The sequence below is a fragment of the Pseudoalteromonas luteoviolacea genome, from assembly GCF_000814765.1.
GTDB lineage: Bacteria > Pseudomonadota > Gammaproteobacteria > Enterobacterales > Alteromonadaceae > Pseudoalteromonas > Pseudoalteromonas luteoviolacea_H.
In genome coordinates this window covers 461,371-519,041 of the sequence record NZ_JWIC01000004.1, presented here as the reverse complement: position 1 = coordinate 519,041, position 57,671 = coordinate 461,371, and the positions used below count along the sequence as shown (strand labels likewise).

Below are 57,671 nucleotides of genomic sequence, written 5' to 3'. Positions count from 1 at the left end.
AATGGCGTGTATATGACATTGGTCGTCGCATAACGAAAATAGACAAAAAGCAATTTGACCAAATTGAAAACACGCAGGTCCCTTACCCATACCCTTTAGGTGGACATGCACTTTTGGCAATTCAATTTTGGGATAATCAGGCTACCCTTGACCCCTATGTTTGGTTTTTAAAATTTCCACTGGATGAACAAAGCAAGCTTAACATCGCCAGTAGAGATCACTTTGCATCCATGGTCATAGAAGCACTCGGCACACAGCTGACCGGCGAAGCTGCACAAGGGAAATTAGATAACAACCCATATGTGTATACGCCTAATGCCAACAAATTAGCGGCTTTTAATGCCCTAATGAAATGTGAGCTAAAGCGCCCTGCCTCCACATATTATGAAACTGTAGAGCACTACTTTGCGTCACAGGGGCAAACCGATTGGCAGAGCATCGCGCTGCAAGGTCTTGCTGATTTCGCGATGCGTTTATCACATGGTCAAAATCAGCAAAACCTCATTGCACTTTGGTCAGCTTTACCAGAGCAAGTACAAAGCCCACTAGCCGCGATGCTTGAGCATGTCAGCATTTCAACAGAACTGACTGAGTTTTTACAAATACAATTAAACACGCACCTGTCAGAACACAACTTAACTGGCGCGGTTAACAGCTTTAGAGCCATGTCAGGAAGCCATGGCCTAGGGCTCATTGCACAATCGGTTGATCAACTACTCGCATCATCGCAAAGCCTAGAAGCGGATATTTTATTGACCATTGCTGGGCGAGGTTGGGAAACGCTGACTGATCCAGATAGACTCTACATGTTCATGGATAAAGCCGCTCAAAACAATCAAATAGAGGGAATTTTTGAAAGTATTTTTGCCGATTTGGTTGCAATTCCTATGCTTCGTCCTCATGTCTTAGGTTTACTGAGAGCGCAAAATCGCAGCGACACACTATCAAGGGCAATTGGAAGGCTATTTTCATAAATGATCACACTTTGGCTATTTATACTTATTTTTTCATCATGCGGCTTTTTTTGGTTCAGTCGGCAAATTGCTGAAGCTGCGCGGGATCATGCAACACAACAGAGTGAAAAGCTTAATGTTCAGTTGCTCAGTGTCGCCTGCCAAAAACGTCGTTTAGGTGTCTTAAAGAATGGCCAATTGGGTATTAAAAGTGAGTTCCTGTTTGAGTTTAGCTCAGACAGGGATAACGCTTACAAAGCGACTCTGTATTTAGAAAATCAAACGTTGGTAAAAGTTGATGTGCCACCGCATCGCATCGTTGAATAATTGCATTGAGAAGGTAAAAAAGTGATTTAAAAGAAACTAAGGCGTAACCCTGATTGTCACGCCCCAATCCGACGATGTCCCTTTGAGGTATCCGCTACCTCTGCCTACAACATACAAGCAAGCCGCCAACATTCATCATCCCCTGAACGGGTATACATCCAATCACACCCGATCTTCATCCATGCCTTCATCCTATGTGTATCCTACACTCATTCCCCTTCGCATTGTCCTTGTGCGCTCCAAACTAATCCCTTGACACTTCCTATGCCCGTACATCCTATGTATTCGTCTCCCTTAAACACCTTCTCCTTAGGCTATCCTATCCCTTTCGACATTTCCTATGTCTGCACATCCTGTGCGCTATCCTATGCCATCTTGGCTCCGCTTCGCCTAATCCTCGGCGCTCCTATCCCTTTTGACATTTCCTATGTCTGCACATCCTGTGCGCTATCCTATGCCATCTTGGCTCCGCTTCGCCTAATCCTCGGCGCTCCTATCCCTTTTGACATTTCCTATGTCTGCACATCCTGTGCGCTATCCTATCCCACCTTGGCTCCGCTTCGCCTAATCCTCGGCGCTCCTATCCCTTTTGACATTCCCTATGTCTGCACATCCTGTGCTATATCCCTGCCTCTTGGCTCCTCTTCACTTATTTCCTTAAGCGCTCCGAACATCCCGTGTAAGATTCCGATACCATCCTAGTAGCAATATTTGCTGCTGTATCCTTTTATCCTTCAACACGAATAAGTTTAAGCGAATCAGTGCGAATAAATAGGATATATTCTCAATTAATTTTCTTAAAAATCTTTGCAACAAACAAATAAACAACTAAAAAACAACAACTTAACTAAAAAACAAGGTCATTACCATAAGCGAGTTACTATGAATACGCACAACCATGTAGGAAAAGTCTCACAGTGCTTTTTCCAAATCGTCGGTACGTGCTTTAAACAACAAATCCCCAGATACCGAATTAAACGTGATGTCTTTCACAAGTTGATAGCCATGCGCCTCAAAAAAGTTCACCTGACTCCCTTGTGTCACAAATACCGCCATCCCCGACATGAAGTCATTCTCACGAACCAAAGAATCAAGTGCGTTCAATAAATAATGGCCATAGCCTGAGCCTTGATAGTGGGGATCAACAGCAATAAAAGACAAGAAGTAGTATTCACCTAAATCCCTCAATTGGGCTTTAATAGTGCGCTCTTTATCTATAATTTGCTGAGTCTGCAACACACCCGCGCCCATCATTAATGTCAGTCGCCAATGCCAGCCAAAGCTTTTTTCAATTTCACAGTGAGATGCAAATGCACAGGCCACAGCCACCAAGTTATCCTCTGTATATATTCCTAAAATTGGTTGGCCTGATTTGCCAAACCGAGTTAACTCCTGCCTAACTAAAGCCCTGAGTTTTGCATCATATTTACTTGCGTTCGGTTCATTAAGAATTTCAATTAAAAGTGGATCGGCTCTATACGCTTGGAATAATAAACTGGCAGCGACATGGATATCTTCAGGCTCAATAAACTTGACTGCGACTGAAGGCGCAAGCGCTTGTTCTTCTTTATTCGTCATAATATTCCCTTGTTTATCACTCATGCTGTTGAGCATAAAGTCAATGTATGTACTGTGTTTTTGATTTGATGAATAAATCATCAACAGCTTTACTATAGTTGTAGACATTTTTATCTTCAACGGGGGCCATATGGATAATAGTTACCATTCTCTAAATGCATTATTCGCACAGCTGGGATTAGATAATAGTGACGAGCACATCTCACAGTTTATCGATAACAATAAATTACCGAGTAACACCTTAATTGTTGATGCGCCATTTTGGAATCAAGGACAAAAACACTTTATCGAAGAGTCGCTACGAGAAGATGCTGATTGGAGCGAAATTATTGACACCTTAGATACCTTATTACGATAAGCTTGCCTTGCCGTTGGGCTGAAAGTATAAAAGTGATAGACTAAGCTTTATTTTTTGGTCATTCACTATGCACCCAGCAGCTCAACAAGCCATCAGCATACTACTCGCTGAAGGAAAAACACCCACGGTGGCAACTGTCAAAGCCAAATTGACCGAGCCACTCCCTATGCCCACGATTATCGCGGCGTTGGCCACTTACAAAAATAATCCAGAGGCACTTCAGCATGCAACTGAGCAAAGCTCACCTACATCTTCTGAGCCACAAAGCCAGTTAGATAGGATAGAAGCTAAACTAGATAAGCTGTTGGCGCTTTTGGAAGAGAAGTAACACCATGTTTGTTGTAGATTTAACTTTTGACTGCTATCAAGACACCACGCTTGAAAAAGCAGAGCAAGCAATCAATCGACTTGTCAATGCACTGCGTTTTAACGGCCAAATTATTGGTGATGAATTTCCAACTGTGCTCAAAGATGGCTATTTTATCACACGTGTAATGTGCCCTCTTGAGGACTCGCTGCATCCATTACACCATAGCCCGTTCGTCAAACATGCCATTGAACAATTACAACAAGCAGGACTGTTAGCACCAAAAGTCAAAGTTATTGGCCAAGACATTCACGCTAATGGCGCAGATCAATGCCAAGCCCCGTCCTGTTATATTCTCTACACGACCTATGTGCACACATGCAGCCCACTATACTGTGGTGATGATTTCCAGCCAGTGCCACTTTACAACATCCCTGCTATCGCCAATGGCGACTATAAAGCACTGATCAAATGGCAAGAGGATTGGCAAGCATGTGATCAAATACAGATCAATGGTGCGACCCGCTGTGAGTTTGCAGCGTTAGAAGAAATTACCAGCTTATCTAGTGATTTATCACGCAGAGGCCTCGATCTATCAAAACGCATTCGTTATCTGACTGAAAAGCCAGTCTACTACTATTTATATCGAGTTGGCGGAGAAAGCTTGGAAGCAGAAAGGCAAAGAAAATGCCCAAATTGCGGTGGCAATTGGGCACTGAGTGAGCCTTGGTTTGGTTTATTTGATTTTAAGTGCGATAGCTGTCAATTAGTCTCAAATATTTCTTGGGATTTTCAGTGATCGAAGCTTAAGTTAGCTAAAAACGACTCTATGTCCTTAGCCAATACATGATGTGTTGGCTTTCCTACATACTCTAGGCACACTTCACCACTATTGAGCTTTACTGAAATCAACAAATCATCCCTATCGGTCAAACCAATGAAAACCGTATCATCTTGTTTCAAGCGTCGCTTCATTAATACATGACCTGTAATATTCTGCTGTAAATTCACAAAATCATCGTCATTCCACACCTGTAGCAATTCAATGTCATTACCATCAAACTTCGCTTGGATATTACCAGCATATAACGCCCCATAATAGGCATGCAGTGCAGGTGGAAATGTCACCTCAAGCGCTTTAGCTAGGTCTTCAAGCCCCTGTTGAGGTGTTCTCACAACCGCTTGCCACTGAATGTTACCAGCATTATCGGCATCACCTATCTCACAGCGGCTCGGGTAATTTGGATCATGTTGGATCATAGGCCGGTGCCCATATTGGTGCTCTGTTGCAGCCGCATACTGCTGATGTATTGTTTCCATCAAAGTTGTCAAAGAAGCCATACTGCCATTCTCGTTTTAATTCGCTATAATTCCGACCATTGTAACCACTATTGGTGAAACATGACAGATTACAACAACGCCCCTGAACTTCAGGCTTCACTACTCGGTAAAACGACTGAGTATGCATCTGCGTACGATGCATCGTTATTACATCCTATTGCACGTAAACTAAACCGCGATCAAATTGCAGTAGATGAACAAGCATTGCCATTTAAAGGCGAAGACACTTGGACAGGCTATGAGCTCTCTTGGCTCAACAACAAAGGTAAACCACAAGTCGCTGTGGCAACGTTTGTTTTTCCATGTCAAAGCTCTCATATTGTCGAGTCAAAATCGTTTAAACTGTACTTAAACAGTTTTAATCAAACCCGATTTGAATCAGCCGATGACGTCCATAAACACCTAACAGATGATCTCTCTCGCGCCGCTAACTGCAACGTGACAGTCACTTTATTTGGCCCAGATGAGTACAACTGTCTCCCATTCACTCAACTGCCTGGTGAATGTATTGATGATATAGATGTGAACATTGACACATACAGCCCTGAAGAGGGCATGTTAATGCATGCCAACGAGAACGAAGTGTCTGAAACCCTATATAGCCACTTATTGAAGTCAAACTGCCTTATCACTTCTCAGCCAGATTGGGCAAGCATTGTGATCCGTTATGAAGGTAAACAAGTCTGTAGGGCATCTTTACTTAAGTACTTAATCTCTTTTCGTGATCATAACGAATTTCATGAGCAGTGTGTTGAGCGCATCTACTGCGATCTTCAGCGCGCGCTTCAACCCAGTAAACTTGAAGTATACGCCCGTTACACACGTCGTGGAGGGCTAGATATCAACCCATATCGTTCCAGCGAGCAAAACACCACTGGATTTAACGTGCGCGTTAATAGGCAATAATCAAAAAGTGCCGCATTGCGGCACTTTCTTTTTATATTTATCGTTGTCTTCTAGTCGGTACACTGATAGCACACACATCCACGTAGTTAGGCGTAAACTTAAACCAAGGCTCTGGACGATTTGTTCTTGCAGCCACCAGCTCCTCAAACTCAGCCGAATCTGTCTGTAAATACTCAAACACAGTCTGGTCTTGTGCGGCAATATCACTTAATACATTCACTCCTGTGATTGGGTTAAAAGGCCTATCCTCCACAGCTGTACGCTGTAGCTGCTGCACATGCTGCATGCCCTCCAATACCCGGCCAAACACGGTGATATTGCGATCTAGATAACGTTGCGGAGAAAGTGTGATATAAAATTCTGTACCGCCACTGTTTATTTCATTCCCGCGTGCCATGGCAAACGTTCCCGTACAATGTGTCATCCATGTCTTTGTGCCTCCATGATTTTGCCCCACGGCAAAGCCATTAAGAAAACCAGTACGGATCGCATAGCCATCAGATCCATCTAGCGCCATAATGGGTAATCGTTTATCTGTTTTATAAGACAGCTCTGCATCGATACGTTTATTTGCCAAAACGGGCACTTTGCTATCTGTAGGGTCTCCTCCCTGCGCGACAAAGCCCTCCACAAAACGATATATACTGAGTCCAGCATAAAACCCTTCCTGTGCTAGCAATTTCATATTCTTTGCGTGATTTGGCGCAAGTTGAGTATTGAGTTCAACGTATACATAACCGCTTTCTAGCTCAATTCGAAGCACATTATTATTATCAATTGTTTGCCATACACTGCTTGGGGCGGTGTTAATAATTTCAGCGGGAGCACGCACAGGCGTTTCAGGCTCCTCTTTCTGCTGCATACACCCTGTCAGCAATACAGCTGTACTCAATACAATAGAACTCGCTTTTATCATGTTACTTTTTATACCATAACTGTGGATTATCTGTAGGTGCACTCGGTGGCAAACGACGGTTTTTCAGTTCAATCAGCTTGCGCTTTTCCAGTGACAGGTCGTTAATTAGTTTCGCAAAATGAAGCGAAAATAATTTATCAAATTGGCCATCTTTTAAAGCCTTATCCAATCCGCTTTGCAACGCTGAATACAGTTCATGATCTTCTTTATCAACAAAAAAATAAACGGCCGATGGGTAGTAAAGTAGTAGCTGCTGTTCGGCGAATGTCTTATACCCTCGCAAAATATCAGGCAACTCCAATACACTGATTGGTATCGCATCAAAGCGATCTGATTTAAGCATATTAAGCGCACCAGATAGGGTATGAAATGCATTTACAGAGAGTTTATTATCAACAAAAATATCATGATCAGGCCAATCATGCCTCAGCCCATAGTGAAATGACTGCAGCTGTGAAATGTGGCTTAAATTTGAAAACCGACGCTGTTGTGACTCATTAATGAGCAAAATACGATAACCGAGTAACCCTTTTACAATCGGAAACCGAATAGCACGGGCCATATTTTCTCTTTCAAAGCTGGTTACAGACCAAAAAATATCAATGCCGTTTTCTTTACCTAACAATCGAATTGCGCGGCTTTGTGTAGGAATATTCTTTATGTATGTTAGTTCGTACGGCGCTTTTTCATAAGATAAAGCCAGTTCGATTAATTCTAAAACATAAGGATGAGCTCCATCTGTTACCCTCACATACTTCGTGTCTGCTGCAAACGTTGTGCAACAAAACAATGCAACGAGCAAATAGCTCAAATAGCGCATTAATCACCCCAATCAAACTTATACAACAGATCAATACTATCATATAGACCACTAGTCGCTTCTATGTAAAGCTTTGAAAATATTCGATAACGTACTGCAATCTCGCTCAGCGAAGCAAACACCCCGACTCGATAGCTAACTTGTACGCTCGGTGTAATGTAACCTGAAAGCTCTACCTGTGTATCGTCACCACTTCCTTTTGCTGCTAAATTAATATCTCTCAATCCTAACTTTTTTCCAGCTTTTGTAAACAGTCCTTTACTTTTATCAATCCCTTTCGCAAGTAAAAACTGTGCTAGTAGCGTATTACTTGAGCCATCGCTCGCGCCAAGAGGTTCGCCATTTAATAAATACTCTAACGCCCGTGCTTGATCCAAAGCCGGCTCTGAAAAAATGGTTAAGTGCGGCGATGTGACACTGCCCGTTGCCATTACCCCGGCAATCACGTCATTGGCTGTCGTATCAGGGTTACGAATTGCACGTATATTCAAATACGGCTTATCCGGTGCGCCATTGAAACCTAGCAGCCCTTGCTCAATGATGAGATCTTGACCAAATGCCGTAAACTTCCCTTCCCGCAAAGAGACTTCTCCCCCCATTAATAGTGCATTACCAGATTGGCGCTCAATATCCAATGCGCCAGTCAAATAGGCATCGAGCCCAAGCGCTGAGATCCGCACATCATCGAGCAATTTAATATCAACATCAGTTTGGTAATCAACAAAGAGCTCGTCATCCTTAGTTGCAAGGTCATCAACAATCACTTGATCATCACTCACCAATACAGCCCCCTCCGGCAGTGTATCAAGGGTAAATCGTGCAAACGGGATCACGACCTCCCCAGCCAAGTCGAGTAGCTGCCGTTCATACTTAACCGTTAAGTCTGGTGAGATAGCCACTTGTACCCCAGACATCGGAGTCAACAACAGTTCTCTGCCCTTCATATTCGCATTAAACTGCAAGCCAGATTGCCAATTAATATCCCCTGCCAACTGCCCCATGCCTTCTTGAGGTGTTTTTAAGTCTCCTAACACTTTAACTTGGCGATCTATGAAATCAGCTGAGAGGTTTAGCTGTGTTACCTGTAATGGCAAATAACTAGACTGTACACTGATTTGTTTCGCCCTCAGCTGACCAGAAAAAATAGGATCGAGCACATCACCAGAAAAATTGACACGGCCATCGATCTCACCTGTTAAATCAATGTCGGGCCATGTGAGAGTGCGTGCATGTGGGGTAAACTCATGTAGATTTACCCCATCAATCTCAATGTACCCCGATGCGTGCTTTTCTTGCTGCAAATCCGCAAATGACAGCTCACCTTTAAACAGTCCTAATTTTTCAAATTCAACATGCCATTGTGTTTGTAACTGATCCATCGTGCCGCTAGCCGATACTTTGAACTCATCTATATTCATTGTCCTAGCTGGTAACCCACCAGTATTCTGCACGACTTCATCTGAGGGTACGATGGTGATACGCGCTTGGTTCACTTGAAGTTGGCTATTGAAATCGTCAATATCACCTTTTAATACACTCACGTTTGCATGGCCATTAAGCTCACCATCGAGGGTTACGCCATTACCAATCCACTTTTGTGTGTCCTGCAAAGCTATATGCTCTAAACGTAATTGGGCATCGCCCTGCTGCTCACTCACCTGAGCTTTAAGGCATGCTTGACCTTGATTAAACCGCCAGCAGTGATCTGCGATCGCTAATTGTGCCAAGCCCACTTTAAGCGAAACAGGTTCTGCTAACTCGCCATTAAGCGCATCAAACTCAAATGTACTTTGTTCTACTTGTCCTCGCCAAATGTCTTTATCAATGTGACCTGATACGTTTGCCGAAAATGAGCGTTGCATATTACCAAACACAATTGATGCATCGTGCGCGGCACGATCTCCCCGAAGTTCAAACCGTAGCTTCGCATTATTAAGCTGACTAAAATCAACATCAGAAGCATACAATTCAATATTACTTTGATAGTTATTTTTACTATCTAATTGCGCGACAATATTGCCTTGCTGCAATGAAAAGTCAGCAGTACTTATTTGATCTATTGCCAAGTTGAGATCAATAAACGGTTCAAACACACTGCCCACAACTTTGACATGTCCACCCAGTACTGCATTAACGGGCAACACGGTATTTGCACTATGATTGATGTTGGCCTGCAACTTTAAATCAACTTCTTCAGCTAAGCTCCCTGTCACCTTAATTGAACTATTCCCATACTGTACTTCCGCGCGCTTTAACTTACCGATGTATTGATCATTCACATCACCACTGATTGAAATATTCAATGGCATATCTGCAATTACCCCGTGTAGATCGAGTTCATTTATCTTCATCAACCAGCTGTCTTCAAGCGATGAAAGCGCAACATCGTATTGACCGGATAGCGCTGCGCTGCGCTTCAGGCCAAGGTTTGGTAGAGGCAGCTCAAATAACGCCCCCTGTGCGTTTGCCTGTAAACCATTTTGCCATGATATTTGTCCTGCTAATTCAGTGAAAGCTTCCCCCATCGCAATACGCGAGCTCTCTACTTTTAACTGGGATAAACTCCCCAACGCAGCAGCCTCTATCGATACCCGTTCCGAACGGCCTAATGACTCAGAAGCATCTATCGTGCCTTTCACTTGCGCGCGATAGTTATTTAAGTCACCATCACTTACAATTGTGAATTGAGTCAACTCCCCCACCTCGGCTATCGCGGCATTTGATAATTGCGCCTCTACCTGATAGGGCCAATTTAGGGCAGTTGGTGATATCTGTAAATCCAACTTCGCATCAACATGACCAGACGCCCGCCCATGCAGCGACAATTGATCCATATTCCCCTTCACAACCATAACGGCAGCCCCCGCAGGCATACCAAATCCCGCAACCCCCTCAACACGGTACGTACCCAAATTAACATGCAAGTCGATATACGAAGAAAAGTCTTGATGCGTCAGCTCAAATTGCTCAATTTGAACTAATTGGTGATCAACCTTCATTGCAAGACTCAGCTCATTGAGCTCTATTGGCTGTTGTTCAGGTGCTAAATACATAAACCTCGATAACAGCACCTTATTTACGTCAAGGTTAAGCGGGAAAAAGATGTCAGGGAGCACCATAGGTGCCAGTTGCTCTGGTATATTCAACTCGTTATTCACGGATGCTTGTACTGACTTAACTTCCACTGACTGTGCGCTCAACTGCGACACATTTAACTTGTCACCTTTACCCAGCGCCGTAAATTCGAAGTCATCCACCACCAACGCCATATTGGCAGTATCCACATCAATTGTCTCAATTGACAACGTTTCAATACCTATCGACACAGGTAATGACAGATAACTATTGGTTTGTTCATTAACGCTACCGGAGGTAGGTGAATCAACACTTTCGTCCTTTGTCGAGGATGCTCCAGCAACAGAAACCTTGATACCTGTGCTTTTTAAGCTGATACACAAGGTCGCGCAATCAAACCACCTCACTGTCAAACGCATATCATTAATCGATATAGATACCCCCTGCGTCTCATAGCTAATATTAGTTAGCCCGCCAGAGAGGAGCCTTCCTGAATCCAGTGCAACGTGTAACCCCGGAACCCAACTTGTCACTAGGGCTATCGCCACTCGGTTACCTAAGTGCGTTTTTATTAACAAAAGCAGAAGCAAAATTATGCAGCTGAGTACTGCCACCCACTTGCGCTTTAATACGGAAAAAACATCAAACTGATTCACTATATCTCTGGCCCTATCACAATACTCAACCGTGTACTTTTACTGGGCTTACTCAGCCCCCAAGCATGGTCTACACGAACAGGACCAAATGGCGTAATATAGCGAAAGCCAAATCCAGCCCCCACAGACCACCTCTCTTCAAAATCGTTGGTTGCCGTGCCAGCATCTACAAATATGGCTGCACGCCAGTTTGGTAAAAACTGATAGTTGTATTCAGAACTTGCCGTGACTAAATATTTTGCACCTAATAACTCGCCTTGTGGGCCTTTTGGAGAAATCGATTGAAATGCAAAGCCCCGTATACTTTGATCACCCCCAGCAAAAAAGCGCATATTGAGCGGTGTGCCATCAAACTCTTTCGCAACTAATGCGCCTAACTCCGCTCTGAGTAAAATTAAATGTCGGGCTTTATAGCTCCTAAGCCAAGCTTGTTTCCAACGAACTTTTGTCAATGAGGTTGATGAGATAACACTTTTATGTGCAACTTCAATTGTAAATAGCTGCTCACTTCCCCAAAAAGGAGTCATGCCCCCTTTGCTCCTTTTTCGTGCATAACTCACTCCGGGTAATAACATTTCAGTGTCGAGTAACAGTCCTGTTTGCTCACTTCGTTCATGTTCTCGCTTCAAAAATGCAGTTCTAACCCAGCCACTGTCAAATACCCATTGGCGCTGTAACTGGACATTCCATGCGGTGAGTTTCACTCCCTCCGTCAAGTCATCTTGTAATTGATAGCCACCTAATACACGCCAAAGATCATCATTAGGATCGCCAACCGGAATTGTATATGCACTGGTTATATCTTGTTTTCGTTCAGACAAATTCAGATCTGTTTCAAATGAGTGCCCAAATTGATTCACCCATGGCCTTTTCCATTTGAATCTAAACTTTGCATCAAGATCGGTGCTGTAACCTCCACCAACTTCAAAGCTATTGGCAGGTCTATCTGTCACGTCGACTCGAATAGGGACTTTTCCTTTATGACGTTCTTTTAACAATGGGTAAACGGTCACACTGGCAAAATAAGGCGTCTCATTTAATGCAATACTGTAATCGCTCAATTTTTTTGCATCATACTCGGTATTTTGATCAAATGTCGCCAACTCTGTGATAAAGCGAGCCGCTTTTGACTGCCCTGATAGTTTTAATTCGCCGAACATATATCTTGGGCCCGACTCTAAATATAATTTCGCTGCACCTTGCTTCAAAGCTTGATTAATCTCTAATCGACTTTCTTGCCATATAAAATCAAAATATCCCCGCTCCAGTAAGATACTCTCTATTTGATTTTTTGCAGCACCGTATAGATCATGGCTGATTTCATCACCGACTTTAATCGGCAGTGTCTTTAAAAACGTTTGTATAACCGGATCCGTGCCGGCTGCACCAAGAAGACGTACGTCCACACTGTGCCAGCGAAAAGGGGGAGCAAGTGCCACCTGCACGCTTAATTGTTGTGAATGACTAGAGAACTCAATCTCAGTGCTAAATTCATAATAACCCAAGGCTTGAAGCGCCAAGCGGACATCCGCATTCATCGCCTTTTTTTGACGATGGGAGAACACCTTGCTTTGATATTTTTTTAAATATAATGCGATATTTTCATCGACCTGCTCATTTTCAGAGTGTACCTCAATGGCTTCAATGAGCAGCTGTTCACTCGCATATGCAGGGTGAATAGAGGCAAGTAGAATAATCAAATAAAGAATAATACGTGGCACACAAACCCTTTTAATTTAACTTTCAGTACACAGTGGTCAAATTAAACACCACAAGACATTCAAACTATCACAGGCAATCCCCATTTCTCGACAAAAATTTACCAATGACGCTTTTTATTTCAGCTAGGATAACGGACAATAAGCACAATTTTACTAATTGAGTGATGATATGCAATTTCCAAATGATGACAATGGTCAGCTGTTATCTGAGATCGCAGCCGCTGGTATCGATCTGTCGCAAATGCAAAAAATTGATTTTTATATATTATTTGAGCAAAAGAATAATGCTGAGCAATTCATTGATGCCATAAGTAAAGATGACTTGGCACCACAAACCAAATTAGGAAAATGTCCTGATACAGGTGTTTGGGAAGTATTAACCACTGTGACCATGGTGCCTGCACATGAATTACTTAACCAAACAGAGCAATACTTAGAATCAATCGCAAATGGACACGAAGGTTATGGCGACGGCTGGGGCCTGATGGCGGAAGAAGAGTGAATCAGTTAAGTCGCAGCTAACGCGAGCTGCGACTTCGCCCTACGCTTCAATCAGCTTTTATCCGCAACTCTAAATCCACCCTTATAATCAAAAATCTTTTCAATGATTTGCCAGCCATATTTTTTATGTTGCTTAGCAATAACAAAGTCTGGAGCATTTAAAGTTGTGATATCCACCTCATTTACGCTATTCCATTTCCCAACTTGCTCAGCGGTTTTAAGTCGTTTGGCAAAGCTTTTATGAAAATAGAATCTACTTCCTTTATTACTAAAGTCGTAAACCTCGCTGGCATCTGCTCCATCTTCATCAAAATAAGTCACTTTCAGCACTTCTGATTTAATGACTTCTGCCGTCATACCACAACACCGTATAACCAATGCATTTTTTAGATTCAGTGCATCACGAAGTTTATCGTCAGGATCAGCCATCACCTCTCCACAACTCAAACACTGCCTCGCTGCAATATCATTTTCTGCACCACAATGGTCGCACTCTTTGAACCTAAATCGATAGTCACACTGAACAGACTCACCCTCAGCTTCATTTTCTAATACACCTTGGCAGCGCCTTCCATAGTGCTCTAACAGCTTACCTTGTTCATCTAGCTTGCCCCAGAATGTGTTAGCAAACCCACAGCCTGGACATACTACTTGTACCGGTTCACTGTCTGGGTTCGGTTTCACCGTACCCACTTCAGGATGAAAAAGGTCAAACGCATTGCCCGCGTAGTCAATCACCAAGCAATCTTTTTTACCTTTATCTAAACGCAGTCCCCTACCCACTATCTGCTGGTATAAACTTACCGATTCGGTCGGTCTCAATATGGCAATAAAATCGACATGAGGGGCATCAAATCCAGTTGTCAATACAGATACATTTACGAGAAACTTAATTTCCTTATTTTTAAATCGTGTAATAATATTATCGCGCAGCTTATTGTCCGTATCACCGATCACCAGCTCGGTTTCGGCACTTGGCAAATAACGAACAATTTCTTTGGCATGTAATACCGTTGCAGCAAATATCATGACACCTTGACGAGACTCAGCCTCATTTAACACATGCTCAATAATACTTTTTGTAGCACGTGTGTGCGTGCTCAGCAGGCTATTCATATCACTTTCACTATATCGCCCAAAACTGTCAGGTTTTAATGCACCAAAGTCATAATTTTCTATTGCTGGATCTATTTTTTTAGGAGGAGTCAGATATTCATTACTGATCATGTAGCGTAGTGGTAATTCATATATGCATTTATTAAATGGACTGTCTTTTTCACCACGGACAAAGCCATGATAATGTTCACGGTATATCCAACCTAAGCCGAGTCGATAAGGTGTTGCGGTTAAGCCTAACAATTTAAGATCAGCATTAAACTCTCTTAAACGTTTCATTACCTGCATATATTGACTATCTTCTTCACCACTGACGCGATGACATTCATCAATAATAACTAGTGAGTAAAAAGTATTTAGCAACTCTAAATTTCGAGCCAAAGATTGAACCGATGCAAAAGTGACCTGTTGGTCTAATTCTTTTTTATTTAAGCCTGCTGAAAATATGCTCGCCTTGAGGCCATAACTCTCATATTTCTGAGCATTCTGTTCAACCAGCTCTTTCACATGGGTTAGCACTAAAATTTTTCGTTTCGCCACTCTCGCTAATTCAGCAATAACCAAACTTTTTCCTGCACCAGTCGGCAGTACAATCACAGCTGGTTTGCTACTTTTTCTAAAATGCGCAATCGTGTTTTCGACAGCTTCTTTTTGATAGGGCCTAAGCGTGTAAATAACGCACCTCATCTAACCTCTCAGTGAAGGTTGAGAGTATATCATCGTTCTTGTTTAAGAGACCATGCACTCTAAGTTATACATCATATAGAGTTTATATTTACCCTTCCAAATATACCCATTAAAGGTACGATTTAATATACTTGTTATTAAAATAGGTAATTAAATTAATCAAGAGAAAAGAAAACTTTAATGTATCGGATAAAGTATTCAAAGCGACACAGTACAAGCCTGTAAAAAAACTCAGCTTGTCATTAAAATAAAAACAGGTGAGGTAACTAAGCTACCTCACCTGCTAAAACGAATAGTTCCTTTCGATTTAGATATTGATTTAAAATATTTTATAATTATATCTTATAATCATCTAAATTTACATTTGCGAACGCTTTCGGTGTTTTACCACGTCCTGTCCACTCATGTACTTTACCATCGATTTCAATTCGATATTTTGGACTGACTTTGCTGCGCTTGTCCGTAGCACCAGAACCAACTAAGTCATCTAGCGTTAATCCTTTCTCTTTTAGTAGAGCTAGTACTTCCTCCTTCGCTTGCGCTTGCTCCTGTTGTTGAGCAATTGCTTCTTGAAGTAATTCATGAGCTTTAGTTAGATCACTGAAGCTAGCATTTTTAATAAAAGATTTTATTTCACGCATTAGATTTCTCTCACAAAGTGTTGATTACAATTTTCATTGAAGTATTAAAAAACTCTAATACTGAGAGTATATTATATTTATATATTTTCAAATTAATAGACATTATTTTAATCAAAATATAAATTACTAAAAATAGGTACAAGTTAACCATTAACAAAAACAGCATTAATTTTTTTCAATGTCATTGTATAAGAAAACAATTAAGCATCTGTTTAAAAAAGATTTAATTTATTGCGATTAGTTACACTCAGGCTTTTTCTCTAATAAAAATTTCAACATTCTTTCTCAACTTTTTTTTATCTATCTAAGTAATCAGACCACTTTTTAATAAGCTTTTAAGCTGTGAACGGATAAAAACCTATGCAATAAGACTCAAAACCACTGCTTATTTGCTCTCCTTATACCGTTATTTCCCCACTGGCAACATTCTCTTTTAAGTATACGTACGTGCATAAAAATTGGTTTTGTGGCGATAAATAGCACAGGTAATGTATACGAGAAATTAATCGCCAGTTCGCTTTTACAAGCGAGCCTTTTTGAACTGGTAAATAAATGACAGAAGCAAAAAATGTACGTCACATATGGCATGCTTTCAAGATCAAACGGAGTAAAGAAATTTAACGACGGGAAGTAATGTATTTATATTGTTTTAACTGGGTAGTGTGGCACTAAACAAACTTACTGTTATTGGGCTAATAACCCCCTCCTCAAAAGCGATATGGTTTTTAATATCAAAAAGGCTGCATAAATAGCAGCCTTTAGATCTGTCTGTGCGTTCACTTAATGAAGCTTACTCAACGACCTGCCAATCAATTGTTGCACCAGCTTTAATCGGAACAACGTTTGTATCACCGAGTGGGTAAGATTCTGGTACCTGCCAAGGACTTTTTTCTAAAGTAATGGTATCTTGGTTTCGCGGCAACCCATAAAAATCAGGACCAAATAAGCTCGCAAAGCCTTCTAATTTGTCCAACGCACCTGCGTCTTCAAATGCCTCTGCATACAACTCAATTGCCGCATGTGCAGTATAGGCACCCGCACAACCACAAGCTGCTTCTTTTTTATCTTTGGCATGAGGCGCAGAGTCCGTACCTAAAAAGAACTTTTTACTACCACTTGTAGCAGCGTCGATTAATGCTTGCTGATGGGTATTGCGTTTTAAAATTGGCAAACAATAGTAGTGAGGTCTTATACCACCAGCCAGCATGTGATTGCGGTTGTATAAAAGGTGGTGGGCGGTGATCGTTGCAGCTACATTATCTGGAGCAGAGCGTACATACTCTACCGCATCTTTAGTCGTAATATGTTCAAGTACGATCTTTAATGTAGGGAATGCATCAACAACTTTGGCCAACTTAGTCTCAATAAATACCTTCTCTCTATCAAAAATATCAATCGATGAGTCGGTCACCTCTCCATGGATCAGTAGCAACATACCTACCTCTTGCATCGCTTCAAGCGCGGGATATACATTCTCAATATCCGTCACACCCGAATCAGAGTTCGTTGTCGCCCCTGCTGGATATAACTTTGCCGCGAATATATGACCACTTGCTTTTGCTTTTCTGATCTCTTCCGGTGTTGTTTTATCTGTCAAATACAGAACCATCAAAGGTTCAAAGCCTGCTTTAGGATTCGCAGCCATAATGCGGTCTTTATATGCAAGCGCAGCGTCTGTAGAAGTCGCAGGAGGTACAAGGTTAGGCATAATGATGGCGCGCCTCATATACCGACTTATATCACGTACTGTATCTTTAAGGACATCACCGTCTCTCAAATGTACGTGCCAATCATCTGGGCGAGTAATGGTAAGGGTCTGATTACTTGTCATTGCTAATTTCCACTGCTGAATTTGCCCGATCATAGGCCCTGTCAGGCGTTTAGTAAAGAGATTCACTTATTTTGTCAGCCATAACCTGTCCCAATTTGTCTAATGCGCTTACACACCAGCAGCCTTTGGATGTGTTTTAACTATCTGCTACTATTCACATTATTGAAAACCCATCCTCAACCGTCCCTTTATAATGGACAATTTGTGCTTTTTTTTTTACAGTGCCATATCTACTTTTTTACAACATAATTTGAGATTACATTGCTATGTAAGATAACGTACGTTCAATGTCCAACCGAGTATTGCCTATGCTGTTAGAAAAAAAATTAGAATCAAAAACAGAACAGTTGAGCATTATCAATCAGTTTTCCTCGTCTTTATTACAAATCACCCATTTAGAAGAACTTTTTGACTATGTCACCGCCCAAGTTGTGAAACGACTTGGATTTGTTGACTGTGTGATTTATTTAGCAGATCAGGATAATGCACGCTTAGAAGTCGTTGCAAGTATGGGAGTTGCTGAGAAAAGTGAGCGCTATGAAGTTGCCCAGAAGTCCATTCCTATTGAGGCTGGGATCACAGGGCATGTAGCGAGAACAAAAACCCCATTCATTTCCGGCGATTTGACTAAAGAGCCCATGTATATTGCAGACTCTCGTCCCGCTTTATCAGAGTTATGTGTCCCTTTAGTTTATAAAGAGCAACTTATAGGGGTAATTGATTGTGAGCACCCCGAACAAAACTATTTTACATCTAGCCACTTACAAATTTTGTCAACCGTGGCTCATCTGCTGAGTGCCAAAATACATCAGGTGCGCACAGTCGATCACCTTACCGCCACCGTCTCTCAGCTCAACGAGGCACAAATGATAGAAAAGTGTATATTGAAAATAGCCAATATCACCTATCACTCTCAAGAGCTCGATACGTTTTATGATGAACTATACAAAATCATTAATACTGTGCTGCCAGCGAACAATTGCTTTATTGGCATTTATGATACCAAGCAAGATGTTCTGGACATCGAATACTTAATTGAAGATGGTGATAAATGTTTTGCACAACAAAAAGTATCCAAGGCTCAGTTAAAAAATACCGCTTCATACTATGTCATAAGAACACAGTCCGCCTTGCTATGTGACCACCAGCAATTCCAACAACACATCAGTCAAGGTCACTTTGAAATGATTGGCCGTTCGCCACAAGCTTGGCTTGGTGTTCCGTTTGTCGTGAACGATCAATATCAAGGTGTCATCGTGCTGCAAAGCTATCAACACCAAGAAACCTTCAATCGACAACACTACACTATCCTCACTTATATCAGTAGACAAATTAGCATGGCCATTGACAGGCGACTTGCAAAACAAGCGTTAGAACACCGTGCACTGCACGATGACCTAACAGGCCTTGCCAACCGCTATTTGCTCATTGAGCGTATGAAACACGCTATCTTGTCGCTTGGCCGACAAACCAGCTCAAATATTCATTGCCTGATATACCTAGATTTGGATCGGTTTAAAAGCATTAATGATTCTTTGGGCCATGATGTGGGCGATAGATTTCTGATAGCCATCGTACAAGCATTGCAAACTTGTATTCGCAAAACAGACACATTTGCTAGGCTTGGCGGCGACGAATTTGCAATATTCATGGAGAATATTCAAGATGAGGAGCAAGTAGCCAAAGCTTTGGAGCGCTTAACGCAGGCCATTGCAAATCCCTTTGTGATCGACACCCATGTTTTGCAAGCATCCAGTAGTATTGGCGTGGCTTTCACAGAAGACGACTCCGATAACGCAATTACTTTATTACAACAAGCTGACGCGGCGATGTATGAAGCTAAATCGGCTGGGCGCAGCCAAATACGCTATTTTAATAATGCCATGCGCAGCAAGCTAAAACATCAAGCGGATATAGAAAATGATTTGCAGCATGGTATTTCCAATGGTGAATTTGAGCTGTTTTTTCAACCCATATTTACGCTTAACCAACCGCGTGTTATTAGCTTCGAAGCGCTAGTTCGATGGCATCACCCCACAAATGGTTTAGTTGCACCAGATAAATTTATTCCCATTGCAGAGAGCACAGGGCAGATTATCGAACTCGATAAGCACATTTTACATCTGGCAGCCACACAACTAGCAAGCTGGAAAAATCAAGGAATGCCCGACGTAAAAATTACCGTCAATGTCTCCTCGCGACATTTTGCCAGCCTCGAATTTATTGAAACTATTCACAACCTCTATAATGAGTACGACCTCAAAAAGGGCAGTCTTTGTCTAGAAATCACAGAATCAGGCTTAATTGAAAACTTAAGCCTTGCAACCAAGATAATTAATGGTATTACGCCTTTGGGCGTACAATTATACCTAGACGATTTTGGTACTGGTTACTCAGCACTAGGCTACCTGCATCAATTACCCATTCATGTCTTAAAAATAGATAAAAGCTTTGTAGAGCAACTTTCCACAAAAGACAGTCCGTTGATCGATGCCATTTTATCACTGGCTAAATCTCTGCAATTACAAGTTGTAGCAGAAGGAATAGAAACACCTAAGCAATGGGCGCGGTTAAAACGCAAAGGATGCCAGTTGGGACAAGGGTATTTAGTGTCAAAACCCATGCCAGGTGATAAAGCCATGGCATTTTTACAAGCGCAAACTAGTCAAATAACCTAAATAGTCGAATACACTGAGCCCCCATAACATGATTGGGTGTGCTCAGTGACTGCCTAATTAAGCGCGCTCTTCTTGTCGCTATTTTATCGCTTTAACCCGCTTTGCAAAGGCTGTCATGTTTCTTGCAACTTTCGCGTTTTTAGGCCCTCAGTCAAAAATCACGCTCAACAGCGAACTTGAGCTTACGTTGCTTACCAACCCGGGGAAAACCTAAATTATGAATAATGGCCATTATTTGAAACTCAATTAAGACATCTAAACGTCTAAAAGAAAGCTCCAACGGTGATTTTTCTCAACTGATGGATTCTCAAATTCAACATGAGCAAATTTAATTTGTATTTTTTTTAAAAAAAGTTAAATAAATAATGACAACGCTGTCAAAAATAGTGTTATAGTGATTTAGTGAAATTTTGAACAATCGCTGATGGAATTGTAGACGTCCAGACGTTGAATGCCCTGCTTGTACAGCGTAATATGGATGTAATCTGAGTTTTACTCACGTTTAGAATGAGATTTATTAATGATGATAGACATTAAGCACCTAAAAACCATTGCTACCCTGAAAGATACTGGATCACTGGTGAACACTGCACGTGAGTTATTTTTAACTCAGTCTGCTTTGTCTCATCAAATTAAAGATCTAGAAAACAAATTAGATTGCCAGTTATTTGAAAGAAAAACCCAGCCAGTTAGGTTTACACCACAAGGGATGCTGCTACTGGAACTTGCCAGTGAAGTATTACCTAAAGTTGAAGCCACAAAATGCCGTCTCAAAGAGAGCTTAAATCAGCCCATCTCACAATTAAAATTGAGTGTAGAGTGTCACGCATGTTTTCACTGGTTGTTACCAACAATTAAAGAATTCAATAATTTCTGGCCTGATATTCGAGTCGACTATGAACAAGGGTTTAGCTACGACGCAATACCTGAATTATTAAATGATGAGCTAGATATTGTGCTCACCTCAGATATTCGCGAACCAGATCAGCTTGAATACGCGCATGTTTTTGACTTTAAATTAAAGTTAATTGTTGCCCCTGATCATGAGCTTGCTAAAAAAGCCTACGTGACAGCACTAGATCTCAAAGATGAAACAATCATTTCATACCCGATCCCTAAAGAACGACAAGACATATTTAAGCACTTTATTCAAAACGCACGTTTTGATGGTACGCTAAAATCGGTTGATCAAGGTCTACTTATCTTTCAACTTGTGAGTGCAGGAATGGGCGTTGCCGCATTACCAGATTGGCTAGTCACACCGTATGAAAGCCAAGGGCTTATCAAATCGATTCCATTGGGAGCCCTTGGTCTAAGTCGACCTATGTACTTGGCAATGAAAAAGAGTATGAAAGATAACCCTGTATATCGACACTTTTTAAACACCTGCAAGCAATCTATTAGTCGTTAGGTTAAACTAGCTCTAACTCAATAGTTAGAGCTTACTATGTTTGAACTCAAAAAAATTATTGGTAGCCTAATCATGCCGCTACCAGCTTCACTGCTTGTTATTTTTTTATTGCTACTACTAATTTCAAAGACACATAAAAAAAGTTATGTATTGAGTGTCGTGATGGTCATGGCTTTATGGATGGTCAGCACTCCCTATATGGCAAATTTACTGATCACACCTCAAGAGCAGTCGATCCCGACGCTATCAGTAAAATCCCATCAACACGTTGACGCCATTGTTGTGCTTGGCGCAGGATTAGCCCCAAACGCTCAACTACCAGCAAACAAGCAGCTTTCAAGTACTGCACTGGCGCGGTTGGTTGAAGGGATCCGGCTTGCACATCTCTATCCTCATGCTGAGCTCATAGTGTCTGGTGCAGGCTTTAATCGCACCACCAGTAGCGCCTTAATGGCTCAAACTGCCAAAGCGCTGGGTATTAAAGCCGATCGCATCAGACAAAACCCCAAGGCAAGAGACACCGCAGATGAAGCCATGTTGTTGGCTCCACACTTAGTAGACAGCACTGTGATTCTTGTCACATCAACCAGCCATATGCGCCGAGCACAAGACTTATTCGCAGCACAAGGCATAGATACCATCCCTTCAGGGGTTGAAGTGTATAGTTTTTACAACACTCCCCCCTACCGACAATTTATTGCCTCCAGTAATACGCTTCAAGCCGTAACAACCTATGCACATGAAGAAATGGGTCTGCTTTGGATTGCACTGAGACGCAGTCTTGATAGTGAGGCTCTTTAGAGCAAATTGTAATAAAAACGCCAAAATTGCATAAAGTTACACCTAATGAAACTTGAATCTGTGCTTAAAAACGCAAAAAATTGAAAAATTGCTCAAAAATAGGTATAAATGGCGTTTATTCTTAACCTGCGTATCCACGTACAACACGACTGGGATCTACGATGAGTAAACTTGATAAGACTGAAGTTCTAAGCGCGTTTGAAGCTGCTTATGAAGCTGTGAATGGCAAAAAGCCTGAAATCACGACCAAACCAGGCTGGTACAGCATTGATGGTGGCAAAAATATGCGCCTAGCTGATGTCGCTGCACTAACCGAAGAGCTAACTTCAGGCTCTGCTGGTGCAAGCGAAGAAAAGCCAGTTCAAAAACCGGCTGCTAAAAAAGCGGCTAAAAAGCCTGCACCTGTTGCAAAAGCGAAAACTGCGGCCTTTACGGTTGTAAAAGCAAACGAAGAAGGCTTCAAAGCTGAAGAAGCTTGGATTGTAGAGCTTGCTGAGAAAGACCACGATTGTCGTCTTCCTCGTGGTGTTGTTTAAACACTAAAATATGCGGTGCCACATCATAACCATGTTGGCACCTCATTATTCTGCTTATTCTGACACTAAGGCACTAACAAAACGCTGCCTTATTACCTTGCCCCAATAATCATCTTCATACAAATCTTCGGTAAATGCTGAGCCCACAAACTTATTAATTGCGCTGCGCCAAAACATGGTTGCTTCATCCGCCCCCGCAATTTGCTTGATGGTCCAATCACCTGGAAAATATCGCCAAAGCGCGTGTGCAAAATGAGTCCCCAACTTTGCTTTTCGAAATACCGGTACAATATAAAACTCCGCAACTTCGTAATTGCCATCAGGTCCGCAATAAACGGCCGCGATACCGGCTGGCGTTCCTGATTCAATACAAATAAAAGCCGCAACGTTTTCGTCCGCTATGTCGGTATCCAACTCAAACATCCCATTTGGTAATGGCATTTTCTCTGTTAACTTGGAAAATTCAGCTTCATAAGCTTGCGCAAGATTAAAATAAACAGCTTGGTTTTCAGCTTCAATGGCAACCAGTTCCATTCCTCTTTTCCCATCGATTAAATTTGCCTAAGTCTATCGTGAAATTAGGTGAACATTATGGAGTAATCCCTTGGATTATCTATCCACACCTGTTTCATTGCACTGAACAACCTCCTCTTCTAACAATGCTTGATCCCGCCAACGCGACAGCACAGGGCAAGCAAGTACCTGCTCTACATATGTCCGTGCACAGGCGTTTAATTCAACATCATACGTATCAAATCGCAAACAAACAGGTGCAAACATCGCATCAACCATGGACCACTCGCCAAATAGCCACTCACCTTTTTGTCCATAGCGGTGCATTTGTTCCGTAAAAATTGTCTCGACTCGCTGAATGTCTTTACGTACTTGTGCATTGGCTTCAACATGACGTTTGGCTCTAATATTCATCGGCATCGCATTTTTCAATGCCCCAAAACCACTGTGCATCTCAGCGCATAAAGCACGTGCGCGCGCCCTCTCAGTCGCACTTTTCGGTAGCGCTGCACCAGATAGATAAGATTCATTGATATATTCTAAAATAGCAAGGGTCTCCCAGATCGTCACATCGCCATCGACTAACACAGGGACTTTCAGGGTGGGACTGATCCCTTCTAGCGTCTGATAAAACGACTCAGTGGCTAAATTTAGTTTTGTTTCCTCATAATCTAAACTGAATTTTTCCAGTAATAACCAGACTCTCAATGACCATGTCGAATAGTTTTTATTACCAATATATAACCGCATCATATCTCCCTAATTTTAATTTATATGTGTAATTACATTAATCCTAAGTTGTAATTCACACTAAAACTAACGGATAATTTAAATACAACACATCAAAATAATTGATATATGGACATAGAGGCACTTAAAAGCTTTCTCGCTTTTGTTGAAACTGGCAGCTTTAGCCGAACAGCCACCCAAATGCATAAAACCCAATCAGCGATCAGCATGCAAATGAAGAAGCTTCAGCAAGATGTCGGGCAAACATTATTTATCAAAGAGGGGCGTAACTTGCATTTAACCGCTGAGGGCATCGCGTTAGCTGGATACGCCAAGAAGATAATCCAGTTACAACAAAGTGCTTTAACTAATTTGCGCTCCGCGACGCCAAAAAAACTCCTACACCTTGGCTGCCCTGATGACTATGCAGAATCAGTCCTACCTGTCTTGATTCAATTGTTACATCAGCATATCGAGCACTTAGAATTGCACGTAACCTGTGCATCAAGTCCAAACCTGCTGTCACAACTAGATAGAGGGCTTATCGATATGGCTATTATTACCCGCAGCGCGGATTCTGAACAAGGCTATTTACTGTGTCAGGACAAAGGTGTTTGGGTTGGTGCAGAGTCAACTCAATTATTAGAACAGGCCAACCTCCCCCTAGCAGTGTTCCAAAAAGAATGCAGGTTTCACCAAGCTGCCACAGAAGGGCTAATGAAGCAAAATCGAGCTTTTCATGTCATTGCTTGCTCAGGCAGTGCCAGCACATTACGCGGGTTAGTCAAACACGACCTCGCTATCAGCGCTATGGCGAACCTGAGCCGTAACGCCCTGCCTATATTGCTTGATCCTAGGCTCCCATTACTACCAAATATAGAAATTGCATTAGTCAAACATTCAGGTACAAATGCGGCCTTCTCTGACACGCAACTTCAACAAGTATGTCTGCAATTTCAACACCAATTTCAGTGTTAAATGTTATCTCACGCACATTCTCACCAACCCTTACACTTTTTGACAACGGGGACACAGACTCTCACAAGGCTTGCCCCTAAACTGAGTCACAAGTTAACCAAATGGAATATGCGTAATGAAAACTTTATCTCTACTCTCACTTGTCCTTGCAGCAACAGCCTCGTTTTCGTCAATGGCGAATGTTGTTGATGAAAAACACAGAATTGGTGCACAACTCTCTGGTGGCTCAGCATCTTATAAAAGCTCTAGCCAAGATGGTGATGGCGTTGGTCAATTATATGTGTATTACAACTATCAGTTTGATCCAACTTGGGCGTTGGAAGTCGGTTTGAATGGCGGGAGTGACTCAGACAACTGGGAGTGTACTGATACGCAAAATAGAAAATTTACCTGTACTCAACTCAATAAAACACTCTTTGGGCTCGGTGCAAATGACATCGATTATGGCAACTTGATCGTCGCTGCAAAAGGCCAATACCAACTGACTAAGCAAAACTCTCTGTATGGTAAGCTTGGTGCCAACTTCTATGATTACGAAATTAATCGCGGTAGCACGACACTTGTTGAAGAAGATGGCGTTGGTTTTGTCGCTGAATTGGGCTGGCAATATGACTGGCAAAATGGCATGGCAATGAATATAAGCTACCAATACCTAGATATGGGAGATCTAGATGTTTCAAGCCTCGGTTTAGGTGTTAGCTACCGTTTCTAAGCGTCCGCTTGATACGGTATATAAATGGTAATCTCGACGCCACCCATAGAACTATGTGCTGCACTGATGTTACCACCATGTGCTTGGACGATCTGCTGACAGATCGCCAAGCCAAGTCCAGAGCCGCCATGATCTCGGCTGCGGGACCCTTCACATCGATATAATCGCTCAAATATTTTCTCGAGATCCTCGGTTGCCACACCGGGAAAGGAGTCTTGCGTCGAAATCATTACCCCTTTTTTGTTCATTTTTAAAGTCACCACAGTTTGACCATCAACACTGGTATAAAAGTGGCTATTTCTCAATAAGTTAAATATGACCTGCCGGATCCGCGCTGCATCTAAGTCAAACAAGGTATTATCGACCTCTTCAGCATAAGTTAAAGATTGCTGCTTGGTGGCATACATTGGCTGAAACTCTTCAACAATTTCTTTTAGTAATATACTCACATCAACGGGCTGCTTATCGAGCACCATGGCATCATTGTCAAATTGCGCTGATTGGTAAATATCTTTGATGAGGTTATCTAAATGGCTAATCTTTTTCTGAATTTTTATAAAGCCCTTAACCGGATCAGGTTCAATATTGTGCTGCATCGCTTCCACTGTCAGTTTAAGTGCAGCCAAAGGCGTACGCAATTCATGGGACACATCTGCCAGTAAACGATTCTTCTGAGCTAAAGACTGCGCCATCATATCCGCTTCGAGCTCAACAAACTGCTGTTTTTGCACCTGCCGCTTATAAATGTAAATACCTATCGCCATAAAACATAACAACAAAGACGCCCCCATTCCCCGTTGCAACTTTAAATTTTCTAAGGTGGCTTGTGCGAGAGCTTGCTCATTTTGAATCAACTTTAATGCTTGCTCTTGACGAATAAACTCAACGTTTTGTTGCATGGTTAACGCTTGCTGTTTATCTAAATCATGATACAGCTGGGTTCGAGCTTCTATAAATGACTCTAAACTTTGCACCGCCAATTTATACTGCCCTAATTGTTCTAATGCCTGCGCTTGATATTTATGTAAAGTCGCCCGATAGGAAGTGCCAATGTCAGGTAAAGCTAATACCCACTCAATTTCAGACAACGCGGATTCATACTGCGATTGTGCAAGCCAAATCTCAATCATCACTATTCTGACGGTATGCTCCGTTCTTTTAGCCTTTGCTTCTAACGCTAATGTCAATGCTTCTTGTGCGACAGCCAAAGCTTGCGTTAAAGCCTTTTGAGCAACATAAATATTGGCCAATATACTCAACTGCCAAGCTAAATCACTATTTGCACCGCTTGCACGTGACAACTCAATACCGGCTTGGCTGTGTGATAATGCCTGTGCAATATCTCCTAACTTTAAATATACTTGACTGAGCTTACCATGACTATTTGCTATGTGGATCGGATCCCCCAACGCTTTATCAACTTCCAAAGCCTGCTTAAAGTGCTGCAAGGCTTGTTGAAACTTTTCCAAATCACGATAAATTTCACCAATGTTATATAACGAATTCGAAATACCCTGCTGATTTTGTAACTGCCGCTGAATATTCAGAGACTTTTCATGAAAGCGCAGCGCCAGCTGCAAGCTTCCCATATAATCATAAATTACCCCAAGTTGGTTATAATAAGTCGCTAATCGCGCCTTATCCTCTATTGGCGCCACCAATGAGATAGCATCTTTTATTACCTGTTCAGCTTCACTGTAATTCGCTTGATAGCGTAATGCCCACGCCAAAGAGTGCAGAATATCACTGCGTAGCGTCACATGTTCTTTAGGCACAAGATCACGCGCTTGTTCTAGTAACAATAAACCAACACTGATGTCATTTTTCTTCAGTGCCAATTGTGCTTGGAGTAATTTGATTTGTGCAGGCGCATCTTCAAATGCCCCCATGACAGGTAGATATGACTCTAATTGGTATAAATGCTGTTCGGCTTCTTCAAAGTAACCCAGTCTCGTTTTCGCTTTAACTTCTATGACTTTGAGTTCAAACCAGAAACGAGAACTCGGCTGAGGGTGTAAGAACAATTGATTTAATTCTTCCACTTTACCTAAAGTGAGTTTGGGGTTTTGCTCAAGCGAGATGGAAAGTTGAGTTAATGATGTTTGTACCTGCTCATCAGCGCCATAGCTGAGCGGTATCCACATTAAGACTATCAGCAAAAAAATAACTTTACGACCAAATAACACAGTATCGGGTAACTCTCACAAAAGGGCTTTTTAAGGCATAAAATGTTCAAGCAACAATGGCCAAACGCTCAGCATAGTGCTTGATCTATTTCTTACACTAGATAATTTAACTGTTTTTCGCCAACTTAGCATCTAATGTTTATGAATTAAGCCATAAAAAAGCAGCGCGACATTATCGCACTGCCTAGTGACAACTTGATGTCATCTAGCTATTTAATAGCTGCTGCTGCAACATCTGGATCTGATCTCGAACCTGAGCTGCCTTTTCAAATTCAAGCTCACGTGCATGAACCATCATTTGACTCTCTAACTGCGCTATTTGCTCTGTTAGCTGTGCTGTCGATTTACCCGCTGATGATGGCAATGGTGTGACTTTATCACCCGCATTGGATTTAGCATGTGTGCCAGAATCAGTGACTTCTTCACCTAAATCCATCACATCCGTGATTTTCTTATTTAACGCTTGAGGTGTAATACCATGTTTTTCATTGTAAGCTTGTTGCTTTTCTCGGCGGCGTTCGGTCTCATCGATAGCAGCACGCATAGAGCGAGTTATCCTGTCACCGTATAAAATTGCTTTACCATTTAAATGACGAGCAGCACGGCCTATGGTCTGAATTAAAGATCGCGTAGAACGTAAAAAGCCCTCTTTATCCGCATCCAAAATAGCCACTAAGGATACCTCGGGCATATCAAGACCTTCTCTCAATAAATTGATCCCGACCAGTACATCAAATACCCCCTTTCTGAGATCTCGAATAATCTCCATACGCTCTACCGTATCGATATCAGAGTGTAAATAACGCACTTTTACGTCATGATCATTTAAATAGTCAGTGAGGTCTTCCGACATTCTTTTAGTCAACGTCGTGACCAGAACACGTTCTTTTAGCGCCACTCGTTTGTAAATTTCAGAGAGCAAGTCATCCACTTGTGAAGACACCGGGCGGACTTCTAACTCAGGGTCGAGTAACCCAGTCGGGCGGATCACCTGTTCAGCAACCTCACCACTAGAGCGCTCCAATTCATAATCACCAGGCGTCGCAGAAACATAAATAGTCTGCGGCGCAATAGACTCAAACTCTTCAAACTTTAATGGACGGTTATCCATTGCTGAAGGCAATCTAAAGCCATACTCAACTAAATTTTCCTTTCGGCTTCTATCCCCTTTGTACATAGCGCCTACCTGAGAGACGGTCACATGGGATTCATCGATGATCATCAAAGCATCGTCGGGTAAATAGTCTAATAAAGTTGGGGGTGGCTCACCTGGTGCTCTGCCTGATAAATACCGGCTGTAATTTTCAATCCCAGAACAAAAGCCAAGTTCTTGCATCATTTCAATATCATACTGAGTACGCTGTGCAACCCGCTGCTCTTCAACCAGTTTATTGGCATCCATCAAATAAGCACGGCGTTCTTTAAGCTCTACTTTGATCTTTTCAATGGCTTCGAGAATTTTTTCTCTGGGTGTTACATAGTGGGTTTTTGGATAAATGGTTGCTCTAACTAGATGCTTGTCTACGACGCCGGTCAATGGATCGAAGAGGCTGATCCGTTCAATCTCATCATCAAACATTTCAACACGCACGGCTTGAGTTTCTGATTCAGCAGGAAATATATCAATGACTTCTCCCCGTACCCGATAGGTGCCACGAGAAAAGTCCATGTCATTACGAGTGTACTGCAACTCAGCAAGACGTCTAAGCATGGCGCGCTGCTCCATAGTCTCGCCCACTTTCAATAACAGCATCATTTTCATATACGAGTCCGGATCACCCAGACCATAGATAGCTGACACTGACGCGACGATAATGGTATCTCTTCGCTCTAACAACGCTTTGGTAGCCGATAAACGCATCTGCTCAATGTGATCATTGATCGAGGCATCTTTTTCGATGAATGTATCACTGGCAACAACATATGCTTCAGGCTGATAATAGTCATAATAAGAGACAAAATATTCAACGGCATTGTTTGGGAAGAACTCTTTCATTTCACCATATAATTGCGCCGCAAGCGTCTTGTTATGGGCCATAATAATAGTCGGGCGATTCAGCTGATGAATGATATTGGCCATCGTAAACGTTTTGCCTGTGCCCGTCGCGCCAAGCAAAGTTTGATGGGCAAGACCGGCTTCCAGTCCATCACACAACTGAGCAATGGCGGTAGGTTGGTCACCATTTGGAGAAAATTCAGATACTAAATCAAAAGACTCATTCATTACGAGTGCACCTCAATACCTTCTTGTTGCATGCCATTAAGTGTTTTACTAAACCAAGTATATGCGGCAATAGCCGTAAATAAGTTACCGATTGCAGCGCCCACAAATAAACCAGTAAGCCCGGCAATATGAGATCCTATATAAGCACAAGGAATATAAAAAACAAACAAACGTACAATACTTAAGATCAACGCATTCATTGGTTTATGTAATGCATTAAAAGATGAATTGGTTAAAATGATGATGCCTTGTAGGCCATAACTCAGCGGTAAGGTATAAATGAAAAGTTTGATGATCGCTATGACCTCTGGCTCATTACCAAAAGCTTGGCTGACCCAATGCGCAGTTAAAATCAGAAATACATAAATGCCAAATTGCCACATCAAAACAAACTTCAATGTCTTGGTATAAGCCTCTTTTACGCGAGTGAAATTCCCTGCGCCATAGTTTTGACTAACAAAAGGTGGTAACGTCATCGACAGAGCCAAAATAACCAAACATGCAATCGATTCAATACGGCTTCCCACACCAAATGCAGCAACCGCTTGTGCACCATAAGTCGCCACAATTGCTGTCATTACGGCCATCGCGATCGGAGTAAGCATATTCGCCCCCGCAGCAGGCAAACCTATTTTCATTATTTTAGTCACTGCTCCCCATACACTTTGCTTTGCACTAGAGCAGCTTAAAAGCTGCTTTTTTATCGCCAATAAGTAAATAATAACGACCACGCCCACCGCCCAAGCGATGACAGAAGCAATGGCAGCGCCTTGCACTCCAAGCGCAGGAATAGGTCCCAAGCCAAAAATTAAAATAGGATCCAAGACGGCATTGATTAAACCACCTAGCCCCATGATCATACTGGGCGTTTTTGTATCACCAGATGCTCTTAAAACCGAATTACCTATCATAGGTGTAATTAAAAACACAGCGCCCAAAAACCAGACATTCATATAATCATGGATATAGGGAAGCGTACTCGCATCAGCGCCCAACAAGGTGAATATCGGGTCCATTAGCACATAACCCAACGCGGCAAGTAAAGCGACCAATACCGCAGCTAATATAAGAGAAATGAAAGCATCAAACTTGGCCTCTTCAATATCTTTGCTACCCAGCGCTTTTGCAATGACTGCCGATGTACCTATACCCAAGCCTATGGCTAAACTGATGATAGTAAATGTCACAGGGAACGTGAAGCTAACCGCCGCGAGCGGCTCTGTGCCCAATAAACTAATAAAGAATGTATCAACTAAATTGAAGCTCATTAACATGATCATGCCAAATATCATTGGCACGGTCATACGCTTTAAAGTGGCTGGAATTGAACCAGTCAAAATATCGCTATTGGAACTAGATTGACGTACTGCGGACATAAAATATGATACCTCTTTTAACAGCCCATCATTCTAAATCATCATTCTAGATGATGCCACGCTATTATTGTCCGTATTATGATAGAAGCTATATAAATGCCTTTTATCGTAAAAATTGTTTTTTTACCCAATTCTTTGTCAAAACTCATTCTGCACAAAAAATGTCAATTTTATTTCAAATCCACTGATTCTTCGGCTCACTTTTTGCACATCAGGCAAACAATGTTGAAATAAATCTTTAAAAATACACACATTCGCATACGATTCTAGCCAAAACACCTACACCATTGAATTATAAGCATTTTAAAAAAGATAAAAAAACTATTGCGTCGCCCTAATGCCACGGTTTACTTAGCTTTCGAAGAGTTCTTAAAGATTAATAAACAATGTTATCCACAGATTCCGTGGATAAGTTTGTAGAGCCTTTAAAAATAAAGGCCTAAGCAGGGATCTTATCGCCGCTTTTATTTTACGTTTATGATCATTCTATTTAAAACAGGTGATCTAAGATTGGAAACAGCGTTTTTAGCAGCTATTTAGACTAATTTAATAATTACGCAACTTTCAAAAACCCACCAAAAAAACCAATAACCATTTGTTTAAATTGAATTTAAAATAAAACCCAGACTAGGCTATGCCGTTTTACCCTAAAATTTGAGTAAAATATTTACCAATTTAACTGTAAAAGAACTGCAAACTAATCTACGTTTAAGATCCTCAGAAGGATCTCAACCTTCACAATTTACGATCTCCAAAAAAGTGCAAAAAACAGCCCTTTCGAACAATTTTGAGGCATTAGCTATAAAAAACACCTAATATCTCATGGTATGTGGTGCTTAAATAAACAGCGATGATGTCGCCTATCTGTCAAATTAGGCTACACAGATCCACATAGAATGATGAAATACAAAGTAGCAAAGCAGCAAAAAAGTCATTTTTAGATAGATAGATGATTAAAAAAAAGCATAATTGTTGATTAATCCATCGAAAAGACAGTTTTTTTGCATAACTGTGATTTTTATTGTTGACACTTAGCCGTGTCGTCATTAATATTTCGCCCCGTTGAGAGACATGCTTCCCCCTTAGCTCAGTTGGTTAGAGCGACGGACTGTTAATCCGCAGGTCCCCCGTTCGAGTCGGGGAGGGGGAGCCAAGTTTCTGAACATATAACGATTCCCCCTTAGCTCAGTTGGTTAGAGCGACGGACTGTTAATCCGCAGGTCCCCCGTTCGAGTCGGGGAGGGGGAGCCAAATCGTTATAAAGTGTAGTTCCCCCTTAGCTCAGTTGGTTAGAGCGACGGACTGTTAATCCGCAGGTCCCCCGTTCGAGTCGGGGAGGGGGAGCCAACTACTCTTACTTCTATATTGCTCCCCCTTAGCTCAGTTGGTTAGAGCGACGGACTGTTAATCCGCAGGTCCCCCGTTCGAGTCGGGGAGGGGGAGCCAATTCTCAGAATATATTAGACTTTTTCCACCCAATGCTCTACTCTACAAGCACCTTCACTGGTGAATTTTTGCTATATAATTAGGACTACTTACCATATTGGAAAAGACACCAAGTGGTTTTCAGTATGTATAATTCTCAGTATTCCATATTTGTGTTTGGCAGCATTATATTCATTTACTAATGCTAAAGGGTATTTCTTCCATTTTCAGGCAGAAGATAAATCATGGCAGGCTTTAAAAAACTCATATTTTTACAATTCGTATCTTGGTTACTGTTTTCTGCTGTAGGCAGCTTTTTTGTTGCTTCAAGCTTTGACAGCGCCGTTAGCCGGGCACAAATGAGTGCACAGCAAATGGTTAGTAACTATATTCAAGAAAAAACCATGAATGATATGACGCCGGAGCACATTCGCCTGTCACTGAGTAATGGCAACGTCTTTTCTACTTTCATTGTCAGGGACTTTTCAGGACAAGCAGTATTGCAGCTTGGCTCCCCTACTCAGCTCCCCCTAATCGCTGACGTCATCGCAAATAGCTTTAACTCTATTCGTCCTCAGTTTGCAGTTAATAAAACAAAAGACATCAAAATAGAATTTGTGATTAATGCACAAAGCCAAGCATCACTGTTGCAACAATCATTGCTACTGATGCTGCTCATTTCAGCGTTGGTTGCGTTTATCCCTATCTTTTATATGCAGGCCATATATAAGAAGCTCAACCGCAACGTCAGTATGACAGTTGCGAATGCTGTGGACGTCTATATTACGCAAAACCAAGTAACCGAAAGTATTGAAGAAGACTTTAATACCGGTAAAGTCACCGAATTAGGCGCTGAGCTGGCACCTTCATTTAATCGTTTAGCGCACTTTTTAAAAAGTAAACAAGAAGATATCAAATCAGCTGCGCATTCTATCAAACAAGAGGCGTACAAAGACGTTGTGACGGGCCTTGGTAACCGTAATATGTTTGTGGAATATTACGAACATCAAATTGAGCAAGCGAACAATAAAAGCTTTGGTACATTGGCAATGATCCGTTGTAGTGAATTGCAAATGATCAACCAAACACGCGGTTACCAGAAAGGCGATGAATATATCCGCGCCGTTTCTGACATCGTAAAACACGTCAGCGGTACGTATACTGGTAGCCAAGTATTCAGATTAAATAGCTCAGACTTTGCGGTCATTTTACCTAATGTCCCTTCTAAAGAAGCGGAGCAATTTGGTGAAACGCTACAAGCTAGGTTTACCCAATATCAGCAAAATCAAGAGCTCTCATCTGTTGCTAACGCAGGTATCGTCTCTTATGAATCAGGTAAACCGCTCGGTGAATTGTTATCTGTTGTTGATAATGCAATGAGTATGGCGCAAAGCAAGCAAGCTAACGCATGGCATTTACAGCGAGAAAGTGACATTGTGAATAATGTCGGTGCCGGGTTTGGCAATCAAAACTGGCGCCGCGTTATCCGCGAAGTCATCGATAGCCGTCGTGTTAACCTAATGATGCAGAACATTATGCCTATTGGCAAAAATGTCAAAGCGTATGCTGAGATCCAATCTCGCTTTAAAACCGAAGATAATCAAATGCTGCCCACCGCTTCATTCTTAGCGATGGCTGAAAAGCTTGAGATGGCCATTGAAATTGATCAGCTTATTATCGACAGCTCGCTGGAACTCATAAAAACCAGAAACTTCAATGAAAAGTTTTTTGGTATTAATGTCACGGCATCCAGTGCACACAGCGATCAGTTTGTGATTTGGCTTGAAAGACGCTTATTAAAAGATGGTAATCTTGCCTCTAAGCTCATTTTTGAAGTCAGTGAATTTGGCTTACAGCAAAATATCAAAGCAAGTAAACGCTTCATTGATATGGTGCATCGCGTTGGTGCGCGCATTACCGTAGAGCGTTTTGGTGTTGGTTTAACCTCATTTAAGTTTTTTAGAGACCTAAAACCTGATTTTATCAAAATGGATGCAAGTTACACTCGTGGCTTAGAAGAAGATAAAAACAACCAGTACTTTATGCGCTTAATGGTGGATTTAGCACACCGTATCGGCGTCAGTGTATTTGCTGAAGGTGTTGAAAGCCAAGAAGAAAAACACATCGTCGAAACGCTTTGTTTAGATGGCGTACAAGGCTACTACATAGAAAAGCCAAAAGAAGTCTAAATCCCTGTAATTTGGAGGGGTTTTATATCCCTCCTATAATTGTCAACATTCCCTACCAATTTTTGATTTCAATGCAAATAAAGTCTGCTAAATGTTGTGATCTCAGCGTGGAAAATTGTTAGAATTTCCAGTCTTATGACACGTTGCGAAACGAAGATAGATAGTTAAGGGGCATGAATGACAGAGTATATGTTGTTGCTTATCGGCACAGTGCTGGTAAACAACTTTGTGTTAGTGCAATTCCTCGGACTTTGTCCGTTTATGGGGGTTTCAAGCAAACTTGAAACGGCCATCGGAATGTCACTGGCCACCACCTTTGTTTTAACACTCGCTTCTGTCACCAGTTATTTGGTTAATCAGTATATCTTATTGCCACTAGAGCTGACTTTCCTGCGCACCATGAGCTTTATCCTCGTTATTGCTGTTGTTGTGCAGTTTACCGAGATGGTGGTGAGAAAAACCAGCCCGACTTTATATCGCCTACTCGGTATTTTCTTACCACTTATCACCACTAACTGTGCGGTACTCGGTGTCGCATTATTAAATATCACCAAAGAGCACACTTTCATCAGCTCAGCCGTATATGGTTTTGGTGCAGCAGTGGGCTTTTCCATGGTGTTAGTCTTATTTGCAGCGCTTCGAGAGCGCTTAGCGGTAGCCGACGTCCCTACCCCATTCAAAGGCGCTTCTATTGCCATGATCACCGCAGGCCTAATGTCGCTTGCATTTATGGGTTTCTCTGGATTGGTGAAGTTGTAATATGACATTACTGTATGCTCTGATAGCGATCGGTGCACTTGCACTCGTATTCGGTTTAATTTTAGGCTATGCAGCCATTAAATATCGTGTTGAAAGTAATCCTATTGTTGATCAAGTGGATGCTATTCTTCCACAAACACAATGTGGTCAATGTGGCTACCCTGGTTGCCGCCCGTATGCTGAAGCCATCGCCAATGGCGATGAGGTCAATAAGTGCCCTCCGGGCGGTGAAGCCACGGTGAAAAAGCTTGCAGATCTGATGGGCGTTGAAGCCAAGCCTCTTGCAGGTGGTGAAGAAGCAGAGCCCATTAAAAAAGTGGCCTATATCCGAGAGGATGAATGTATTGGTTGTACTAAATGTATCCAAGCCTGTCCTGTCGATGCCATAGTTGGCGCGACGCGTCAAATGCATACTGTCATTGCTGATGAATGTACTGGCTGTGACCTATGTGTAGAGCCCTGCCCTGTTGACTGTATAGATATGATCCCAGTCGCTGAAACAAAACAATCTTGGAAGTGGCAAATTGATGCTATTCCAGTGAAACAATTAGATTGAGAGGTTTAAGTGGAAACATTACTTGAACAAATTGAAAGCGGCAAACTATGGCAATTTCCTGGTGGTATTCACCCACCAGAGCAAAAGTCTTTGTCAAATCAGGCTGCTATTGGCTCACTTCCCCTGCCAGAGTATTTAGTCTTACCATTAAAGCAGCATATTGGCGCAAATGGCCAGCTCCTTGTAAATAAAGGCGAGCATGTTCTAAAAGGGCAAGTTTTAACACAACCTGGTACAAACTGGTCGCTGCCAATTCATGCGCCGACGTCAGGCACTATTACCGATATCAAGCCAATGCCTTCAGCGCACCCATCTGCGATGCCGGAATTGAGCATCGTCTTAACGCCAGATGGCGATGATACTTGGTGTGAATTAGAGACTCGCGCATCCCTGGATGGCTTAGATAACAAAGCACTCATTGATATTATTCATCATGCCGGTATTGCAGGTATGGGCGGTGCAGGTTTCCCCACCTATGTCAAAGCGGATAGTGCAAAAACCATCGAGTATTTAGTCGTCAATGGTGTTGAATGTGAACCTTATATCACTGCTGACGACATGCTCATGAGAGAGCATGCCAAAGACATTATCCGCGGTATGGAAGTGATGATGTCTATCTTATCACCGCAGTATGCGCTGGTTGGCATAGAAGACAACAAGCCAGAAGCGTTGGCTGCGATGCAACAAGCCGCCAAGCACAATAGCAAGATATTAGTTCGCTCAATTCCAACTAAATATCCTTCTGGCGGTGAAAAGCAGCTTATTAAAGTGCTGACCTCAAAAGAAGTACCCAGCGGCGGGATCCCAGCAGATGTTGGTGTCTTAGTGCAAAACGTCGGGACACTGTTTGCTGTCAGCGAAGCCGTTTATGAAGGCAAGCCTCTGATAGAACGAGTTGTCACCGTAACCGGTAATACAATACACAAACCACAAAACGTGTGGGCTTTACTCGGCACTGAAGTCAAGCACCTCGTTTATAGTCAAGGGTTTACTCCTGTTGAAAATCAGCGTGTGATCATGGGTGGTCCTATGATGGGCTTCACGTTACCAACAGTGAGGATCCCTGTCGTCAAAACAACAAACTGTATTTTAGCGCCTGATAATCAAGAGCTCGCAGTCGCTGGGCAAGAACAAGCTTGTATTCGTTGCAGTGCCTGTGCTGATGCCTGTCCACAAACCTTGTTGCCGCAACAGCTGCAATGGTTTGCCAAGGGCCAGGAATACGACAAGCTCGAAGAGTACAATCTGTTTGACTGTATTGAATGCGGTGCCTGTTCTTATGTGTGCCCAAGTGAAATCCCACTGGTGCAATACTATCGAGTTGCCAAAGCAGAGATCCGCGAACAAAAACTTGAAAAAGTAAAAGCTGAACGTGCTAAAGAGCGCTTTGAAGCACGTAAAGCTCGCCTTGAAAGAGAACAAGAAGAAAGACAAAACCGTCATAAGCGCCCCGCTCGTAGTGCACCAGCCAAAGATAAAGCTAAGGTGTCTGAGGCACTTGAGCGAGTTAAGCAAAAACGCCCTGAACAGTCAGCGGTGCAGGCCGCCATTGAGCGTGCTAAAGCGAAAAAAGCTGAGGGCGATACCTCTGCTCTTGAGCCTGATAACAGCGCAGTAGCGTTAGAGCGAGCAAAAAGAAAAGAGCAAGCTAGGAAGTATAAAGAAGAAAAAGCTGGCTCAGATAAAGGCAGTGCACCAAAAGACGCCGTTGCTGCGGCCATTGCACGTGCTAAGGCGAAAAAAGCAGCCCAAACTGCTGACAGCGTAGAATCACAAGAGCAAGATCCACGCAAAGCAGCCGTCGCCGCAGCCATTGCGCGCGCCAAAGCGAAAAAGTCGGGTGACGAGCCTAAACTAGGATCAGAAGATGATCCTCGTAAAGCTGCTGTCGCTGCCGCGATTGCACGCGCTAAAGCAAAGAAGGCAGAGCAAGATCCTGAGCAAAATAGCGCAAGTGGTTCAGATGACGTGAAAACGGATGACCCGAGAAAAGCCGCTGTGGCAGCAGCCATTGCTCGTGCCAAAGCGAAAAAAGCCGCTAAGGGTGATGAACCAGAAGCCGCCGTTGAAGATGATTCAGCAGATCCACGTAAAGCCGCTGTCGCGGCTGCTATCGCCCGCGCTAAAGCGAAGAAAGCCGCTAAAGACGCTGAGCAACTAGAAGAGCCGACCGTTGACGACGAGCCTGAAGATCCGCGCAAAGCCGCTGTCGCTGCTGCTATCGCCCGCGCTAAAGCGAAAAAAGCCGCTAAAGACGCTGAGCAAGTAGAAGAGCCGACCGTTGACGACGAACCGGAAGATCCGCGCAAAGCCGCTGTCGCTGCTGCTATCGCCCGCGCTAAAGCGAAAAAAGCCGCTAAAGACGCTGAACACGTAGAAGAGCCGACCGTTGACGACGAGCCTGAAGATCCGCGCAAAGCCGCTGTCGCTGCTGCTATCGCCCGCGCTAAAGCGAAAAAAGCCGCTAAAGACGCTGAGCACGTAGAAGAGCCGACCGTTGACGACGAGCCTGAAGATCCGCGCAAAGCCGCTGTTGCTGCAGCAATAGCCCGTGCTAAAGCGAAAAAAGCAGCTAAAGACGCTGAGCACGTAGAAGAGCCAACCGTTGATACCGAGCCTGAAGATCCGCGCAAAGCCGCTGTCGCTGCTGCTATTGCCCGTGCTAAAGCGAAAAAAGCCGCCAAAGAAGCTGAGCAAGAGCCAGTAGTTGATGACAAAACTGAAGAGGATGTGTCATCCGGTTCTGACACACAGACTGACGCTCTCAGCCCAGAAGACAAGCGCAAAGCTGCTATACGTGCCGCCGTTGAGCGTGCCAAAGCTAAAAAGAAAGCCCAAGAACAAGAAGGAAATGATCTGTCATGAAATTAACCATGGCTTCATCGCCCCATAACCACAGCCTGAAATCGGTTAACAAACTCATGATTTGCGTGATGTTAGCCTGTATACCTGGGATCTTGGTGCAAAGCTATTTTTTTGGTATCGGCGTATTTATTCAACTGGCACTGGCACTCACGACAGTAAGTCTTGCAGAAGCTGCCATGATAAAACTGCGAAGCCGTCCAGTTTGGCCAACCCTCAGTGATGGCAGCGCGTGGCTCACAGGTGTTTTAATCGCCGTCAGTGTCCCGCCTTTGGCACCTTGGTGGGTGGTCGTGATTGGGGCTTGTTTTGCGATTGTGATTGTAAAGCAGCTTTATGGTGGGCTTGGTTTTAACCTGTTCAACCCTGCTATGGCCGCATACGTCCTGCTACTCATTTCATTTCCAGTACAAATGACTGCATGGTTGCCAGTTCAATCACTGCTGAATACGCCTATCACACTATTTGATCAAATCGCATTAATTTTTACCGAAGCAACTTATTCCGGCTTGTCGCTAGAACAAGCAAGACAAGTCATAGATGGTGCGACCGGTGCGACGCCTTTGGATCATGTTAAAACAGCTACAGGGCAAAGCCTGACAGTGCAAGAAGCGATGGATAATAACGCATTTACTCGATTTGCAGGTGAGGGCTGGCAATGGGTGAATTTAGCTTATCTCCTTGGTGGACTTTATTTGCTTAAAGCAAAAGTCATAAATTGGCATATCCCAGTGGCTATGATCGCCTCTTTGGCTGTTTGCAGCTTATTTGGCTACCTTTTAGGTGGTCAAGCTGGCGTTGCATTCCATTTACTCAGCGGTGCAACCATGATCGGGGCATTTTTCATCGCAACGGATCCTGTCTCCGCATCGACCACCAATAAAGGCAGACTTATCTATGGTGCCCTTATTGGCCTGCTAGTTTATCTGATCAGACAATTTGGTGGATACCCAGATGCCGTGGCATTTTCTGTACTGCTACTCAATATGGCAGTGCCTTTAATAGACCACTACACCCAGCCACGTACCTATGGACATGGAGCAAAGAAATGATTTTCGCATCAATGAAAAAAAATGGCGCGATCCTCACCGCCTTTGCCCTTGCCACAACGGGCAGCGTTGCGCTCGTTCAGCAGCTCACAGCGCCTCGTATCGAAGCGCAAGAAAAGAAACACCTGATGCGCACTTTGACGCAGGTACTGCCCGCTGACAAATACAATAATGAACTCTATTTAGATTGCATCGAAAGCGATGCACCAGAGCTTGGTCCTAATGGACCACATCGAATCTATCGTGCCAAGCAAAATGGTCAGCCTGTCGCTCTACTTGTGCAGCATATTACCCCAGAAGGTTATAGCGGTAATATCGACATGTTAACTGCTGTATACGCCAATGCAGAAATCGCTGGCGTGCGTATTACTCAGCATAAAGAAACCCCTGGCTTGGGTGATAAAGTCGAAGTTAAAAAGTCAGACTGGGTACACTCTTTTGCGGGCATGACAGTACAATCAGCAGAAGACCAGCGCTTTAATGTGAAAAAAGAAGGCGGTGTATTCGATCAATTTACTGGGGCAACCATCACACCTAGAGCGGTTGTCCACTCTGTGAATGCGGCTACTTGGTTTGCCCATCAAAACTTTGACAGCCTATTTGCACAAAGCAATGTTTGCCAAGAGGAGCAGCTATGAGCGAGTACAAAACACTAGCCCATGAGGGACTTTGGAAAAACAATGCCGCCTTGGTACAGCTACTTGGCTTATGTCCCCTGCTTGCTGTCACCAGTACTGTTACCAATGCCTTAGGCCTTGGGATCGCGACCTTGCTTGTATTGGTTGGCTCTAACGTCACCGTGTCTATCGTCAGGAATTGGGTACCCAAAGATATTCGTATCCCAGTATTTGTGATGATCATTGCCGCGTTTGTCACCATCATTCAGCTGTTGATGAACGCATACACGTTTGGACTCTATCAATCCCTGGGGATCTTCATTCCCTTGATTGTGACCAACTGCGCCATCATTGGCCGAGCAGAAGCTTACGCTTCAAAGAACACCCCCATATTGTCTGCGTGGGATGGGGTGATGATGGGCCTTGGCTTTGCAGCTGTTTTGGTCATTTTAGGGGCAATGCGCGAGCTTATCGGACAAGGCACCTTATTTGATGGCGCAGAATTGTTACTCGGTGAATGGGCAACAGCCCTGCGCATCGAGGTGATCAACTTCGATAGTCAATTTTTAGTTGCTATTTTACCGCCGGGTGCTTTCTTAGGCTTGGGGCTTATCATTGCAGCTAAAAATTACTTCGATGAACGCCAAAAAGCACAAACTCAGCCAACTGCACCTGCTGAAAAAGCAGAAAGAGCGCGTGTCACTAGCCTAACTTAATGCAATTAAACGCAGCCTAAGCCGTCACTTAGTCTGCGTAAACCCTAGGTGTGATTGCAGGGGCAAATATGATGCAATCACGCTTAGCCCCTCTTAGCTAACTACTTAAAAACCGTCATGAATAAAGCAAAACGTTTAGAGATTTTAACTCGATTACGAGAAGACAATCCAAACCCGGAATCCGATCTTGAGTATACGACCCCGTTTGAATTATTGGTAGCAGTCACCTTGTCAGCACAGGCGACAGATGTGGGCGTCAACAAAGCAACCCGTAAGTTATTCCCCGTCGCCAACACGCCAGAAGCGATTGTAGAGCTCGGCGTTGAGGGGTTAAAGGAATACATAAAAACCATTGGTTTATATAATTCAAAAGCCAACAATGTCTTTAAACTATGCCAAATTTTAATCGAAAAACATGGCTCAGAAGTCCCTCAAGACCGCAAAGCGCTAGAAGCCTTACCTGGGGTTGGTCGTAAAACCGCAAACGTTGTGCTTAATTGCGCGTTTGGCTGGCCGACCATTGCAGTCGATACTCATATTTTTAGAGTCTCTAACCGCACTAAGTTTGCGATGGGTAAAGATGTCGTCGCGGTAGAAGAGAAGCTAGAAAAAGTCGTGCCCAAAGAGTTTAAAGTGGATGTACATCATTGGCTTATTTTACATGGTCGCTATGTATGTACTGCTCGAAAACCAAAATGTGGCAGCTGTATTATTGAAGATTTGTGTGAATTTAAAGAAAAAACTGACGCATAAATTGGCAATTTACAGTTCAAACCTATCATGGACAAGCTGCTCTTTTCGCTAAACTGGTTATTCAATAAAAGATAAACAACTGCTTTAAATACTTTTATTTTGAAGGCGAGCGTTTTGCTGATGTAAAGCTGCTAGTAATTATTGCCTAGCAGCCTTCATCAAAATTACAGCTTATTTATTTCAAACAATTTTCTTGCGTCTCCATGGTTCAATCGGCTGAGTGAAATACTGCCACCAAACATAACGCCATGGGATCAGAACCATTAATACAGCAATGCCAATTATCGATGCTTTTGCGTTTACGATGTTCGGGACATCTTGGCCTGCCAGAAACGGAGGCAATGCAACGACAGCCAGCCAAACCAGTTTCCAAACGATTTCATAGAGCATAATAGGTAAAAAAATTAAAGGACGAAAAACACCGCCTATTGCAAATAAAGCCAGCGCGAACAACATTGAATGCCCAAGGCCTCTCCATCGCTCCCATTCAGAGGCGCCTTCTAAGATATAATTTAATTGCTTTGAGCCTAGAACAATCACCATTGCAGCAAATATGAGTCTAAGTCCCCATGTTTTCCATATTGCAACCGTTGGAGCACCATTTTGTATTGACTCGTAATCGTTAGCTAGCTTGTTTTTTTCACAAACACTTTCGTTATCAATGACAGATTTATTTTTCATAACCATACCTTGTCTTCTAAATTTCACGTCCATACTGCCAATATGAAGGCTTTAAAGCGTATCGAATTTCAAAATCGATGCTAATAAAAGCCGATAAATCAGAATATTATCGAAAAAGAACAAGATTAATGTAAAATCGGTATAAAAGTGGGAGGGAATCAAAATTGGATCCACTAAAAATAGCGCAATCACTTACCGTCTTGCTAAGTCTGGCATTAGCTTTCAATCATTATCGCCTTCGACACAAGCACATTTTACATTTAGTTTTTGCAGGGTTTTGTGCTTCCTCGTCGATGTATCTTGCCTATCAACTAACAAGCACTTACTTGACCCCTTATCATCACCTGATAGGAATATTCGGGTTTGCGACCTGTAGTGGATACTGGCTTTTTTCACGTGCATTTTTTCGAATAACCAATCCCATTAATCACCATCACCTCCTGTTTGCAGGTGTACTGGGGATATGCCTGATATTAAGGCACCTCTTCCGATTTATAGAAAAAATGTGGCAACTCCATACCGGTTGGCTATCAACTTCAATAACCGTGTTATCCGAAGCAATTGCAATATTATCATCAGGCATGCTCATTCTCGCGTTTTGGGAGGGCTATCGGGTATTGCAAAGCGCAAATGTGACTTTGCGTAAAGTGACGATGATCTACCTGTCTTCATTTTTGGTGAGTATCATCAGTGTTATGTTGGTTGCTGTCACTCTGCCAAAAGAGTTCGCGATGGGCGAAGGACGAGAATGGTTGGTCGTGTTCGCATATACTTTAATCTTTATCAGTACACATTGGTTAATACAATTTCGTCAACAACAGGTGATGCAACAGACCCAGAAAAAGGAAGAGACTCTCCAAAGTGAGCGCCTACTCGCTCAGAAAATTCAACACCTGTTGGTTGAAGAAAAACGCTTTTTAGACGCAAATTTACGTGTTGCCGATATTGCTCGTGAACTCGATCTTCCCGAGTATCGTATCCGCGCTATTATGCTCGACTGCTTCGATGCTAAGAACTTTAATCACTATGTGAACCAAATGCGTATCGAGTACGCCAAATCAATATTAAGCGCACCTGATAAACGCGATTGGCCGGTGCTTGTCGTTGGTATTGAAAGTGGCTTTGCGTCTGCTGCCCCATTTAGTCGTGCGTTTAAAGAGTTTACAGGCTGCACGCCAGGGCAATACCGTAAGCAACAATTGGCATCGTAAGCCCATTTAATCAGGAACAGCTTAAATAATCACACTATAAAGCTAGCGCTATTTTATTTTTGAACGAGCTCAAACCTGTGATGAGCACTCTCTCGCCCATCACAATTTATATAAAATAGCGCTATTACTCTTTTATATAAATTGTGATGAGCACTCTCTCGCCCATCACAATTTATATAAAATAGCGCTATTACTCTTTTATCTCTCGCTTAAAAACAGGTAGCCACTTAGTTAGTAAGCTATCACCAACAATACTCTGTAGTCGTTTTGACCAACCGGTGAATAACACTCGTATTACCCAGTAAAAAAGTACACCTATCATCAGATAAATTAACGCATTGCTATCAATAAAGTCAGGCCATCTATCTGATGTATTGGCTGAAAACGACATCACAGCCCCCAACATAGCAAAACAGGACCGCCATGTATGTCGAGCGATACGGTGCTTACCCGAGAGGCCACCGTTTAGGATCATTCTAAGGTCCTTGCCGGCGGCCAACAAGGCGACTGAGGCATGAATGGTGAAAATAACTTTGAAGGTCGGATCCAAGTCAACTGCGGTATATATAAAATAGAACAAAGATATGCTGACATAGAGAATTAAGCACATTGCCAGTATTTCAAAAATACCGGTTGTTTGTTCTTTTCTCAGCACGATGGCCCAAGCCGTGACACCGTAATAAAATGTCATCAGTGACATAGTTGCACCACCATTAAAAAAAGCAGCAGTTCCTGTCATTATTAACATGGCAAGGAAAAATAGGTTACCTGACCATCTATGTCTAAGCTTTCCTTTTGCAAAGCTCAAAGCGCCAATACCAAACAACAGTAAAAATGAACCGGCCACAATATGCACTGTAAGCATTACGCCTCCTTTTGTTTTAGTGTGGTTTCTTTGGTTGAATTTGATAACCATCCGGACTGACGACTGTTACATACCCATGCATGGTTAATTTTTATACTTTACAGCTTTTATTAAGTTGGCATACCAGTGATGTAATAGACACCTTAGAAGTGTTACAAAACATGAACATATAACAGAAAAATAATTATATCTTGAGATTTTAGTCATTTAATGACGAAAAGTATTTCCAAATACTGGGCGTATTTATATCAAGAAAATATCATTCGCATCATAGAGTCAATGTATGTGGAGAAAGTGTGATGTATTCGACGAGAATCTTCAGCTCGGGGTTAGCCATAAAACTTGTTTATGTAAATAACCCCCTCGCCTGTCTAATGGTCATGCCAAAGGTACTTCTAAAAGTTCGACTTAAATGGGCGCTATCAGAAAAGCCAGCTTCATACGCTGCTTTCGTTGCGTTTTGACCTCGCTGCATCGCTTGCAATGCACACAACATTCTTCTCCATAACAAATACGGTCGCCATGCAACCCCTACTTGTTCAGAAAAAAGATGCAAAAACCGGCTTTCTGACAAGTGAAGCTTTCTCGCCATGTATTTCGCACGCCAATGTTGGGGCGTCATGCACTCCCCATTAAAGCATCGGTTTAGCTCATCTAGCACACTGTATATTCGAGCATCTGTTACAAAGTTCAAGTCGTTATCTCGCATCTGAGCTGATAATTGAATATCTGAGAATATTTTAAAAAAGTGCGCAAACGGATCTGTCTGTGGTAGTAGCAAGTTAGCTGCAGCAGAAATCGGCATTTGCTTCTGGCCATTTAACCGCTCCTTCAGGTATGCCCCTAACGCACTGTGCGGCTCTGCGAGTAATACCCAGCCCTTTTGCATTTTTAAACAATGCGGGACGTTAGAATCAATGATCACAGCGCCTTGAAATGGTTGACCATTTAGTGTGCTCACACTATTGCTGTCAGGTAACACAACCTGCATGGCAATATGGCGATGCTCAGAGGCATCAATACTGCCTCCGTAAGTCAGCAAACATCCCGTTTTTATCCAAATATTAGGTTTATCAATTTCTCTCTCAGTCATCAATACGCTGCTAAAGTAACTTGATTTGCAATGCTCATCATGTAATTAAATCATCCCCTTAACCAGACTGATCTAAATATTTTTTGAGATCTTGAGGTATGGGCATAGATTTAAATGCATTCACATTTGTGCCACCTGTATTACCAACGGGTACCCAAATTCGTGAAAAAATAATTGAAGCAATTAACCTCATGACTTGGCCCAGTATCGCTTTTTTATCCGCACATTGCACCCCCACTTTGAGCATCCACCAATGCACTGTGGTATGTCTAAATATAGACCGCTGACCTAAAATATGTGCTCTTTCAAGGTATCCAAAACACATCTCATAATGCGCATTTTGATACAAAGATTTTGCCATCATTAGCTCACGTTCATACGCCTGCTTTTGTGTGCTGTTCATACTATACCTCTCTAGCTTATAGATATATATCAATTATTTACTGACTGCTCGTTTTATATTAAATAAAGCGATGGTAAATAAATTGAATAAACTGGCTAGATACGCATAGTGATTATATAAACACACTATGCATAAGAAAGGTAAGACATGTCAGTCACGCTTAACTTTGGAACTTAGCAATAAATTGATCTACCAAAGACTTTTGATCTGACAACGCTTTTTGAGTATTTGACATGGTCTCTAGCGACCTATCAGAGCTTTGTAGCGAATCTGTTGCAAGCTGAGATATGGTCACCGCATTATTATTGAGCTCGTTACTTACCCCTGACATCTCTTCCGTTGACGTTGCAATTTGATAATTCAAACTAGAAATATCATTCACGATTGAGTTGATGCTATCTAAAGAGGCTTTAGTGCCTTCTGCTTTTTCAACACATTGCCCTGACTTTTCCACTCCGTTTTGGATCGCCTGTACAGCACGCTCGGCACGTTGCCTTAGGTTAGCGACAATATCGTCAATTTCCTTAGTTGAATCTTGAGTCCGCTGAGCAAGAGCCCTTACTTCATCGGCAACAACCGCAAAACCTCTCCCCTGTTCTCCTGCTCGCGCCGCTTCAATGGCCGCATTTAATGCCAGTAAATTCGTTTGTTCAGATATGCCACGGATCACATCCACAACGCCACCTATATTCACCGTTTGTGCATTGAGATCTTCGATATCTGATTGAGTCTGCGTTAATTCTTCTGACAAGGTGTAATTATTCTCCATATTTTCATTGACCGCTAAACTGCCCTCTTTCACAGATTTAAGTGCGGCTTCTGACTGAGATGCTGCGTTATTGGTATTCGAAGCGATTTCTTGGATTGTCGCCGTCATTTGGTTAATCGCGGTAGCAAGCGATCCTGTCTGTGCTTGTTGATTGTTCAGCAACTGTGCACTTTTATCGCACTCATCAACGGTTTCTTTGGCATGACCTCGTACTGTATCACTGGCATCTTTAACTCTACCAAGTACCGCGCGTAGCTCTGACTCTCTGGCGAGTAAGGCCAACTCAATCGCAGCAATGTCATTGACCTTATTAATATAAATCTTTTGCATCAGAGGATTGTCGTAGACCTTTCGTGCTTTTTGGCTTAACTCCCGCACCGGTGAAAGTCGTTGATAAGTCAAAAATAAAGCAACCACCACTAACACGGTTTCCAAAATATAAGACCAAGGGGACGGCAAAGACGCAAAAATCATGCTTAGTATATAAAATGCACCAATAATCAACATCATCTGCGTTGACAAGGACATTGAAGCTCTCGTAAAGCTCTCTACCGCTGTGCCATCATTAAGTTTTTGATATATTTTTTCTGCCCGATTAACCACTGCACGATCTGGTTTTGTTCTAACCGATTGGTATTCAACCGTTTGGCCGCTATTATTGGTAATCGGCGTGACATAGGCATTAACCCAGTAATGGTCACCGTTTTTACACCGGTTTTTTACCATTCCCATCCAAGGCTTACCAGACTCGATATAGTTCCACATATTTTGAAATGCGGGTTTTGGCATACTTGGGTGGCGCACAATATTGTGTGGCTTACCTTCTAGTTCATGTAGTTCAAACCCTGCTACTTCACAAAACTGACGATTAGCATATTTAATCTGCCCTTTGGTGTTGGTTGTAGATAGCAAATTATAAGAACTGGGATAGTCGTATTCGCGGTTGGTTACCGTTGATCTTCCTTTAGTCATAGCAACTCACTCTAAATTAAAAAGCAATAGTAAGTGATTACGCTAATGCGAGCATGACAAAAATGACTAAAAATTGTTCTAAATCAAGCTTGTGGAGATAATTGAAAATTTAAATTTATTCATCAACCAAATCTTAATTGAACATGAAAAGATAGGAACTACACAATACCAATCAAAGTCATTAAGCACGAGAGTCAATTGCGCACTGCAATAATAAATTTAAAGTTAGCAAAGAGGATAAAATTAGCAAGAACAGCTGAAAGATAACAAATAAAGTGGCGTCCCCTAGGGGATTCGAACCCCTGTTACCGCCGTGAAAGGGCGGTGTCCTAGGCCTCTAGACGAAGGGGACACAGTGTGTGTCACTAGGACTGGTTATTTTGACTCTTACCATATGAGTTTTTGTTACTTACTTAAAGTAAGTGGCGTCCCCTAGGGGATTCGAACCCCTGTTACCGCCGTGAAAGGGCGGTGTCCTAGGCCTCTAGACGAAGGGGACACAGTGTGTGTCACTAGGACTGGTTATTTAGACTCTTACCATATGAGTTTTTGTACTTACTTGAAGTAAGTGGCGTCCCCTAGGGGATTCGAACCCCTGTTACCGCCGTGAAAGGGCGGTGTCCTAGGCCTCTAGACGAAGGGGACACAGTGTGTGTCACTAGGACTGGTTATTTAGACTCTTACCATATGAGTTTTTGTACTTACTTGAAGTAAGTGGCGTCCCCTAGGGGATTCGAACCCCTGTTACCGCCGTGAAAGGGCGGTGTCCTAGGCCTCTAGACGAAGGGGACACAATATGTGTCACTAGGACTGGTTATTTAGACTCTTACCATATGAGTTTTTGTTACTTACTTAAAGTAAGTGGCGTCCCCTAGGGGATTCGAACCCCTGTTACCGCCGTGAAAGGGCGGTGTCCTAGGCCTCTAGACGAAGGGGACACAGTGTGTGTCACTAGGACTGGTTATTTTGACTCTTACCATATGAGTTTTTGTTACTTACTTAAAGTAAGTGGCGTCCCCTAGGGGATTCGAACCCCTGTTACCGCCGTGAAAGGGCGGTGTCCTAGGCCTCTAGACGAAGGGGACACAGTGTGTGTCACTAGGACTGGTTATTTAGACTCTTACCATATGAGTTTTTGTACTTACTTGAAGTAAGTGGCGTCCCCTAGGGGATTCGAACCCCTGTTACCGCCGTGAAAGGGCGGTGTCCTAGGCCTCTAGACGAAGGGGACACAGTATGTGTCACTAGGACTGGTTATTTTGACTCTCACCATATGAGTTTTTGTACTTACTTGAAGTAAGTGGCGTCCCCTAGGGGATTCGAACCCCTGTTACCGCCGTGAAAGGGCGGTGTCCTAGGCCTCTAGACGAAGGGGACACAATATTAATTTTAAACATTCGAAGTTTAAAACTAATTAATGTCACTAGGACTTTCATTCAACGATGTGCTTGGTGGAGCTAGACGGGATCGAACCGTCGACCTCCTCGCTGCCAGCGAGGCGCTCTCCCAGCTGAGCTATAGCCCCTTTGCATACAGTAAATTTATCACTGTGCATCGCTGAGTGCGGGGCGCATTCTATGCAGGCAGGAAAATAAAGTCAACAATTTTTAGTTAAGTTTTTTCTAATTGCCTTAAAAAGCGCCCAAGAGGACACAATATAAACAAAACCCACTTTAAATTCAAACAAACCTTTTGTTTTAGTTTGATTTTTGTACTGATTTACCCCTCCCTTCCCTACTCTTATTATTGACTGTGACAGGTTTTAACTTTTTCACTCGCCTAACGCTCAATAAATTGTTTAAAAAGCAACAATCACGATTACAATGCCTTAACAGCATTTGTGAGTACAACAACTAAGAGAAATAGCCTGTCACGATGATAAAAAATCAGAATGTTGAAGGTTTTCAACTCCTGTCATTTAAACTCCTTATAATGAAGAACTATTGGAATTGAATTAATTTGCCTATAAATACAGCAAGCAAACGAAAATTTCATTTTTAAGTATTGACTCCTTTGCTTGGCTCCCTATAATAGCGCCCCACAGCAACGCGGTGTTATACACAATGTTTGTTGTAAAATTTAGATATGGGTTGTTAGCTCAGTTGGGAGAGCATCGCCCTTACAAGGCGAGGGTCACTGGTTCAAGTCCAGTACAACCCACCATATCTAAAAATCTATATTGGGTTGTTAGCTCAGTTGGGAGAGCATCGCCCTTACAAGGCGAGGGTCACTGGTTCAAGTCCAGTACAACCCACCAATATAGACTGTAATTTGGGTGATTAGCTCAGTTGGGAGAGCATCGCCCTTACAAGGCGAGGGTCACTGGTTCAAGTCCAGTATCACCCACCAAATTACACTTACCCCGGGTTGTTAGCTCAGTTGGGAGAGCATCGCCCTTACAAGGCGAGGGTCACTGGTTCAAGTCCAGTACAACCCACCATTTAAAATCCGCATCGCGGTTGGATAATATCCATATAATCTATATTGGGTTGTTAGCTCAGTTGGGAGAGCATCGCCCTTACAAGGCGAGGGTCACTGGTTCAAGTCCAGTACAACCCACCAATATAGACTGTAATTTGGGTGATTAGCTCAGTTGGGAGAGCATCGCCCTTACAAGGCGAGGGTCACTGGTTCAAGTCCAGTATCACCCACCAAATTACACTTATCCCGGGTTGTTAGCTCAGTTGGGAGAGCATCGCCCTTACAAGGCGAGGGTCACTGGTTCAAGTCCAGTACAACCCACCATTCTTACTTCTCTTTCTTTTAAATCACGTTTTTCTTCTTGAATTGTATTTTAAGTTCTATCTCAGACTGTTTTAAAAGTTTGAAGAAACGACTAGACTAAAATTATTGTTGGTAACACCCTGATACTGATATGGCCGTTCAACCATTTGTTAATTCAAAAATTTTAATTGTGGAAGAACAACCGCTCGCGCTCAGCTATTTGAAGCAATCGTTAGAACGTTTAGCCTATCGCAACATATTTGTCGCAGAATCAGCAATCGTTGCAAAAGAAACCTGTGAGACCACTAAGTTTGATTTAATCATCTGCTCTTTTGACTTAAGTAAAAGACAAAACGGCTATCAACTATATGAAGAACTGCTAAAAAAACGATTGATCAAACGCAGCACTGGTTTTATTTTTACGTCAGCTGAGACAAGTCCCGAGCTGGTTCATAGCGTTGTTGAGCTGCAACCCGATGACTTTTTGGTTAAGCCATTTACCATCAAAGATCTACAATCAAGGATCGAACGAGTACTCAAAAGAAAGCAAAGTCTAAAGAAACTCTATACCTTAATCGACGATCAAAACTACTCCAAAGCACTCAAGTTTATCAATGCTGAACTAGATGGGCAGCAGACAAGCTACTCTGTCATGTTGCTTAAATTAAAAGGCGAAATGCTACTTAAACTAAAACGGTTTGAGGAAGCGAAACAGTTTTATAAATCAGCGTTAGATTTGCAAAAATTTACTTGGGCAAAACTAGGCTTAGTTGAAGCCCTCATTGCTAACAATGAAGACTTAACGGCACAAAAACTATTAAAGGGGTTAATAGAAAAAAGTGAGACTCGACTTGCAGCATTGGATCTGCTCGGGCGGCTAGAAATTAAATTAAATCAATTTGAACATGCGCAAAAAGCATTACATGAAGCATCGCAAATTGCCCCAAGAAACCTCTCTCGGCAAAAATCTTTAAGTACCGTTGCGATGATTAATCATGATTACGAATGTAGCTACAATGCGCAAAAAGAAATTGCCAGTTTTGCTAGATACTCGATTCACGATAGCCCTGAGGTGTATTTAAATGCAGCAAGGGCCGGTATAGACTTCGCATTGGCAACCGATCAGCATGAGCAAATCAATAAAATTACGCGTCAAACACAGCAATATTTAAACGATTTAAAAAAACAATTTCCTCACGCTATCAATCAAACTCAAATGGACGTGCTGCATGCCCGCTTACATTACCTCAAAGACGAGCATAAAAAAGCACGCCAGTTGATGGAACAGCTCGATGATGAGCCTCAGATCCGCTCTGTCGACGCTGCTCTAGATAAAGCTAAGGCATTTCACGAATTAGGCTTTCAGCATAAAGCACAAGCGCTATTTGGCCAAATAATTGAGCACTGTGAACGCCACCAAAGTCAAGAAGACCCCGTTATGATGCATTATTTACAACAGCAGCACGACGAACGAAAAGACATTACTATGGGTCCCAAAGAGCTCAATAACCACGCAGTGAAACAGTTTAATAAAGGTCAACTTGATGTCGCCTTGGAGGCGTTTTCTCAAGCTTTTAGAGTGATGCCAAAAAACGCCAGTATCGCCTTAAATCTATTACAATGTCTTGCTGATGCAACGGGGAAAAAAGGCATTACGTTTAATACTAACCTTGCCAAAAAATGTCTCAAAGTTTTACAAAACGCTGAACTCGACCCAGATCAAGAGGTACGCTTCGACAAACTTATGGCACAAATGAGGGAAATGGGATTAGCGCAATAAACTAGGGTATCCGCCTCAATTATATGCGCCATATTTACTTTCTTAAGTAACTGTTTCTTGCTTGACCATCGCCAGTGCGTTTACACAATAACGCAAACCACTCGGTTTAGGGCCATCAGGAAAAACATGGCCTAAATGTGCATCACATACATTGCAGACAATTTCCACTCTTGTCATGCCATGGGTAGTGTCCGCATGATAGGCGATGGCATTTTTACTGGCAGGCTGAGTAAATGACGGCCAACCAGAGCCACTTTCAAACTTCTCTTGCGCATCGAATAACAGCTCACCACAACAGGCACATTCATATTGTCCAGGTTCAAACAAACTGCATGATTCAGAACTAAATGGACGCTCAGTGCCCTTGTTTCGAGTTATATGAAACACCGATGGTTCGAGCAAGGCCTGCCATTGCATAAGACTTTTTTCGACCTTTCTGGATGGAGCTGGATTACCTTCGTTCGCCCACGTAAGTATATCTTTCCAAAGTAACATGTTGATATTCCCAAACTAGTTTAATTTTTATTATTAGAAGATAATAATAACTATCTCATCTATCACCGCGGCAGTACACCTGAAGTTTACACCCCATTGATGACACATCTAGGTCAATCAGTGCCTTAACGCAAATAAAATGAATTCGTAACGGACTTAATTTTGAAGCTCAAGGCCTGATACGAATTAACCGTTTAATTAGGTCACAACAGATAGATAAAACCCCCCAATATCATTTAGGCGTCTGGGCGCTTTCTCGTCAAGCTATTTTGTATCTGGTTCCGGCCAGTCGCCAAAAAAACAGGTTAAGTAACGACTGTTGATCAGGTATAAAATAACCCAAGACACTAAGACAATTTGACCTGCAAGATAGAATGAAAATTGATAGTGATTACTGGCTGCTTGCATCACTAACCAGCCAAAATCTAAGACGGCAGCCAACAACATTGGCCAGCGCATATGACGCCATATACGCCCCCACTTTTGTGAACTCGCAGGCCGTCGCATAGAGAATACAACAGCGGGTAACAATGCAATTGCCGCAATTCCTATGGCCACCAAGAAATTGCTCTTAGAGGGAAAGAACACACTCATAATATCGAGGTCTGGTCGCCACGTCAGTGCTGACATCAACCAAACAAGGAAGGGACGAAGCAATACGAGTAAGGCTAAATTGAATCCAAGCGGCGTACGATAGACCCCATATTTATCCCAATATTCAGGCCCAAACCGCCCTATTAACTTACTCACATTGCCCTCTCTCAAATACGACGTATTGGCTCCTCTTTGTAAGGAGCCTTATAATTATTATTTAACCCTGATGCTGTTCAAGTAAGGCGATTAAAGCAGCCTCATCCATGATTTCAACACCCAAGTCTTGTGCTTTTGTTAGTTTAGAACCGGCCTTTTCACCCGCGACCAAAGCATGCGTGTTTTTTGACACACTGCCAGCAACTTTCGCCCCTAATGCTTGTAGTCTCGCTTTTGCATCGTTACGATTTAACTGGCTCAAAGTCCCTGTTAATACATAAGTTAGGCCTTCAAGTGGCTGTGATTGCTCAGTAGGTGCTTCAATATCAGACCAGCGAACCCCCACTTCTTGAAGCTCAGCAACGACCTGTTGATTATGCTGTTCACCAAAAAACGCATGGATATTATGTGCCACAATAACACCAACATCACTCACTTCTTGTAAACTTTCAATGGAGGCATTCATCACATTTTCAAGTGTTAAATAATGATTAGCGAGATTTTGCGCTGTTGCTTCGCCCACTTCTCTAATACCTAACGCATATAAAAACTTTGCCAATGTAGTCTGTTTACCCGCTTCTAGTGCATTGACTAAGTTTTTAGCTGACTTAGGCCCCATGCGCTCTAACGACTCAAAATGGCCTTGACGCAACTTAAATAACTCTGCTGGCGTTTTGATTAACTCTCTGTCCACTAGCTGCTCAACAATCTTATCGCCAAGTCCATCGATATCTAAGGCTTTTCGCGATGAAAAGTGCTTGATTGCTTCCTTTCTCTGCGCTTGGCAAACTAAACCACCAGTACAACGGGCTACAGCCTCACCCTCTACGCGTTCTACATGAGAGTCACAGACTGGACACGTCTTTGGAAATTCAATGTCGTAAGCCTCTTCAGGTCGCTTATCTAATACAACTTGTGTGATCTGAGGAATAACATCCCCTGCACGGCGAATAATGACATGATCTTTCACTTTGATCCCAAGTCGATCAATTTCATCTTGGTTATGCAAAGTCGCATTCGATACGGTCACACCGCCCACAAAAATAGGCTCAAGTCTAGCAACAGGAGTCACAGCCCCTGTGCGTCCAACTTGGAATTCAACATCGAGTAATTGGGTAATTTCTTCTTGTGCAGGAAACTTAAATGCAATTGCCCAACGAGGTGCGCGGGCAACAAAACCCAGTTGCGCTTGTTGTTGCTTATCATCAACTTTGATCACCACACCATCAATTTCATAACTCAATGCATCTCGACGCGTTAAGATATCTTGATAATAAGCCAATGCTTGAGAAACTCCGTCAACACGCCTCGTTTCAGGACACATGGGTAAGCCCCATTGCTTCAATTGCTCCAACTGACCATAATGTGTTTCAGCAAGTTCAGCGCCTTCTACTGTGCCCATTGAGTAGGCATAAAACATCAAAGGTCGCTTTGCGGTGATCTTGGAATCTAATTGGCGCAAACTGCCCGCTGCAGCATTTCTTGGGTTGGCGAATGTTTTTTCATCTTTGGCTAATGCAGTTTCATTGAGTCTTTCGAAACCGGCTTTATCCATAAAGACCTCTCCGCGTACTTCAACCTCTGCTGGGATGTTATCACCTCGTAAGCGCAGTGGAATATTGCGAATGGTTTTTACATTTTCTGTGATGTTTTCGCCGACTTGGCCATCACCACGGGTGGCGGCTTGAACCAGTATGCCATCACGATATAAAATAGACACAGCCAGACCATCTAGCTTTGGTTCACAGCAAAAGGCCAGCTCACTGGATGCCAACAAGCGTTCTTTAATACGACGATTAAATGCGTTAAATTCCGCCTCATCAAAGGCATTATCTAAAGATAACATCGGTACTTTGTGCGTCACCTGATCAAATTTGCTCAGTGCGACTCCCCCCACTTTCTGCGATGGAGAGTCAGCTGTTAACAGTGCTGGATTCGCAGTTTCCAAATCAGTGAGTTCACGCATTAACCTATCATATTCGGCATCCGGCACAGTCGGCATATCCAATACATAATATTTGTAATTATGATCTTCCAGTTGTGCTTTTAATTCATTGATTCTATTGCTGATAGATTCCGACATTTCAACCTCTTAATAAAACAAAAGCCACCGGTCCGTACCAGTGGCTTACTCTATCTTTTTGTTACCCGATACTCGGGTCACCTTGCATCTAAAACTTAAGCTGCAAATTCACGTACTTTTTCGACATACGTGCGAATGGTATCAACGGTCAACGGTTCGCGATTGCTGTCTAATACTTGCGCGCCAAACTCATCTGATAACTTTTTCGCCGCACCATGCAGCATGTTAAACGCTGCCATGCTGTCACCCTCACAGGGTAACGTCATAAACAAGCTCACACCGGCTGTGCTAAATTGCTCCATGTTATCAATATCAAATGTGCCAGGGTTATACATATTGACTAGTCTGAACAGTACCGGGCCATTACCAGAAGATTCTAAATGGCGATTAAAAAAGCCCTCTTCAGAGTATTTAAAACCAAGACTTAACACACTTGGCAGTAACTTAGAGCCAGCCATGGTTAGCCCTTCAGGCATTTGGATGTGTAAAATAATAAAATCTTGCGGCTCTGGTGTAGCTTGCGCACTGTGGCTTGATGACTCAGTACTTTGCTGTTCTGCAGGCTGTGACTGGGTGTCCGTTTGCTCTGTGTCAACTGCACTCGGGTGTGCTTCTTCCTCTACGGCAGCAAAGCTCATATCACTTAGTTCAGGCTCTTTTGGCTTAGTGTCCTCGTTCGCAGTTGATAAGTCTTGTCTACGATCATTTTTGTCTTCTTTTTTTCTAACAGACCATAGCCCATGTATCAGTAGTCCACCTATGATCAACGCACTGATCACGATTAATGCCCATCTTAATTCTGTGGCCATTGTTCACCTTTACTTTTGTTATGTATGTGCCATCTGCACTGCTTGTTCTATATCTACAGCAACTACACGAGAAACGCCAGGTTCCGCCATAGTCACCCCCGTCAGCCTTGCGGCCATTTCCATCGCCACTTTATTGTGGCTAATATAAATAAACTGTACCGCCTGAGACATTTCTTCTACGAGACGACAAAAACGTCCAACATTGGCATCATCTAGCGGTGCATCTACTTCA

The 57,671-nt window shown here is 42.7% G+C and carries 47 protein-coding genes and 20 tRNA genes (2 of these 67 only partly in view); 34 read left to right on the top strand and 33 right to left on the bottom strand.

Translation table 11 applies throughout. The features are described 5' to 3' along the window. Together JF50_RS05485 and JF50_RS05480 are read left to right on the top strand one after the other, a co-directional pair. Positions 1-974: the 3' portion of a DUF3549 family protein gene (locus JF50_RS05485; RefSeq protein WP_039608452.1), read on the top strand. It extends 52 nt beyond the left edge of the window; the window shows 974 of its 1,026 coding nt (coding positions 53-1,026); its start codon lies off the left edge, out of view; it ends in the stop codon at positions 972-974. Then, complete coding sequence (locus JF50_RS05480) at positions 975-1,280, top strand: DUF3301 domain-containing protein (RefSeq protein WP_039608451.1); 306 nt, start codon at positions 975-977, stop codon at positions 1,278-1,280. Positions 1,281-2,192: 912 nt separating this feature from the next. Here JF50_RS05480 and JF50_RS05475 read toward each other — a convergent pair. After that, on the bottom strand, positions 2,193-2,858 hold the full coding sequence (locus JF50_RS05475) for a GNAT family N-acetyltransferase (protein ID WP_039608837.1): 666 nt from the start codon (positions 2,856-2,858) through the stop codon (positions 2,193-2,195). 130 nt (positions 2,859-2,988) lie between these two features. On the opposite strand from JF50_RS05475, the gene JF50_RS05470 reads away from it, so the two are divergent. The 3 genes from JF50_RS05470 (at position 2,989) to JF50_RS05460 (ending at position 4,322) form a co-directional block, all read left to right on the top strand. Continuing rightward, entirely contained in the window at positions 2,989-3,216 is a 228-nt protein-coding gene (locus JF50_RS05470; protein ID WP_039608450.1) for a DUF2789 domain-containing protein, read from the top strand. Positions 3,217-3,283: 67 nt separating this feature from the next. Continuing rightward, positions 3,284-3,544: a hypothetical protein gene (locus JF50_RS05465; protein ID WP_039608449.1), complete on the top strand. Its 261-nt coding sequence runs from the start codon at positions 3,284-3,286 to the stop codon at positions 3,542-3,544. Between the two features lie 4 nt (positions 3,545-3,548). Further along, the gene (locus tag JF50_RS05460) at positions 3,549-4,322 is read left to right on the top strand and encodes a Zn-ribbon-containing protein (RefSeq protein WP_039608448.1); all 774 of its coding nucleotides are present in this window, start codon (positions 3,549-3,551) and stop codon (positions 4,320-4,322) included. On the opposite strand, the gene syd is transcribed toward JF50_RS05460, so the two are convergent. After that, positions 4,316-4,864, bottom strand: a complete 549-nt coding sequence (gene syd, locus JF50_RS05455; RefSeq protein WP_039608447.1) for a SecY-interacting protein — start codon at positions 4,862-4,864, stop codon at positions 4,316-4,318. The genes JF50_RS05460 and syd overlap by 7 nt on opposite strands. A 60-nt stretch (positions 4,865-4,924) precedes the next feature. Here syd and queF point away from each other — a divergent pair, with 60 nt between their 5' ends. After that, on the top strand, positions 4,925-5,770 hold the full coding sequence (gene queF / locus JF50_RS05450) for an NADPH-dependent 7-cyano-7-deazaguanine reductase QueF (protein WP_039608446.1): 846 nt from the start codon (positions 4,925-4,927) through the stop codon (positions 5,768-5,770). A 37-nt stretch (positions 5,771-5,807) separates the two neighbouring features. Here the strand turns inward: queF and JF50_RS05445 are convergent, their stop codons facing one another. From JF50_RS05445 to JF50_RS05430, 4 genes are all read right to left on the bottom strand, one after another. Next, complete coding sequence (locus JF50_RS05445) at positions 5,808-6,686, bottom strand: peptidylprolyl isomerase (RefSeq protein ID WP_200890377.1); 879 nt, start codon at positions 6,684-6,686, stop codon at positions 5,808-5,810. 1 nt (position 6,687) lies between these two features. Then, positions 6,688-7,506, bottom strand: coding sequence for a transporter substrate-binding domain-containing protein (locus JF50_RS05440; protein WP_052262137.1), 819 nt, complete (start codon positions 7,504-7,506; stop codon positions 6,688-6,690). After that, entirely contained in the window at positions 7,506-11,129 is a 3,624-nt protein-coding gene (locus JF50_RS05435) for a translocation/assembly module TamB domain-containing protein (RefSeq protein WP_152614463.1), read from the bottom strand. The genes JF50_RS05440 and JF50_RS05435 overlap by 1 nt, the downstream gene beginning before the upstream one ends. A 107-nt stretch (positions 11,130-11,236) precedes the next feature. After that, on the bottom strand, positions 11,237-12,958 hold the full coding sequence (locus JF50_RS05430) for an outer membrane protein assembly factor (RefSeq protein ID WP_052262136.1): 1,722 nt from the start codon (positions 12,956-12,958) through the stop codon (positions 11,237-11,239). 169 nt (positions 12,959-13,127) lie between these two features. On the opposite strand from JF50_RS05430, the gene JF50_RS05425 reads away from it, so the two are divergent. After that, a complete protein-coding gene (locus JF50_RS05425) occupies positions 13,128-13,460 on the top strand; it encodes a ribonuclease E inhibitor RraB (RefSeq protein ID WP_039608444.1) in 333 nt (110 codons plus the stop codon). A 50-nt stretch (positions 13,461-13,510) separates the two neighbouring features. Here JF50_RS05425 and JF50_RS05420 read toward each other — a convergent pair whose 3' ends face one another. From JF50_RS05420 to pyrC, 3 genes are all read right to left on the bottom strand, one after another. Then, positions 13,511-15,262 (bottom strand): DEAD/DEAH box helicase, encoded by a 1,752-nt coding sequence (locus JF50_RS05420; RefSeq protein WP_039608443.1) that lies wholly within the window; start codon positions 15,260-15,262, stop codon positions 13,511-13,513. 335 nt (positions 15,263-15,597) lie between these two features. Further along, complete coding sequence (locus JF50_RS05415) at positions 15,598-15,903, bottom strand: H-NS histone family protein (protein ID WP_039608442.1); 306 nt, start codon at positions 15,901-15,903, stop codon at positions 15,598-15,600. A 790-nt stretch (positions 15,904-16,693) separates the two neighbouring features. After that, positions 16,694-17,734, bottom strand: coding sequence for a dihydroorotase (pyrC, locus tag JF50_RS05410; RefSeq protein ID WP_039608833.1), 1,041 nt, complete (start codon positions 17,732-17,734; stop codon positions 16,694-16,696). 308 nt (positions 17,735-18,042) lie between these two features. On the opposite strand from pyrC, the gene JF50_RS05405 reads away from it, so the two are divergent. The 4 genes from JF50_RS05405 to JF50_RS05390 all read left to right on the top strand — a co-directional run bounded on the left by JF50_RS05405 (position 18,043) and on the right by JF50_RS05390 (position 23,160). Then, positions 18,043-20,412, top strand: a complete 2,370-nt coding sequence (locus JF50_RS05405; RefSeq protein WP_039608441.1) for an EAL domain-containing protein — start codon at positions 18,043-18,045, stop codon at positions 20,410-20,412. 523 nt (positions 20,413-20,935) lie between these two features. Then, complete coding sequence (locus tag JF50_RS05400) at positions 20,936-21,823, top strand: LysR substrate-binding domain-containing protein (protein ID WP_039608832.1); 888 nt, start codon at positions 20,936-20,938, stop codon at positions 21,821-21,823. A 36-nt stretch (positions 21,824-21,859) separates the two neighbouring features. Continuing rightward, a complete protein-coding gene (locus JF50_RS05395; protein WP_039608440.1) occupies positions 21,860-22,624 on the top strand; it encodes a YdcF family protein in 765 nt (254 codons plus the stop codon). A gap of 161 nt (positions 22,625-22,785) precedes the next feature. Next, positions 22,786-23,160 (top strand): hypothetical protein, encoded by a 375-nt coding sequence (locus JF50_RS05390; protein WP_039608439.1) that lies wholly within the window; start codon positions 22,786-22,788, stop codon positions 23,158-23,160. A 54-nt stretch (positions 23,161-23,214) separates the two neighbouring features. Here the strand turns inward: JF50_RS05390 and JF50_RS05385 are convergent, their stop codons facing one another. Both JF50_RS05385 and JF50_RS05380 read right to left on the bottom strand, forming a co-directional pair. After that, a complete protein-coding gene (locus tag JF50_RS05385; protein WP_039608438.1) occupies positions 23,215-23,694 on the bottom strand; it encodes a GNAT family N-acetyltransferase in 480 nt (159 codons plus the stop codon). A gap of 75 nt (positions 23,695-23,769) precedes the next feature. Then, positions 23,770-24,423: a glutathione S-transferase family protein gene (locus JF50_RS05380; protein WP_039608437.1), complete on the bottom strand. Its 654-nt coding sequence runs from the start codon at positions 24,421-24,423 to the stop codon at positions 23,770-23,772. 108 nt (positions 24,424-24,531) lie between these two features. Here JF50_RS05380 and JF50_RS05375 point away from each other — a divergent pair, with 108 nt between their 5' ends. Together JF50_RS05375 and JF50_RS05370 are read left to right on the top strand one after the other, a co-directional pair. Continuing rightward, complete coding sequence (locus JF50_RS05375) at positions 24,532-25,380, top strand: LysR family transcriptional regulator (RefSeq protein WP_039608436.1); 849 nt, start codon at positions 24,532-24,534, stop codon at positions 25,378-25,380. Between the two features lie 115 nt (positions 25,381-25,495). After that, on the top strand, positions 25,496-26,092 hold the full coding sequence (locus tag JF50_RS05370) for a porin family protein (protein ID WP_039608435.1): 597 nt from the start codon (positions 25,496-25,498) through the stop codon (positions 26,090-26,092). On the opposite strand, the gene JF50_RS05365 is transcribed toward JF50_RS05370, so the two are convergent. The 3 genes from JF50_RS05365 to JF50_RS05355 form a co-directional block, all read right to left on the bottom strand. After that, positions 26,089-28,251, bottom strand: a complete 2,163-nt coding sequence (locus JF50_RS05365) for a tetratricopeptide repeat protein (protein ID WP_152614461.1) — start codon at positions 28,249-28,251, stop codon at positions 26,089-26,091. The genes JF50_RS05370 and JF50_RS05365 overlap by 4 nt on opposite strands. 232 nt (positions 28,252-28,483) lie before the next feature. Next, entirely contained in the window at positions 28,484-30,502 is a 2,019-nt protein-coding gene (uvrB, locus tag JF50_RS05360; RefSeq protein ID WP_039608433.1) for an excinuclease ABC subunit UvrB, read from the bottom strand. After that, positions 30,502-31,878: an MATE family efflux transporter gene (locus JF50_RS05355; protein ID WP_039608432.1), complete on the bottom strand. Its 1,377-nt coding sequence runs from the start codon at positions 31,876-31,878 to the stop codon at positions 30,502-30,504. The genes uvrB and JF50_RS05355 overlap by 1 nt, the downstream gene beginning before the upstream one ends. 1,076 nt (positions 31,879-32,954) lie before the next feature. Between JF50_RS05355 and JF50_RS05350 the strand changes: the two genes are divergently transcribed. The 12 genes from JF50_RS05350 to nth all read left to right on the top strand — a co-directional run bounded on the left by JF50_RS05350 (position 32,955) and on the right by nth (position 42,804). Further along, positions 32,955-33,031: transfer RNA gene (locus tag JF50_RS05350), tRNA-Asn, on the top strand. 21 nt (positions 33,032-33,052) lie between these two features. Next, positions 33,053-33,129: transfer RNA gene (locus JF50_RS05345), tRNA-Asn, on the top strand. Between the two features lie 19 nt (positions 33,130-33,148). Then, positions 33,149-33,225: transfer RNA gene (locus JF50_RS05340), tRNA-Asn, on the top strand. A gap of 22 nt (positions 33,226-33,247) precedes the next feature. Continuing rightward, positions 33,248-33,324: transfer RNA gene (locus JF50_RS05335), tRNA-Asn, on the top strand. A gap of 224 nt (positions 33,325-33,548) precedes the next feature. Next, the gene (locus JF50_RS05330) at positions 33,549-35,492 is read left to right on the top strand and encodes an EAL domain-containing protein (protein ID WP_039608431.1); all 1,944 of its coding nucleotides are present in this window, start codon (positions 33,549-33,551) and stop codon (positions 35,490-35,492) included. Between the two features lie 177 nt (positions 35,493-35,669). Beyond that, positions 35,670-36,251, top strand: a complete 582-nt coding sequence (rsxA, locus tag JF50_RS05325) for an electron transport complex subunit RsxA (RefSeq protein WP_039608430.1) — start codon at positions 35,670-35,672, stop codon at positions 36,249-36,251. 1 nt (position 36,252) lies between these two features. Continuing rightward, on the top strand, positions 36,253-36,807 hold the full coding sequence (gene rsxB / locus JF50_RS05320; protein ID WP_039608429.1) for an electron transport complex subunit RsxB: 555 nt from the start codon (positions 36,253-36,255) through the stop codon (positions 36,805-36,807). A gap of 9 nt (positions 36,808-36,816) precedes the next feature. Then, on the top strand, positions 36,817-39,672 hold the full coding sequence (gene rsxC / locus JF50_RS05315; protein ID WP_039608428.1) for an electron transport complex subunit RsxC: 2,856 nt from the start codon (positions 36,817-36,819) through the stop codon (positions 39,670-39,672). After that, positions 39,669-40,721: an electron transport complex subunit RsxD gene (rsxD, locus tag JF50_RS05310; RefSeq protein ID WP_039608427.1), complete on the top strand. Its 1,053-nt coding sequence runs from the start codon at positions 39,669-39,671 to the stop codon at positions 40,719-40,721. Before rsxC ends, rsxD begins: the two co-directional genes overlap by 4 nt. Next, entirely contained in the window at positions 40,718-41,356 is a 639-nt protein-coding gene (gene rsxG, locus JF50_RS05305) for an electron transport complex subunit RsxG (RefSeq protein ID WP_039608426.1), read from the top strand. Before rsxD ends, rsxG begins: the two co-directional genes overlap by 4 nt. Further along, the gene (locus JF50_RS05300; RefSeq protein WP_039608425.1) at positions 41,353-42,051 is read left to right on the top strand and encodes an electron transport complex subunit E; all 699 of its coding nucleotides are present in this window, start codon (positions 41,353-41,355) and stop codon (positions 42,049-42,051) included. Before rsxG ends, JF50_RS05300 begins: the two co-directional genes overlap by 4 nt. A gap of 117 nt (positions 42,052-42,168) precedes the next feature. Further along, a complete protein-coding gene (gene nth / locus JF50_RS05295) occupies positions 42,169-42,804 on the top strand; it encodes an endonuclease III (RefSeq protein WP_039608424.1) in 636 nt (211 codons plus the stop codon). Between the two features lie 180 nt (positions 42,805-42,984). Here nth and JF50_RS05290 read toward each other — a convergent pair whose 3' ends face one another. Continuing rightward, entirely contained in the window at positions 42,985-43,485 is a 501-nt protein-coding gene (locus JF50_RS05290; RefSeq protein WP_039608423.1) for a hypothetical protein, read from the bottom strand. Positions 43,486-43,988: 503 nt separating this feature from the next. Between JF50_RS05290 and JF50_RS05285 the strand changes: the two genes are divergently transcribed. Then, entirely contained in the window at positions 43,989-44,696 is a 708-nt protein-coding gene (locus JF50_RS05285) for a helix-turn-helix domain-containing protein (RefSeq protein WP_039608422.1), read from the top strand. A 190-nt stretch (positions 44,697-44,886) separates the two neighbouring features. On the opposite strand, the gene JF50_RS05280 is transcribed toward JF50_RS05285, so the two are convergent. The 13 genes from JF50_RS05280 to JF50_RS05220 form a co-directional block, all read right to left on the bottom strand. Beyond that, the gene (locus tag JF50_RS05280) at positions 44,887-45,561 is read right to left on the bottom strand and encodes a hypothetical protein (protein ID WP_039608421.1); all 675 of its coding nucleotides are present in this window, start codon (positions 45,559-45,561) and stop codon (positions 44,887-44,889) included. 346 nt (positions 45,562-45,907) lie between these two features. Next, positions 45,908-46,654 (bottom strand): helix-turn-helix transcriptional regulator, encoded by a 747-nt coding sequence (locus JF50_RS05275; protein ID WP_039608420.1) that lies wholly within the window; start codon positions 46,652-46,654, stop codon positions 45,908-45,910. A gap of 58 nt (positions 46,655-46,712) precedes the next feature. Continuing rightward, a complete protein-coding gene (locus JF50_RS05270; RefSeq protein ID WP_039608419.1) occupies positions 46,713-47,057 on the bottom strand; it encodes a DUF3703 domain-containing protein in 345 nt (114 codons plus the stop codon). 160 nt (positions 47,058-47,217) lie between these two features. Further along, complete coding sequence (locus tag JF50_RS05265) at positions 47,218-48,798, bottom strand: PAS domain-containing methyl-accepting chemotaxis protein (protein WP_039608418.1); 1,581 nt, start codon at positions 48,796-48,798, stop codon at positions 47,218-47,220. Between the two features lie 276 nt (positions 48,799-49,074). Then, positions 49,075-49,150 (bottom strand) — tRNA-Glu (locus JF50_RS05260). A 71-nt stretch (positions 49,151-49,221) separates the two neighbouring features. Further along, positions 49,222-49,297 (bottom strand) — tRNA-Glu (locus JF50_RS05255). A gap of 70 nt (positions 49,298-49,367) precedes the next feature. Next, positions 49,368-49,443: transfer RNA gene (locus JF50_RS05250), tRNA-Glu, on the bottom strand. 70 nt (positions 49,444-49,513) lie between these two features. Beyond that, positions 49,514-49,589, bottom strand: a tRNA-Glu gene (locus tag JF50_RS05245). A gap of 71 nt (positions 49,590-49,660) precedes the next feature. Beyond that, positions 49,661-49,736: transfer RNA gene (locus tag JF50_RS05240), tRNA-Glu, on the bottom strand. A gap of 71 nt (positions 49,737-49,807) precedes the next feature. Next, positions 49,808-49,883 (bottom strand) — tRNA-Glu (locus tag JF50_RS05235). Positions 49,884-49,953: 70 nt separating this feature from the next. After that, positions 49,954-50,029: transfer RNA gene (locus JF50_RS05230), tRNA-Glu, on the bottom strand. Positions 50,030-50,099: 70 nt separating this feature from the next. Beyond that, a tRNA-Glu gene (locus JF50_RS05225) sits at positions 50,100-50,175 on the bottom strand. 72 nt (positions 50,176-50,247) lie between these two features. Next, a tRNA-Ala gene (locus tag JF50_RS05220) sits at positions 50,248-50,323 on the bottom strand. Positions 50,324-50,885: 562 nt separating this feature from the next. On the opposite strand from JF50_RS05220, the gene JF50_RS05215 reads away from it, so the two are divergent. The 8 genes from JF50_RS05215 (at position 50,886) to JF50_RS05180 (ending at position 53,302) form a co-directional block, all read left to right on the top strand. After that, positions 50,886-50,961: transfer RNA gene (locus tag JF50_RS05215), tRNA-Val, on the top strand. Between the two features lie 18 nt (positions 50,962-50,979). Then, positions 50,980-51,055, top strand: a tRNA-Val gene (locus tag JF50_RS05210). A gap of 16 nt (positions 51,056-51,071) precedes the next feature. Then, a tRNA-Val gene (locus JF50_RS05205) sits at positions 51,072-51,147 on the top strand. Positions 51,148-51,162: 15 nt separating this feature from the next. Beyond that, positions 51,163-51,238 (top strand) — tRNA-Val (locus JF50_RS05200). A 46-nt stretch (positions 51,239-51,284) separates the two neighbouring features. Beyond that, positions 51,285-51,360: transfer RNA gene (locus tag JF50_RS05195), tRNA-Val, on the top strand. Positions 51,361-51,376: 16 nt separating this feature from the next. Next, positions 51,377-51,452: transfer RNA gene (locus tag JF50_RS05190), tRNA-Val, on the top strand. A 15-nt stretch (positions 51,453-51,467) separates the two neighbouring features. After that, positions 51,468-51,543, top strand: a tRNA-Val gene (locus JF50_RS05185). A 130-nt stretch (positions 51,544-51,673) separates the two neighbouring features. Further along, positions 51,674-53,302: a response regulator gene (locus JF50_RS05180; protein WP_039608417.1), complete on the top strand. Its 1,629-nt coding sequence runs from the start codon at positions 51,674-51,676 to the stop codon at positions 53,300-53,302. A gap of 42 nt (positions 53,303-53,344) precedes the next feature. Here JF50_RS05180 and msrB read toward each other — a convergent pair whose 3' ends face one another. The 5 genes from msrB to JF50_RS05155 form a co-directional block, all read right to left on the bottom strand. Further along, positions 53,345-53,797 carry a peptide-methionine (R)-S-oxide reductase MsrB gene (gene msrB, locus JF50_RS05175; protein ID WP_039608416.1) on the bottom strand — a complete coding sequence of 151 codons (453 nt, stop codon included), beginning with the start codon at positions 53,795-53,797 and terminating at the stop codon, positions 53,345-53,347. 264 nt (positions 53,798-54,061) lie between these two features. Beyond that, a complete protein-coding gene (locus JF50_RS05170; protein ID WP_039608831.1) occupies positions 54,062-54,535 on the bottom strand; it encodes a DUF2919 domain-containing protein in 474 nt (157 codons plus the stop codon). 73 nt (positions 54,536-54,608) lie between these two features. Next, on the bottom strand, positions 54,609-56,630 hold the full coding sequence (ligA, locus tag JF50_RS05165; protein ID WP_039608415.1) for an NAD-dependent DNA ligase LigA: 2,022 nt from the start codon (positions 56,628-56,630) through the stop codon (positions 54,609-54,611). Between the two features lie 95 nt (positions 56,631-56,725). Further along, complete coding sequence (gene zipA, locus JF50_RS05160; RefSeq protein WP_039608414.1) at positions 56,726-57,439, bottom strand: cell division protein ZipA; 714 nt, start codon at positions 57,437-57,439, stop codon at positions 56,726-56,728. 18 nt (positions 57,440-57,457) lie between these two features. Continuing rightward, positions 57,458-57,671, bottom strand: partial view of a chromosome segregation SMC family protein gene (locus tag JF50_RS05155; RefSeq protein ID WP_039608413.1) — the 3' end only. 3,176 nt of this gene lie beyond the right edge of the window; the window shows 214 of its 3,390 coding nt (coding positions 3,177-3,390); its start codon lies off the right edge, out of view — the gene reads right to left on this strand; its stop codon occupies positions 57,458-57,460.

Excerpts from the sequence above, each read along its gene's own strand:
- JF50_RS05465 (WP_039608449.1), top strand. The coding sequence starts at position 3,284 with ATGCACCCAGCAGCTCAACAAGCCATCAGCATACTACTCGCTGAAGGA.
- queF (WP_039608446.1), top strand. The coding sequence starts at position 4,925 with ATGACAGATTACAACAACGCCCCTGAACTTCAGGCTTCACTACTCGGT.
- JF50_RS05280 (WP_039608421.1), bottom strand. The coding sequence starts at position 45,561 with ATGCTTACAGTGCATATTGTGGCCGGTTCATTTTTACTGTTGTTTGGT.
- JF50_RS05300 (WP_039608425.1), top strand. The coding sequence starts at position 41,353 with ATGAGCGAGTACAAAACACTAGCCCATGAGGGACTTTGGAAAAACAAT.
- JF50_RS05420 (WP_039608443.1), bottom strand. The coding sequence starts at position 15,262 with ATGAGGTGCGTTATTTACACGCTTAGGCCCTATCAAAAAGAAGCTGTC.
- JF50_RS05285 (WP_039608422.1), top strand. The coding sequence starts at position 43,989 with ATGTGGCAACTCCATACCGGTTGGCTATCAACTTCAATAACCGTGTTA.
- zipA (WP_039608414.1), bottom strand. The coding sequence starts at position 57,439 with ATGGCCACAGAATTAAGATGGGCATTAATCGTGATCAGTGCGTTGATC.
- syd (WP_039608447.1), bottom strand. The coding sequence starts at position 4,864 with ATGGCTTCTTTGACAACTTTGATGGAAACAATACATCAGCAGTATGCG.
- uvrB (WP_039608433.1), bottom strand. The coding sequence starts at position 30,502 with ATGAATGAGTCTTTTGATTTAGTATCTGAATTTTCTCCAAATGGTGAC.
- ligA (WP_039608415.1), bottom strand. The coding sequence starts at position 56,630 with ATGTCGGAATCTATCAGCAATAGAATCAATGAATTAAAAGCACAACTG.
- JF50_RS05290 (WP_039608423.1), bottom strand. The coding sequence starts at position 43,485 with ATGAAAAATAAATCTGTCATTGATAACGAAAGTGTTTGTGAAAAAAAC.
- JF50_RS05415 (WP_039608442.1), bottom strand. The coding sequence starts at position 15,903 with ATGCGTGAAATAAAATCTTTTATTAAAAATGCTAGCTTCAGTGATCTA.
- pyrC (WP_039608833.1), bottom strand. The coding sequence starts at position 17,734 with ATGACAAGTAATCAGACCCTTACCATTACTCGCCCAGATGATTGGCAC.
- JF50_RS05275 (WP_039608420.1), bottom strand. The coding sequence starts at position 46,654 with ATGACTGAGAGAGAAATTGATAAACCTAATATTTGGATAAAAACGGGA.
- rsxG (WP_039608426.1), top strand. The coding sequence starts at position 40,718 with ATGATTTTCGCATCAATGAAAAAAAATGGCGCGATCCTCACCGCCTTT.
- JF50_RS05270 (WP_039608419.1), bottom strand. The coding sequence starts at position 47,057 with ATGAACAGCACACAAAAGCAGGCGTATGAACGTGAGCTAATGATGGCA.
- JF50_RS05330 (WP_039608431.1), top strand. The coding sequence starts at position 33,549 with ATGGCAGGCTTTAAAAAACTCATATTTTTACAATTCGTATCTTGGTTA.
- msrB (WP_039608416.1), bottom strand. The coding sequence starts at position 53,797 with ATGTTACTTTGGAAAGATATACTTACGTGGGCGAACGAAGGTAATCCA.
- JF50_RS05355 (WP_039608432.1), bottom strand. The coding sequence starts at position 31,878 with ATGTCCGCAGTACGTCAATCTAGTTCCAATAGCGATATTTTGACTGGT.
- JF50_RS05480 (WP_039608451.1), top strand. The coding sequence starts at position 975 with ATGATCACACTTTGGCTATTTATACTTATTTTTTCATCATGCGGCTTT.
- JF50_RS05475 (WP_039608837.1), bottom strand. The coding sequence starts at position 2,858 with ATGACGAATAAAGAAGAACAAGCGCTTGCGCCTTCAGTCGCAGTCAAG.
- JF50_RS05405 (WP_039608441.1), top strand. The coding sequence starts at position 18,043 with ATGCTGTTAGAAAAAAAATTAGAATCAAAAACAGAACAGTTGAGCATT.
- JF50_RS05180 (WP_039608417.1), top strand. The coding sequence starts at position 51,674 with ATGGCCGTTCAACCATTTGTTAATTCAAAAATTTTAATTGTGGAAGAA.
- JF50_RS05440 (WP_052262137.1), bottom strand. The coding sequence starts at position 7,506 with ATGCGCTATTTGAGCTATTTGCTCGTTGCATTGTTTTGTTGCACAACG.
- rsxA (WP_039608430.1), top strand. The coding sequence starts at position 35,670 with ATGACAGAGTATATGTTGTTGCTTATCGGCACAGTGCTGGTAAACAAC.
- JF50_RS05395 (WP_039608440.1), top strand. The coding sequence starts at position 21,860 with ATGTTTGAACTCAAAAAAATTATTGGTAGCCTAATCATGCCGCTACCA.
- JF50_RS05375 (WP_039608436.1), top strand. The coding sequence starts at position 24,532 with ATGGACATAGAGGCACTTAAAAGCTTTCTCGCTTTTGTTGAAACTGGC.
- JF50_RS05425 (WP_039608444.1), top strand. The coding sequence starts at position 13,128 with ATGCAATTTCCAAATGATGACAATGGTCAGCTGTTATCTGAGATCGCA.
- JF50_RS05265 (WP_039608418.1), bottom strand. The coding sequence starts at position 48,798 with ATGACTAAAGGAAGATCAACGGTAACCAACCGCGAATACGACTATCCC.
- JF50_RS05390 (WP_039608439.1), top strand. The coding sequence starts at position 22,786 with ATGAGTAAACTTGATAAGACTGAAGTTCTAAGCGCGTTTGAAGCTGCT.
- JF50_RS05445 (WP_200890377.1), bottom strand. The coding sequence starts at position 6,686 with ATGATAAAAGCGAGTTCTATTGTATTGAGTACAGCTGTATTGCTGACA.
- JF50_RS05470 (WP_039608450.1), top strand. The coding sequence starts at position 2,989 with ATGGATAATAGTTACCATTCTCTAAATGCATTATTCGCACAGCTGGGA.
- rsxB (WP_039608429.1), top strand. The coding sequence starts at position 36,253 with ATGACATTACTGTATGCTCTGATAGCGATCGGTGCACTTGCACTCGTA.
- JF50_RS05385 (WP_039608438.1), bottom strand. The coding sequence starts at position 23,694 with ATGGAACTGGTTGCCATTGAAGCTGAAAACCAAGCTGTTTATTTTAAT.
- nth (WP_039608424.1), top strand. The coding sequence starts at position 42,169 with ATGAATAAAGCAAAACGTTTAGAGATTTTAACTCGATTACGAGAAGAC.
- JF50_RS05460 (WP_039608448.1), top strand. The coding sequence starts at position 3,549 with ATGTTTGTTGTAGATTTAACTTTTGACTGCTATCAAGACACCACGCTT.
- JF50_RS05380 (WP_039608437.1), bottom strand. The coding sequence starts at position 24,423 with ATGCGGTTATATATTGGTAATAAAAACTATTCGACATGGTCATTGAGA.
- rsxD (WP_039608427.1), top strand. The coding sequence starts at position 39,669 with ATGAAATTAACCATGGCTTCATCGCCCCATAACCACAGCCTGAAATCG.
- JF50_RS05370 (WP_039608435.1), top strand. The coding sequence starts at position 25,496 with ATGAAAACTTTATCTCTACTCTCACTTGTCCTTGCAGCAACAGCCTCG.
- JF50_RS05400 (WP_039608832.1), top strand. The coding sequence starts at position 20,936 with ATGATAGACATTAAGCACCTAAAAACCATTGCTACCCTGAAAGATACT.